The sequence below is a fragment of the Tenacibaculum piscium genome (genome assembly GCF_021390755.1).
In the GTDB taxonomy this organism is placed as follows: Bacteria; Bacteroidota; Bacteroidia; order Flavobacteriales; family Flavobacteriaceae; genus Polaribacter; species Polaribacter piscius.
The window spans coordinates 403,700-461,370 of sequence record NZ_JAJGWR010000002.1; the positions used below are offsets into that span (position 1 = coordinate 403,700).

Below are 57,671 nucleotides of genomic sequence, written 5' to 3' on the forward strand. Positions count from 1 at the left end.
AGCATCAATTAAAACAATAGAAGCCTGTGAATTAGACGCACCCGTAACCATATTTCGAGTATATTCAATATGTCCAGGCGTATCGGCAATAATAAAACTGGTTGTTGGTGTTGAAAAATAAATATGTGCAACATCAATGGTAATTCCTTGTTCACGTTCGGCAACTAAACCATCAGTTGCTAATGAAAAATCTAAATAATCAAAACCTCTTTGTTTACTTTTTGCTTCAATTGCCTCCAATTTATCGTCGGTTAATGATTTGGTATCATATAAAATACGACCTATTAAAGTACTTTTACCATCATCGACACTTCCTGCTGTTGCTATTTTTAATACGTTCATTTTAGTCTGCTATTGGTTTTTACTGATAATTAAAAACCTAGTTTGTATTCTTTAATTATTATTTTTATTTCTTTAGATAATTAAATCATATTAAAAATAACCTTGTTGTTTACGTTTTTCCATGGCTGCTTCCGAGCGTTTGTCATCAATTCTAGCACCTCTTTCTGAAATGGTTGATTCTTTAATTTCAGCGACTACTTTATCAATACTCACAGCGTCCGACAACACAGCGGCGGTACAACTCATATCGCCAACAGTACGAAAACGCACCATTCTTTCTTCAACAACCTCATCTTCTTCACGATAAACAACGGCATCTTCAGCAGACCAAATCATTCCATCACGAACAAATGTTTTTCTTTTATGCGCAAAATAAATCGATGGAATTTCAATCGCTTCTTTTTGGATATAACTCCAAACATCTAACTCTGTCCAATTTGAAATAGGAAAAACACGCACATTTTGCCCTAAATCAATTCTTCCATTTAAAATATCAAATAACTCAGGACGTTGGTTTTTTTCGTCCCATTGTCCGAAATCATCTCTTACAGAAAAAATACGTTCTTTAGCTCTTGCTTTTTCTTCATCTCTACGAGCACCACCGATACAAGCATCAAACCCGAATTCTTCAATAGCATCTAATAACGTTTCGGTTTGTAGCATATTTCTACTCGCATATTTACCCGTTTCTTCTTTAACCTTTCCGTTATCGATATTATCTTGTACATTTCGAACGATTAATTCCACTCCTAATTCTTTAGCTAAACGGTCTCTAAATTCGATGGTTTCAGGAAAATTATGCCCTGTATCAATGTGCATTAAAGGAAACGGTATTTTCGCTGGATAAAACGCTTTTTGCGCCAATCGAACCAACGTAATACTGTCTTTTCCTCCTGAAAATAATAATACAGGTTTTTCAAACTGCGCTACAACTTCTCTAAAAATATAAATAGCTTCGCTTTCTAAGGCGCCTACTTTTATCGTATTTTCTAAAGTTTTTGATGCTATTTTTGATACTTTTTTTGATATTGTAGCTGTTTTTTCTATTGTTATAATGTCCATAATGATACTCTTATTTTTAAATATGTAAACCGCATTCTCTGTTACTTTCTACCTTTGTTGGATCAAAATATTTGAACTCATTTGGTAATTTATGGGTTTCTAAATACCCATCTAAATCTTCATCCGACCAATGATAAAAAGGACTCACTTTTAAAATTCCATCTTTACTAAAGGATAAAATATCGATACCATCTCTAAAAGCTGTTTGTCCTTTTCGAAGATTGGTAAACCATATTTCAGGCTGATGAATTTTCATAGCTCTTTTAAAAGGTTCTAATTTTACTTGTTCGGTAAATTTTGCATGATTTTGATCATCAACCGAAGGAAGTCCCATAATAACAGTACGATGTGCTACGGTTTGTTTCGGCACATATAAATCAACATTTAAGTGTAATGTTTCAATCAGTTCTTCGGCGTGTTTATAGGTTTGGGGGGTGTTATAACCTGTGTCGCACCAAATAACTTTTATATTGGGACTTTCTTGGGATATTAGGTGTAAAATCGCTACTTCATAAGGTCTAAAGTTTGTGGTAATAATATTTTTTTTATCTAAATTAAAAACCCATTGTACAATTTCTTTTGGACTTAGTTTTGCTAATTTTTTATTTAAAAATTCTAAATTCAATTCGTTTTTTAAGCTCATTATTTCCCCCATTTTATTTTATTCCAAATTCTTTCGTGAAAAAAGTATAATACCATTTTTGTTATTAATTCGATGCTTCCTATTGAAAATGCTAGGGCTAATTCTCCTGTGATAAACCATGATATTAAAACCGTATCTATCGTACCGATTATTCGCCAACTTATTGATTTCACAATACTTCTCCAGGTGTTTTCAGACCCTTTTTCAGTTTGATTATCGGCCTCTTTATTTGGCTTATTTTGTTTTATTTCTTTTATTAATTGTTCTAAAATCATTTCAAAATACTATTTCCCTATCGGGTAACTAGGTTTTAAGATTACAAATGTATTAATTCAAATTAGATAACAAAAAAAATAAAGGTAAAATTTATAAAAAAAACTAAAAATTGTAGTAAAAAAGCATGCAAGAATTTTTATACTAAATCAGCAAGCGTGGTATTTTTCAATACTTGTAAGGTACTATCTCTAACTTGTATCATCAATTTACGAACACCACAAGCCTGTTCATCGGGGCAATCACTACATTTTTCATAATAGTTTAAACTCACGCAAGGTAGCATTGCTATTGGTCCTTCGAGGGTTCTAATAACATCGGTCATTTGTATTTCTGATGCTTCTTTTAGCAGATAATATCCTCCACCTTTTCCTTTTTTCGCACCTAAAAAACCTGCTTTTCGCAATGTGAGTAAAATACTTTCTAAAAATTTATGTGAAATATTTTCACATTCGGAAATAGTGGCTATTTGCATTTTTATTCCGTGTTCTTGCCTAGCAATGTATGTTAGGGCTTTAATTCCGTATTTTGTTTTTTTAGATAGCATACCCCAAAAGTACACTTTTTATTTAATTTTTTATTATTTGTTATTTTTCTAAATTATTTTTATGAGTTATTTTTATGATTTTCTAATGCTTGTTTTAAGTCGTTTATAATATCTATTACATTTTCTAAACCGACAGAACATCGAACTAATCCATCGGTAATTCCTACTTCCAACCGATCAATTTCGCTTAATTTACTGTGTGTTGTTGATGCTGGATGTGTTATAATAGTTCTGGTATCGCCTAAATTTGCTGATAAAGAACACATTTTTATACTGTTTAAAAACTTGCGTCCTGCATTAATGCCTCCTTTTATTTCGAAGGCTACAATATTTCCACCAAATCGCATTTGTTTTTTGGCGATTTCATATTTTGGATGCGATTTTAAAAATGGATATTTCACTAAATTTACCTTCGGATGATTTTCTAAAAACTCCGCTACTTTTAAGGCATTTTCACAATGTTTTTCCACACGAATACTTAATGTTTCTAAACTTTTTGATAAAACCCACGCATTAAAAGGTGACATTGCAGGACCTGTATTTCTTGAAAACAGGTAAATTTCTCGAATTAAATCGGCTTTTCCAACAGTTACTCCGCCTAAAACTCTTCCTTGTCCGTCAATTAATTTGGTTGCCGAATGAATGACTAAATCGGCACCAAAATCAATAGGATTTTGCAAATAAGGCGTCGCAAAACAGTTATCTATTATCAATAATAAGTTATGTTTTGTAGCAATTTCACCAAGCAATTCTAAATCAATAATATCAACTGCTGGATTTGTTGGCGTTTCGGCATATAAAATTGTAGTATTTGGCTGAATTAAACCTTCAATTTTTTCAAGTTGATTTATATTAAAATAGCTCGTTTGAATATTCCATTTTGGAAAGTATTTAGTAAACAAACTATGTGTTGAACCAAATACAGACCTGCACGAAACAATATGATCTCCCGAATTTAACAAGGCTCCGAAAGTCGAAAAAACAGCCGACATTCCTGTAGCAAAAGCATATCCTGCTTCGGCTTTTTCCATCGCTACAATTTTATCTACAAATTCCGTGGTATTAGGGTTTGAAAATCGGCTATATAAATTTTTATCTTTTTCTTCAGCAAAACAAGCACGCATATCTTCTGCATCTTCAAAAACAAAACTAGATGTTAGATATAACGGCGTAGAATGTTCCGAAAATTGTGAACGTTCGGTTTGGTTTCTTATCGCTTGGGTTTCAAATTGATAACTCATATTTGTTGTTTTTTATCTTTTAATGATTTTTTGCCAAGCGTAAAATATCGCCAAAAACACCTCTTGCGGTTACCTTTGCGCCCGCTCCTGCTCCTTGAATAACAATCGGTTTTTCGCCATAAGATTCCGTATAAATTTCAAAAATAACATCCGAACCTTTTAAACTTCCCAAAACAGAATTTGTTGGCACAGAAACTAATTTCACCGTTAAATTTCCTTTTTCTTTAGATAAATCGCCTGATAAATCACCAATATAACGCAATACATGATTGGGTTTTTGTGCGTTTTTTTTCTGCTGAAAAACAGTATTTAAAGCTTTTAAATTCGATAAAAAACCAGCCGAAGAGCTTTCTCTAAATGCTGTCGGAATTAAATTTTCAATGGCAATATCTTCCAATTCATTTTTTAAATCTAACTCACGTGCTAAGATTAATAATTTTCTAGCCACATCATTTCCACATAAATCTTCTCTTGGGTCTGGCTCGGTAAATCCCTTGTCAATTGCTTTTTGAAGTATTTCAGAAAAGGCTACATCATCCGAAGAAAAAGTATTAAATAAATAACTTAACGAACCCGAAAAAACGCCTCTAATTTTGGTGATATTCTCTCCTGAATCGTGTAATAATTTAATCGTATCAATTAACGGCAAACCTGCACCAACATTGGTTTCATACAAGTATGATTTATTATTTTTAGCTAAAGTATCTCTTAATTTTTTATAAAAACTATGCGATACGGTATTGGCTATTTTATTGGAAGAAACCAAATCGAAACCAGCTTCAATTAACGATGTATAATTTTCAATAAATTGATGACTTGCCGTATTGTCAACGGCTATTAAATTTTCTAAATGATGTTCTTTTGCAAAATCGATAACCGTATTTATAGCAGAAATTTCGGTGCTATTTTCTAAATCGATTTCCCAATTTTCATCAATTCCTTTTTCATTTAATAGCAATTTTTTAGAACCTGATACTGCAAAAATATTCAATTGAATTTTCTTTCTTTCAAGTACTGATTTTGTGTTTTCTATAATTTGATTAATTAAAGTTCCCCCCACTAATCCTTTTCCAAAAATGGCGATATTTATTTTTTTAGCAACTCCAAAAACCTGTCCGTGAATAACGTTTAAAGCTTTATGTAATTGCTGTTTTTTAACAACTAAACTCACATTTTTCCCTGAAATTGTGTTGTTAAAAAGCAACGGAACAATTTGATTTTTAATCAACGCATTATACGAATGATGAAATTCACTTAAATCTTGCCCAATAATTGAAATCACCGAAACATCGGCTATAATTGAAATTTGATGTACATCTTTGGTATAAAAATCACTTTCAAATTCTTGCTCTAATGCCTTTATAGCTTCTTCGGATTTACTTTTATCGATCACCAAACCGATGCCTCTTTCCGAAGAACCTTGCGACACAATACTCACACTTATTTCTTTATTACTTAACGCTTTAAAAATACGCGCATCTACGCCAACTTTTCCTAATAAACCTCTTCCTTCAAAATTTAATAGAGCAACATTATCTAAAACAGCAATCGATTTTATGCCTTTTGAAGTTGTTTTAGCCCTAATTAAAGTACCTGAATCGTTGGGTTTAAACGTATTTAAAATCCGAAGATTGATATTTTTTTCCAATAACGGGCTTATTGTTTTTGCATGTAAAATGGTAGCTCCAAAATTGGCTAATTCATTTGCTTCAGAAAAAGAAAGTGTTTCTATTTTTTGAGCATCGGCAACCAAATCGGGGTTTGCGGTAAAAATTCCATCAACATGCGTGTAATTTTGCAATTCATCAGCATTTAAAAAATTCGCCAATAACGATGCTGTATAATTACTTCCATTTCGTCCTAAAGTAGTAGTTTCTCCTTTTAAATTAGAGGCTATAAAACCTGTTACAATAGTTACTGTATTGTTATTTTTCTTAAAATATTTTTGTACATTTTCTTTTGATATTTTTATAATTGGCTGTGCATTTCCAAAATTTTCAGCTGTTTTTAATAGCTTTCTGGCATCGGTAATTTTTGCTGATATCCCTTTTTGCGTTAAAAGTTCAGTAACTGTTTTTGCTGATAAAATTTCTCCTTGTGCTAGAATTTCATCTTTTATTTTTGGGCTAAAATCACCTAATAAAAAAACACCTTCAAAAAGTTTTTCTAAATGTGTAAATTCTGATGAAAAATCAAGCAGTGGCGTTAATTTTGATTGCTCAAATTTAAAAGCTTCAAACTGCTGTTGATAATTTTCATTTTTAGCGGATTTTTCTAAAATTTCTTCTAGTTGATTTGTTGCATTTCCTCTTGCCGAAACAACTACTGCTATTTTTTCTTGATTATTTATTTTTTCTTCAATAATAGAAATCACATTGCTAATTCCGTTATTTGACAACGATTTTCCTCCAAATTTGATTATTTTTATGTTCTTATTTTTTAATTTTGGATTAAAAATTGGGCTGATTATTTTTTCTAATTGCTTGTATTCCATTAAAAAAGCATCGTGTCCGTGTACCGAATTTATTTCATTGTACGTTACATTATCATGTACTAAAGCGAGTTCTTTTTGCGTTTCTCTATTTTCTTCGGCGGTAAAAAACAAATCAGAATCAACGCCAATAATATGAATATCGGCTTCAATTTTTTCTAAAATATCGGCATTATTTTGTCCTTTGGTAACATCAATCGTTTTTAATAATTGATTCATTAATTTATAGGATGCCAACTGATAGCGTTCCTGTAATTTTTCACTGTGATGCAACAACCAACTTTCGACATTAAATATTTCAGAATTTTCCTTTTTTGAGCGATGAAAACGTTCTTTAAAAGATTTTGGCGTTCGGTAACATAGCATAGCGTGCATACGAGCATCATGTACAGGATTGCTTGAATTCACTAAAAATTGTTCTTGAATTTGACAATTTGCAATTAACCAATCGGTAGCTTTCCAATCGGTGGCTATTGGAATGAATTTTTGAGTTATTTTAGGATTTAAAACCGCCATTTCCCAAGCAATTCCACCGCCTAAAGAACCACCAATTAAAGCAAATAATTTTGTTATTTTCAGTTTTTCTAATCCTTTTAAAAATAGTGTTGCAATATCTCTAGCGATAAAATTTTTATACGCATCAATTAAAAAACCATCGTAGCCATTTCCAGGAATATTAAAACATAAAACTGTATATTTAGTCGTATCAATAGCTTTATTTTTTCCGATTAAATCTTTCCACCAGCCATTTTTTGGATTTGCAACATTGCTATTTCCTGTTAATGCGTGATTGATTAAAACCACGGGCGCTGTGCCTAACTCTTTGCCAAAAACTTCATAACTTAAAGGGATTTTTTCGAAAAAAAGTCCATTTTCTGTCGTAAAGTTGGTAATATTTATCTGTAAAAGTTGCTGTATTAACATATTATATTTTTAAAAAAGAGCTGGTTAAATCATTTTTTAAATCCTCAATATTTTCTAATCCTACAGATAAACGAATTAAATCACTGCTAACACCTGCACTTTGTTGTGCTTGTTCGCTTAACTGTTGATGCGTGGTGCTTGCAGGATGAATAATTAAAGATTTTGTATCGCCAATATTGGCTAATAATGAAAATAATTTTGTAGTATCCGCCACTTTTTTAGCCGATTCATAGCCACCTTTTACGCCAAAGGTTACAATACCACTTTGTCCTTTTGGTAAATATTTATCTGCTAATTTTTTATATTTACTACTTTCCAATCCTGGATAATTCACCCAAGCAACCGCTTCTTGATTTTCTAACCATTTGGCTAATTCCAACGCATTTTCACTGTGTTTTTTAATTCTGATGTTTAAGGTTTCCAATCCTTGGATAATATTAAACGCATTTGTTGGGCTTAATGCGCCACCAAAATCACGCAATCCTTCTAAAATTAATTTAAAAGTATAAGAAGATGCGCCTAAAACATCATGATAAACCAGCCCGTGATATCCTGCAGATGGTTCTGTAAATTCTGGGAATTTACCATTTGCCCAATTAAAAGTTCCTGCATCAATTATTGCGCCTCCTAAAGACGTTCCGTGTCCGCCGATATATTTTGTCAATGAATGAATTACGATATTTGCACCGTGCTGAATCGGGTTTAATAACGCTGGAGTTGCTACGGTATTATCAACAATAAAAGGAACTTCGGCTGTTTTTGCATGGTTTGAAATTGCTTTTAAATCTAACACATCTAACTTCGGATTTCCTAAAGATTCAACAAAAAAAGCTCTGGTATTTTCTTGTACTGCTTTGCCGAAATTATCAGGATTGGAAGCGTCAACAAAAGTGGTTGTAATTCCTAATCTCGGTAAAGTAACGCTTAATAAATTGTACGTTCCTCCGTACAAACTGCTCGATGCCACAATGTGGTCGCCTGCTTTTAATAAGGTTAATAATCCTGTTGCAATTGCCGCCGTTCCTGATGCGAAAACTACCGCTCCTATTCCACCTTCTAAACTCGCCAAACGGTCTTGTAAAATCTGATTTGTTGGGTTGTTTAATCGGGTATAAATAAAGCCCAATTCTTTTAATGAAAATAGGTTTGCAGCATGCTCAGAATTGTTAAAAACATACGATGTTGTTTGGTAAATTGGCACCGCGCGTGTTCCTGCGGTTTGTGTTGCGTCGTGTCCTGCGTGTAAGGCGTTTGTTGCAAATTTTTGTGTACTCATTTTTCTTGTTTTTTGAAATAATTAAAATTAAAACAAAAGTTACCTGCACCTAATTATTTTGATGCGCTTACTCGAAAAATGTTATGAAGAAATATAACAATTACAGCGAAGTAATTGTTTTTGAGTTATCTATCCAATTTTAGATAAATGAATCTAAAATTAAGTAGAATTTAGCACCTTCTTTGACTTAAACAAAGGGTTGCTAAGGCTTCACAGGGTCTAATCCCTCCGCCTTTCTTGATAACATTGTCAATAAGTTATTGAACTTTGTGAGGGCAAATATTCAAATATTATATTTTAATATCCTAATTTATTTTGATTTATTTTTAAAAACATCTATTTAGAAACACTTTAACATCAAAAAAACATCGCTCTTAGAACGTTATAAATTTTATTTTCATAAACTTAACAGGCTCTGAATAATCTATTTCTTAAAAAAATGTGTAGAAAAATTTTTATATTCAAGAATCAAAAAGTAAGATTACCCGTATCTTTATCTTTTTTAAACGCAAACTTTCAAGTAACATATATTATGACATCAGAAAAAAACATAGCATCTTATAAAACAGGATATTTCCCTGTTTCTCACGGACACGAACTTTATTTTGAATTATATGGAAATCCAAAAGGGATTCCTGTACTATTTTTGCACGGTGGTCCTGGAGCAGGTTTTGGAGAAAAAGACAAGCAATTTTTTGACCCAGAAAGATATAATGTGCTGTTTTTTGACCAACGAGGAACTTCAAAAAGTAAGCCTTTTGGAAGTATTGAAAATAATACCACCCAACTTCTTTTGGAAGATATTAATGCCTTATTGGATTATGTAAATTTCGAAAAAGTCTATGTTTTTGGCGGTTCTTGGGGAAGCACGCTTTCACTTGTCTATGCAATTCATCATCCAGAGCGTGTTTTAGGATTGATTATTCGAGGAATTTGGTTGGCAAATAAATACGCTTTTGACCATTATATTGGCGGTGGAATTAAAGAATTTTTCCCTGATGTTTGGAATCGTTTTAATAAATTAGTTCCTAAAGGTGAAAACCCTGTGGATTATTATTTAAAAATGATGACTTGCGATGATGAAGAAATCAGCAATAAATATGCGTATGAATGGGCTTTTTATGAAATGTCTTTTTATACAATTAACAAAATTACCGATACCGAAGAAGTTTTAAAAACCTTTTCGTATAAATCAATGGCGATTTTAGAAGCGCATTATATTAAAAATAATTGTTTTATTTCGGAAGATTTTATCATGAATAATATTGATAAAATTAAAGATATTAAAACCGCAATTGTTCACGGACGTTATGATTTTATTTGTACGCCAATTCAAGCTTTCAGATTGCATGAAAGTTTAAATAATTCAACATTAAATATTGAAAACGCAGGACATTCTTCTTCGGATGAACAAAATAAAATTGCGTTAATTTCAGAATTAAAAAGAATTACTTCTTAAAATCATTTTTCATACCTGTTTCAGTAAAGAAATCAAAAAAAACAAGCTTTAAAATACCTGATTTTTAACTTTTTGCAGTTAAAATAGTATCGTTATTTTATTGCTGTTATTTTGACCAAATTTTAACCAAAGTCAAAAGAATTTCCTTTTATTATTAAGATATTTGCATTGCACTTTTAAAACCTTTGCAATGCAAATAAAAATATCAAAAACAACCATACCGCTACTTTTATTGGTAGGATTTTATCCGTTTATGAGTTTCGCTCAACAGCTAAACCCTGTTTTAAAAGAACTTATCAATAAAGGATTACATAAAAGTCATACGGCTAATATTTATAATTTAGATGCCCAAAAAGCTAAAATAGATCAAAAATTAGCAAAATCGGTATTTTTACCCAATGTTACTTTTAACGGAAGTTTTGTACACTTAAACGAACCGATTACTTTTGATAACGATACGCAAAACCTTTTAATGGGAACACAAAAATTACTCATTAAAGAAGCAATCGGTATACCATTTAATAGCGCAATTCCAAGTAGTATTCCTATAAAAAATGTACCAAATCTTCAAGATGAAAATCTTTTAAAAGCGGCAGTTGATGTTGATTGGGTATTATTTAGCGGATTTCAAGCAAGCAACGCCTTAAAAGCAAGCAAGCACAAAGAGGCTTCTTTAACTTATTTGGGAATTGCAGAAAAAGATAAAATCGCCTTAAAAATTATAGAAACTTACGATCAATTAGCCTTGGTCTATGCTTCTAAAAAAGTACTAGCCATTTCTGAAAAATACTTAAACGAACAAGAACATTTTGTGAAAAAAGCGATTGAAAATGGCTTAGCAACGCCTATCAGTCGTAAAAAAATTGAAGTAGCACAGCAACAATTAGCTTCTAAAAAGTTAGCTTTTAATCAAAATAAAACTTTATTAATAGCAGTTTTAGAACAGCTTACTGGCGAAAAAATAAGCCATTTAAAATTGATAAATCCACAATTATTTCCACTAACTTTTAATCAAAATTTATTAGAAAATAACTTTAAAAATACAAATGATACTCCGAATGAAATACGTAATGAAATAAAAGCCTTAAAAGAAGCTGAAAAAGCAACACTTTATAAAGCTAAAATGGAAAAAAATAATTTCATTCCTAAAATAGCCCTAAAAGGACATTATGAATTTTTAGAAGATGATTTATCATTATTAGACCCGAAATGGTATGTAGGCGTTGGCGTAAAATGGAACGCTTTTGATGGTTTTAAAACAACTTTAAACAGTAAAAAAGCGCTTATTGAAAACCTAAAATATAAAGAGCAACGCAAACAGGCGCAAGAAATGATTGCTTTAAGCCTTGTAAAAGCAACACTCGATTATGAATCTTCCGTTCAAAATATTACAATAAGTGAAAAAGAAATTGATTTGACAAACGCCACTTATAATATGATAAATACACAATATAAAAACAATTTAGCCCCAATAAATGATGTCCTAGATGCCTTAACCGATTTAGAAAAAGCAAATTTTAAATTACAAGAATCTTATTTTAAGCAACGAAGAGCCATTACAAACCTGTTACACGCAAAAGGAATTCTTACTTCTTTTTATAATTAATACTCAAAAAAAAATGAATTTATTTAAAACTATTTTTATTGGAGCCACGGCATTAATATCACTTAATTCATGCACCAACAAGCAAACAATTACTCCATATAAAGGAAAAGTGAAGTTTGAAACCATGTCTATTAGTAGTAAAATAGCAGGGCGAATTGGCAACATATATGTAACCGAAGGACAAGATGTGAAAAAAGGAGATACCTTAGCTTTTATTGATATTCCTGAAGTAAATGCAAAAATGACGCAAGTAAACGGTGCTATAAAAGCTGCTAAAGGACAATTAAAAATGGCTTTTAATGGTGCCACAAAAGACCAATTAATTCAAATTGATGGAAAATTAAACGCAGGAAAAGCACAGTTAGAATTTGCGCAAGAATCTTTCAATAGAATGCGTGCAATGTATCAAGATTCATTAATAAGCCAGCAACAATTTGATGAAGTGAAAATGAAATTAAACATGGCAAAAGCACAAGTAACTGCCATAGAAGCAAAACGAAATGAAGCTAAAAATGGTGCCAGAACCGAGCAAATAGATCAAGCAAAAGGACAATTAGACCGTGCTATGGGTGCCAAGCAAGAAGTGCTTTCTGCAGCGAGCGAAAAATACATTATTGCGCCTACCGATATGTCAATAGAAACAATTAGCTTAAAGCAAGGCGAACTACTTTCGCCTGGTTACACTTTATTTAATGGCTATAAAAAAAGCAGTGTATATTTTCGTTTTACCGTGCCAGAATCAAAAGTATATAACTTTAAAACAGGTGCGCCAATTACGCTTATAAACCCGTATACAAAAGAAGAAATTCAAGGTAAAATTATCGCCATAAAACAGCTTGCTAAATATGCTGATATTACCAGTACCGCTCCTTTATATGAATTATCAGAAGCTATTTATGAGTTAAAAATAATTCCTTTAGATAAAAATATCGAAAAAACAGGTGAAAATAACGAGCAAATATTCTATCTAAATGCCACTGTTTTAATTAAAGAATAAAAGCATGAAAAAATTTATAAGATTATTAAAAATAGAGTTTTCACGCATCTTTTCGAACAGCGTGTTACTTGCTATTTTCTTTGGAGCGCCTATTTTATATGGAGTATTATTTGGTTTTGTGTATCAACAAGCAAAAGTAATAAACCTGCCGATTGTTATTATAGATCAAGATAACAGTCCAACAACTGACAAAATCATTGATGCTTTTAATGACAACGAAGGCTTAAAAATTAAAGATATAAGATATACGCCTGGCAATATTAAAGCAGAAATGCCAACCGAACAATATGTAGCTGTTATTACATTTCCTACAGATTTTGAGGCAGATGTTTTACAAAAACGACATCCTGAAGTACGTGTAGATTTGAATATGGCAAATATTTTAAACGCTAATACGGCTAGTAAAAATATTCAATCGGTACTAATGACTGTAAATGCAGGAATTGAAATTGAAGGACTTAAAAAACAAGGATTACATCCTGAACAAGCTATAAACGCTTACGAAAGTTTTAAAATAAATTTCAACAAATTATATAATTCAACAGGAAATTATGTAACGTTTATGCTTCCAGGATTGCTTGCTGGGATTATGCAACAAATTATATTTTTGGCAATGGCTTTGGTTTTTGCTAGAGATTTTGAAGATGGTTATTTTTCAAATTTAGTGAAAGAAAGTAAGTGGTCTTTGTATCATATTGTCCTTAAATCTACGCCTTTTTTTCTGATGATTCCTATTATGTGGACGGTCGTTAGCTTCTTTATTCCGTATTTTAATATTGATGCAGAAATTTATAGTTTTCCGATGTTAGTTTTAACTTTTTTAGTAACCTTATCATCAATGAGTATTGGAATGTTATTTTCTATTGCTTTTCAAAATCAATTAAAAGCAACCGAATTATTAATGGTTATTTCAACGCCCGCCTTTGTTCTTAGTGGTTTTACTTGGCCAACGATGGCGATACCAAATGCGATTTCAAATATTGCACAATATATTCCGCTTACTCAATTTTTGAGTGGCTTTCGAAAAATTGCCTTTTACGGAGGAAACCTAGCCTCTATTAAGCCTGAAATTTTAATGTTATTACTGATAAATTTTGTTGCTTTTTTTCTAATGATGGCATTACTTCAATATAAAATATTTTCGCACACTAAAAAACAAAAAAAGGTTTTAGATAATTTAGATGCTTAAATATCTTCAAAATTAAAACACTTGCGTAAAAAAACCTCCAAACTGTAATTTACAGCAACTTGGAGGTTTTTATTTTTTATAAAATAGCTTATTTTGATTTTCTAAACATCAACCAAAAACCGATTAAAACAAGTGGAATACTTAATACTTGCCCTGTGTTTAAAGAATTGAAAACCCAATCTTCTCTGCTATCAACTTGTGCTTTTTTCAAAAATTCAATAAAGAATCGCAATGACCATAAAACGACCATAAACAATCCAAATAAAAATCCTTCTTGCTTCTTTTTATCTGTTTTCCAATAAAAATGCCACAAAGCAAAAAACAACGCTAAATAACTAAACGCTTCATATAATTGCGTTGGATGACACGCCACAGTTTCTCCTGCTCTTTTAAAAATGACACCAAAACTACTTCCTGTTGGTTTTCCGTAGATTTCAGAATTAAAAAAGTTTCCTAATCGGATAAAAAAACCTGCCAAAGCAACGATAATTCCTACTCTATCTAGAATAAATAACCATGGTTTTTGCAAATGTTTTTTGGCGTAAAAATACAAAGCTATCGGAATACCAATCGCTGCTCCATGACTTGCAAAACCTGTGAAACCTGTGAATTTCCAAGAACCATCGGCTAATTGTTTCATCGGTAAAAATATCTCTAATAAATGGTTTTGATAATAATCCCAACTATAAAAAAACACATCACCTAAACGCATTCCTACCAACATCGATACGAATACATACATAAATAATGGATCTAATTTTTCGGCAGGAATGTTGTCATTTATAAAAATTTTCTTCATTAAATGAAGTCCTAATACAAATACGGTAACAAACATTAAGCTGTACCAACGAATACCGAAGCTTCCTATTTTTATAATTTCAGGGTCTAAATCCCATACGATGGATAAAAAATTCATGTATTATTTTATTTTATGTCATTACATTAAAACGACTATTATTTATTTTCTTTTTTTGACACAGGCTTTTCAGGCACTGGATCATACCCGCTTCCACCCCACGGATGACAGCTAAAAATTCTTTTCAAGGCTAACCAACCGCCGCTAAATAATCCATGTTTCTGCAATGCTTCTATGGTGTAACTAGAACACGTTGGAGAATATCGACAGCTTGCGGGTGTAAATGGTGAAATTGCTGTTTGATAAAATCGCACCAATAAGATAAACGGATAAGCTAAAATTTTCTTCAAGTTTTTATCTTCTTTTTAATGGCTATTTTCTTAATTGATAGAAAAACTTGTTCCGTCTTTTCCATCTTTTAATTGAACGCCTAAAGCTAACAATTCATCACGAATTTGGTCAGATAATGTCCAATCTTTATTTTCACGTGCTTCTTTTCGTAGCTTGATTAATAATTCAACAACACCATTTACTTTATCCGAAGAATTTCCTTGAATTGCTTGATTCATCAATCCTAAAACATCAAAAACAAAAGCGTTTAGAGTTGTTGTAAATTCTGATAAATCTGTTTGGGTTAAACTTGCGGTATTTTCTTTTATTTGATTGATTGTTTTTACAGCTTCAAATAAATGAGAAATTAATACAGGCGTATTAAAATCGTCATTCATGGCGTTATAACAGTCTTTTTTCCATTTCTGAACATCAAAAGTAGACGTATTTCCTGCTTCAATTTTTTCTAAGAAGTTTACTGCTTCCATTAATTTTGAATGTCCTTTTTCTGATGCTTCTAAGGCTTCTCCTGAAAAATCTAAAATGCTTCTATAATTGGCTTGCATATTAAAAAAACGAACGACACTTGCTGAAAAAGCTTTTGGTAAAATGTCATTTTCTCCTGATAAAATTTCATTTGGTAAAATAAAATTCCCTGTTGATTTTGCCATTTTCTGACTATTTAACAATAACATATTGGTATGCATCCAATAATTTACAGGCGAAACACCGCTACAGGTTTGCGATTGCGCTATTTCACATTCGTGATGCGGAAATTTTAAATCCATTCCACCACCGTGAATATCAAATTTTTCACCTAAATATTTCGTACTCATTACTGAACATTCTAAATGCCAACCAGGAAAACCATCGCTCCAAGGCGAAGGCCAACGCATAATATGACGTTCATCAGCTTTTTTCCAAAGTGCAAAATCTTGTGGGTTTTTCTTATCCGATTGTCCATCTAAAGTTCGAGTATTATGAATGGCATCTTCAATTTTTCGTCCTGAAAGGATTCCGTAATTACCCGTTTCATTATATTTTAACACATCAAAATATACCGAACCATTTACTTGATAGGCAAAACCTTTTTCGATGATTTCTTTAATCATTTCGATTTGCTCGACAATATGTCCTGTTGCCGTTGGTTCGATACTTGGTGGTAAAAAATTGTAGTTTTTTAAAACATCATGAAAATCAACCGTATACTTTTGTACCACTTCCATCGGTTCAATTTTTTCTAAACGTGCTTTTTTAGAAATTCTATCTTCGCCCTCATCGGCATCGTTTTCTAAATGCCCTGCATCAGTAATATTACGCACATAACGCACTTTATACCCCAAATGCAATAAATAACGATACACAACATCAAAAAACATAAACGTTCGTACGTTTCCTAAATGAGCATTGCTATACACGGTTGGTCCGCAGACGTACATACCTACGTATCCGTCGTTTACAGGTTTAAAAAGCTCTTTACTTTTTGATAAAGAATTGTATACTTTTAACTGATTTTCTTGATATAATTTCATACGAAAAATGACTATTAATAGGTGCTAAAGATAAGTAAAAGATAGGTATTTTATAAAAAATAATGAATTGGAATTTTAGTGAATTTTATGTTAAATAAAAACAAGATAATCGTTAATTATTTTTTTGATTCCTTGCCTTTTGAAACCTATTTTAGTTCTAAATTTACTTTTCTGTTTTTTCAGATTTTAAACAGGGATTCAAAAACAATATAAATGCAAAATAATACCTTAACTTGGCAAGATTTTATCAAAATAGAAATGCGTATCGGAACGATTATGAGTGCCGAAATTTTTAAAGAAGTGAAAAATCCTGCGTACAAAATGCAAATTGATTTCGGTGAATTTGGCATTAAAAAAACATCGGCACAAATCACCAAATTATATACGCCAGAGGAATTAATCGGAAATCAAATTATAGCGGTTATCAACTTTCCTAAAAAACAAATCGCCAACATGATGAGCGAATGTTTAGTATTAGGTGCCATTGGTGATAGCCACGAAATTTCTTTAATTTCTGCGGATAAAAAAATGAAAAATGGAACACGAATCGGATAAAATTACAACAACATAAAAAATGTTTATCAACAAAGCAACGTGTGATATTCACATAGGTAAAAGTGCTGGAAAAAACTTACTTAGTGATATTTACAAAGCCAAAAAATCAGTAAAAATTGTATCACCTTATTTATCTGCTTCTTTGGTTCGAGAACTCATCAAATTAAAAAATAGAAAAATAAATATCGAATTAATTACATCCGATACTATTGAAGATTTTAAAGGAGATGCAGACAAAAATATTCATCAATTAATCATTCAACATAAAAATAAAAACAACATTCCTAAAAAATGGCAGGCTTTTTCACAAATCATATTATTTAGTATTCTTGGAGTTGTAGCTACGATGCTATATGCTTTTTATCAAACCGAAGATGTAAGAATTGCTGTTGGATTTATCCCTATAATCATTTTACTTATTAGTTATATTTCTGTTCGAAAAAAAGCTAAAAAGAAACAGAAAAACAGGTATAAATATTCGCAACTTTTTCCTTTTAAAGTATATATGTCGCCTTACAAATCAAAATTAAGCGATTCTTTTATTCATAGTAAAATTTATATTATTGATGATAAAATTGCGTATTTAGGTTCGTTAAATTTTACGGTAAGTGGTTTTAAAAATAACTACGAAACAAGTATCAGAACTGAAGATTCTAAAGCAATTCGAGAAATTAAAAAAGAGTTTTATCAATTATTTAATCATTCGGATTTGCATGAAAAAGACATTCAACTTTGGGGAGCCGAATTGTATGAAACTACTAAAAAATAAATTTTAGAAAAAGTACAAAAACTAAAAAACATACATAAAACACAAAAAAATGACAAAATTATTTTTATCCATCAGCTTAATTGCGATCGCCACGCTTTTTACTTCTTGTAAAAAAGAAGAAAATAAACAAGAAAATCAGCAAAAAACACAAGAGAAAAGAACTGCGTTAAAAAACACCGCATTTACGAAAGTTTTAGAAGATTATAACCAAGGGAAATTCAACTTAAACCCGATTAATGCGACCAATGCTGGTGATAATCGCTTTAATGATAAATTTCCAAATAGTTTATCGGAAGCGTATCAGCAAAAAAATAACGCTTTTTATACTGATTTTAAAGCAAAAATACTTGCTTTTAAGGAATCGGATTTAAGCGAAAGTGAGCAAATGAGCAAAGCCGTTTTAGTGTGGGATTGCGATATGGCACTAGCACAAAACAGTTTTAAGAATGATATTTTAATGCCGATAAACCAAATGTGGACGGTCAATTTAACGATGGGAACTTTTGCAAGTGGTAGCGGTTCACAACCTTTTGAAACCGTAGAAGATTATCAAAATTGGCTAAAAAGATTAAACGGATATCATATTTGGTTAGAAAATGCGATGAAAAATATGCGTCAAGGAATTGCGGAAAACTATGTGTTACCAAAATCTTTGGTTTTAAAAATAATTCCACAATTCCAATCATTGGCAGAAAGTAATATCAAAAATCACTTGTTTTATACGCCGATAAAAAACGTACCAAATACTTTTTCAGATGCTGATAAAAAAATAATAACTCAAGATTATGCAAAAATTTTAGAGGCTAAATTAATTCCTGTTTTTAAAAAAATGTACACTTTCTTAAAAACAGATTATTTAAAATCTGGTAGAAAAACCAGTGGAATTGATGCGATTCCAAATGGAAAATCATATTATGCACACGCCATTAAAAATTACACGACTACCGAAATGACTGCTGATGAAATTCATGAATTAGGATTGCGTGAAGTGGCACGTATTTTATCAGAAATGGAAAAAGTAAAAAAGGAAGTAGGTTTTACAGGAAGTTTAAAAGATTTTTTCAATGATGTTCGTGATAATAAAAAATTAATGCCTTACAAAACGCCGAAACAAATTATTGCTAATTTTAATGCGATTCATGCTAAAATGAAACCGCAATTAGCCAAATTATTTGGGAACAAACCCAAAACACCTTTTACGGTTATGCAAACCGAAAAATTCAGAGAAGCATCGGCAAGTGCTGAATATAATGCGGGTTCATTGGACGGCACACGTCCAGGTGTTTTTTACGTACCAATTCCTGATGCTACAAAATACAATGTATTTATGGACGAAGCATTATTTTTGCACGAAGCCATTCCAGGGCATCATTATCAGGTTTCATTAACGCAGGAAAATGATGATTTACCAGATTTCAGAAAAACCTTATGGTACAGTGCTTATGGCGAAGGTTGGGCGTTATACACGGAAAATTTAGGAAAAGAATTGGGTTTATATAGCGACCCTTATCAATATTTTGGAATGTTGGGTATGGAAATGCACCGAGCAATTCGTTTGGTTGTTGATACAGGGATTCACGCCAAAGGTTGGAGTCGTGAGAAAGCCATTCAATATTCGTTGGATAATGAAGCGGAATCTGAAGTGAGTATTATTTCAGAAATTGAGCGTTATATGGCGAATCCAGGACAAGCGTTATCGTATAAAATTGGTCAATTAAAAATTAGCGAATTAAGAGCAAAAGCGAAAAAAGAATTAGGAAATAAATTTGATATTCGTGAATTTCACCATCAAATTTTAGAAACGGGTTGTATTCCGTTGGCGTTGTTGGAAGATAAAATCAACAAATGGATTATTGCGAGTAAATAAAAAAATTAGAACTATTATAAAAATCTCTTCTGAAATTGAGGAGATTTTTTTTTGGAGCTATTTCCCGCTTTCCGCACTCGCTCTTTTTTTTGAAGAAAAATCAAAAAAAAGGAGCTCAAACAATTGCTTCAATCGGGGCTAAGCTTATTTACTAAATTTCGTTTTTCACTATTTATTCATTTTTTGTTTTTTTTATTTCTTTAAAAAGTTTATTTTAATAGATTTTAAGAGCATAAAAAAATCTTCATATTAAATTAATCATAAAAGCAATGACAAAAGCAATGACAAAAGTATTAATTACAGGTGGTACAGGTTTGGTAGGCAACAAATTGCAAGATATTTTTAAGCAAAAAAGCATTGATTTTTCGATTTTGACAAGAAATCCGAAGAGAGTAAATGAATTTAAGTGGGATATTTCACAAAAATACATTGATAAAAAAGCGTTTGAGAATGTTACACATATTATTCATTTAGCGGGTGCAGGAATTGCTGATAAACGCTGGACATCACAACGAAAAGAAATTTTAATTAATAGTCGAGTAGCTTCTTCTGATTTACTTTTTGATACTATTAAAGCATTAAATATTCGGTTAGATGGTTTTATATCGGCATCTGGAATTGGCTATTATGGCGCAATTACTTCGAATACAATTTTCACCGAAACTGACGTTCCTCAAAATGATTTTATTTCAAAAGTATGTGTTGCTTGGGAGAAATCGGCAAATCAATTTACGGAATTAAACATTCCTGTTACTATTTTGCGAACTGCTGTGGTACTTTCTAAATCTGGCGGAGCTTTATCAAAAATAAACACGCCTTTATTTTTAGCATCTTTAGGAAATGGCACGCAATATATGCCGTGGATTCATATAGATGATTTATGTAATTTATATGTAAAAGCTATAGAAAACAGACAATTTACAGGAATTTATAATGCGGTAGCTCCTGAACATCAAACGAATAATAGTTTTACAAGAACACTTGGTGATATCATTAAAAAACCGATTTTTCCATTAAATGCCCCTGCTTTTGTATTGCAAATTATTTTAGGCGAAATGGCGGATATTTTATTAAAAGGTAGTCGAATTTCTGCTAAAAAAACAGCGGAAAATTATACGTTTAAATATCCTGAATTAAAAATAGCTTTGGAAAATATTTATCATCAAAACTAAATTATAAATCAAAAACTAGCAATAATTAAAACAAGGGACTTTGTAATTAAAGTCCCTTGTTTTAATACTTAATTTTATTATTATCTCTAAAAATCTTGATTTACATCCCAAGCTTCTAAAATTTCTTTTAATGTTTTGATAAACATCCCTCCTAAAGCGCCGTTTACAACTCGATGATCGTACGAATGACACACCATCATTTTTTGACGAATCCCTATAAAATCGCCTTCTGGCGTTTCAATAACTGCAGGTTTTTTCACAATCGCTCCTAAGGCTAAAATCGCTACTTGCGGTTGATTGATAATTGGCGTTCCAGTGATACTTCCAAAACTTCCTACATTGGTAACTGTGTACGTTCCGCCTTGAATATCGTCTGGTTTTAACTGATTTCCACGAGCTTTCACAGCCAGATTATTTACCTGTTTAGTGATGCCAACTAAACTTAATTGATCGGCATTTTTAATAACTGGCACGATTAAATTTCCATCAGGCAAAGCTGCTGCCATTCCTAAATTAATATTACCTCTTTTGATAATTTTATCGCCATCAACAGCAATATTTATCATCGGATGTTTTTTAATTGTTTGCGCTACGGCTTGCATAAAAATTGGCGTAAATGTTAATTTTTCACCTTCTCTTTTTTGATATGCATTTTTAACTTTATTTCTCCAAGCTACAATATTAGTTACATCAATTTCTATGAAAGACTGCACATGTGCTGATGTTTGTACAGAATCGACCATATGTTTTGCCACTAATTTGCCCATGCGGGTCATGTCGATAATTTCGTCTTGCCCCGTTAAAGTAAGTGGTACTGATGGTTTTTTTGTAACTTTTGGCGTTTCAACTTTTACTGATTTTACGGTATTTTGTACGGTATCAGTTGCTTTAATTTTATTTTTTCTATCTTTTAAATAAGATAAAATATCTGTTTTGGTAACTCTGTTTTCTTTTCCTGTTCCTTTTACGGTTTCCAATTCTTCAAGTGAAATTCCTTCTTCTTTGGCGATATTTTTCACTAAAGGCGAATAAAATCGATCACTCTCGGAAGTATCTATTGTTTTAGAAACGGTATTTTTAGCTTCTGAAATTGTTTTTTCTACTGCAACGATAGCTTTTTTAGTATCTTCTCGTTGATTTTCATCCTGATTTTCTTGATGATTTTCTTGATTTCCTGCTATTTCAATAATTGCAATCGTTTGACCAACTTGCACAACGGTATCTTTATCGAATAGAATTTCAACTAAAGTTCCTTCCACTTCACTTGGCACTTCACTATCGACTTTATCGGTTGCTACTTCAACAACGGTATCATCAATATCAATTGTATCTCCAATTTCTTTAACCCAAGACGTGATAGTTGCTTCTGCAACACTTTCTCCCATTTTCGGTAATTTCAATTCGTATCTAGCCATAGTATCCGTTTTTTTTAAGGTACGCAAAGTTACTAAAAATCGAGCATTTTTTTATATTTTTAATGATTTAAAAAAAAGTTAAATTTACCAATTATTGAATTATTATCAGAAATAATACAATAAAAAAATACTTATCACACAAAAACTATTTTAAAAAGCATTAAAATTACACATTTATCATCAAAAGTGATAATCAATAATTTATGATACTGGTTATACCCAATTTTTAGGTGTTTTTAAAACATGTACTAATTTCGCTTCTTCGCTTCCTTCTTTTGGATGATGATCGTATTTCCATTGCACAACAGGCGGTAAACTCATCAAAATACTTTCTATGCGTCCGTTTGTTTTTAGCCCGAATAATGTTCCTCTATCGTGTACTAAATTAAATTCTACATAGCGTCCTCTTCGTATTTCTTGCCAATCTTTGTGTTCTTTTGCATAGGGAATTTCTTTTCTTTTTTCGACAATTGGCACGTATGATTCTAGAAAACTATCTCCTATTTCTGTTACAAAATCATATCTATTTTCGATTGAAAACTCAGGAGTTTCTTTTAAATAATCAAAAAATAAACCTCCAATTCCACGAGCTTCTTCTCTGTGAGTATTCCAAAAATAGTTATCACAAGTTTCTTTAAACTTCGGATAAAAAGCAGCATGATGTTTATCACAGGCTGTTTTACAAACGCTATGAAAATGGGTTGCATCTTGTTCAAATAAATAATACGGTGTTAAATCTTGACCGCCGCCAAACCATTGTGTAACGATGTTTCCTTTTTCATCATACATTTCAAAATAGCGCCAATTTGCGTGTACTGTTGGCACAAATGGGTTCTTCGGATGCAACACTAAACTTAATCCACAGGCAAAAAAATCACCATTTTTAACGCCGAATTGTTTGCGTAATACTTCTGGTAATTCTCCAAAAACTTTTGAAATATTCACACCGCCTTTTTCAAAAATAGTTCCATTTTCGATAACACGAGTTCTTCCACCACCACCTTCGGCACGTTTCCAAGTATCTTCTTGAAATTTTGCACTGCCATCAACTTGTTCCAATTTTTCGGTTATGGTATCTTGTAATTTTTCTATGTATTTGTAAAACTTATCTTTCATTTATGGGTAATTCTTGATTATTTATACTGAATTTATCGCTTAACTTAACACTAAATTTTGATGCAAAAATACTTATTCTAATACTTCTTTTAACTGAATTTTCTTAATAGTTTCGGTTGTTGCAGCAGTTACTGATAAAGGCAATACTAATAGTACACCAACAAATGGAATTAATAAAAACAACATAAATACGATTCCGTTTCCAATAGCGAGTCCTTTATTTTTGTTTACAAAATTGATGCTTTCTTTGTATTTAAAATGACGTTCTAAAGTGTAATCTACATTTCCAAAACCTGCGTAATACGCCTGCATCAGAAATAATAAAATGGTAAATATAATTCCAACAAAAGGGATTAGACTAAGCAATAAAATGGGAATTGTAAAAAATAATTCTCTCGATAAATTACGTATATTTATTCGAATTCCTCTAATTAATTGTTCCTGAAATGATGTTTTTCGATGTCCGTGTATTGCTGGATTTAAATACGCTTCAATTTTTTCTGATACAGGACTCATAAAAGGAGCTGATAACGCCATTACAATATGTTTGTAAAGTATCAACCCGATAAGTAAAATTGATAATCCACTTAAAAAAGTACTAATCATTTCAAAGGTTTCTTTGCCAAAATCCCATTTCCAAAAATTAGCGATATAATGTCCAATATCATCTGATAAAGCGTAGGCTGAACTTGCGATTATAATGGCAGTAAAAACACTTATTAATATCGGAATTGTAAAATATTTCCATAATTTCAATTTTGATATTAATTGAAAAGCTCCGAAATAGGCTTTAATAGCTTCTAATATATTTTTAATCATTTCTTTTTTTATATTTTTTATATTTCGACTAAATTAAAAAACCTCTTTCTAAAAAGAAAGAGGTTTTAAAGTATTTTAACTATATTTTCAATGTATTATCAACATTTATTTGATTACAGCTTTAATAAATTCATCTAATTCTTGTTCGTTGATTTTATTAACTTCATCCCAGCCCATTTTTTTGGTTGGTGATAACGCTCCTCTTTTAAAATCTAAAATTCTTTTGTTATCTGTAATTAAATATGCTGATGGATAATCTAGTTTATGAATAAATCCTGCTACTTTTAAGGAAGATCTATTTTCTAATTTTTCTTTGGAAGGCACTAAAAATATTCTTTTATCAAGTTTTTCTGCCATTCTGGTAACCCCTTTTTCTAAATCTGAAAAAAGCATGATAAACGTTACTTTACCATCATATTTTTCGACCATTTTATTCAATGCTGGAATTTCTCCCCAACAAGGCGCACACCAAGTGGCTGCGGCAAGCAAAACGATAGGTGTATCAATAGCATCAGTACTTATGGTTTCTCCTTTAATTGATGTGAAATTATAATTAGAGATATATTTATCTTTAATACAATTATATACTACATCGTCTAACATTGCAGCGTCATTACTTGCTGTAGAAATACACTCTTCAACAATATCTTTGTAATAAATTCTCTTTTGAGAAAAGCCTTGTGTTGCTAGCAATAAAGTTAATATAAGTACTATTTTATTCATTTTTAATAATTTAAAAGGGAGTTACAGTTTTAAACCTTATACTCTTTTACCGCATCAATAAATGCTTTTGCATTTTCAAGCGGAATGTTAGGTAAAATTCCGTGCCCTAAGTTAACAATATATTTATCTTTACCAAACTCATTTATCATTTGGTGTACCATTTTTTTAATTTCAGCTGGTGGCGACAATAACCTTGAAGGGTCAAAATTACCTTGTAATGTAATATTTCCACCTGTTAAATAGCGTGCATTTTTAGGAGAACATGTCCAGTCAATTCCTAGAGCTGCTGCGTTAGAATTTGCCATTTTATCTAAAGCAAACCAACATCCTTTTCCAAAAGCGATTACTGGTGCATCGTCTTTTAATGCTTCTATTATTTGATTAATGTATTGCCAAGAAAATTCATGATAATCGGTTGGTGATAACATTCCTCCCCAAGAGTCAAAAATTTGAACAGCATCTACACCTGCTTTCACTTTTGCTTTTAAATAAGCAATTGTGGTTTCTGTAATCTTACTTAGCAATTGGTGTGCCAAAACTGGTTTTGTAAAACAAAATTCTTTTGCTTTATCAAAATTCTTCGATCCTTGCCCTTGTACAACATAACATAAAATGGTCCATGGCGATCCTGCAAAACCAATTAAAGGAACCTCATCGTTTAACTTTTCTTTGGTCGCTTTAATAGCTTGCATTACGTAGTCTAATTCTATATTTACATCAGGAACAACCACGGTATCTAATCCTTTTTGATCTCTAATCGGATTTGGTAAATACGGTCCAAAATCTGGTTTCATTTGAACTTCGATATTCATTGCTTGTGGAATCACTAAAATATCAGAAAATAAAATAGCGGCATCCATACCAAATCTTCGGATAGGTTGTACAGTAATTTCTGATGCTAATTCAGGAGTTCTACAACGGGTAAAAAAGTCGTATTTTTTTCTGATTTCAATAAATTCAGGTAAATAACGTCCTGCTTGACGCATCATCCAAACTGGTGGACGATCAACTGTTTCGCCTTTTAATGCTCTTAAAAATAAATCGTTTTTTATCATTTTTATACTTTTTTACTTTTGATAATTCTTTATTTTTCAGATTTTTAATAATTTTTTAAAAGATAATTTTCATAAAATCATCAAAATATCATCAAAAAAAATTAACAAATAGTTATTTTTTTATTTACATTTTAGAAACAGCTTCCATTGCTTTATCAATCGCTTTTGCTATTTTTTTAAGGTCTTTTTTTGTTAAAGCGGATGCTAAAAACCATGCTTCAAACTGCGATGGTGGTAAAAATACGCCGTTTTTAATCATTGCCCAAAAGAAGGTTGCAAATTTCTTGGTGTCTGATGTTTGCGCTTGTTCAAAGTTGGTTACAGTAACATTTGTAAAGAAAGGGTTTACCATCGAACCGAATCTGTTCACGGTAACATCTACCTTATATTTACTTGCAGAACTTAACAGAAACTCTTCAATAACTTGTGCTGTTTCGTTAAATTTATCATACGGATTTTGTCTTTTTAATTCTGTTAAAGTAGCAATTCCTCCTGCCATTGCAATCGGGTTTCCACTTAACGTTCCTGCTTGATACATCCCTCCTAAAGGGGCAACTTCTTGCATAATTTCGTTACGAGCTCCGTAAGCTCCTACAGGGAAACCACCACCGATTACTTTTCCTAAACACGTAATATCAGCGGTTACGCCTAATAATTCTTGTGCGCCTCCAAATTTAGAACGGAAACCTGTCATTACCTCATCAACAATTAACAACGCTCCTTTCGATTCTAAGTATATTTTTAGTTCTTTTAAAAAGTTTGTATAAGGCACTACAACGCCCATATTTCCTGCAATCGGTTCTAAAATAACACCTGCGATATCGTCATGTGCTTCAAAATGTGCTTTTACACTTTCTAAATCATTATAAGTTGCGATTAATGTATTTTCTACGGCACCTTCTGGAACGCCTTTACTTCCTGGTAAACTCAAGGTTGCTAAACCAGAACCCGCCGCAACTAATAACGCATCTTGATGTCCGTGATAACATCCTGCAAATTTTATAATTTTATCTTTTCCTGTAAACGCTCTAGCCAAACGGATTCCACTTAAAACGGCTTCTGTTCCTGAATTTACAAAACGAACTTTATCCATTCCAGGAAAAGCATCACATACTATTTTTGCTAATTTAATTTCATTTTCTGTAGATGCTCCAAAAGAATAGCCATTTTTCAAGGCTTTTGTGATGGCTTTTTGCACTTTTTTATGACGATGTCCTAAAATCATCGGTCCATAAGACAATACTAAATCGATATAGGTATTATTATCAACATCGGTAATTTTACTTCCTTTTGCTTTTTTGATAAACAACGGATTTCCTCCTACTGATGAAAATGCTCTTACAGGAGAATTTACAGCTCCTACAAGGTTTACCAATCCTTTTTTATATAATTTTTGTGATTTTTTAAATTCCATTTTATAGTATTTTAATCTCTATTCTAGTATTTATATGCTTTTTATCAAGCAAAAATGTATCAAAAAGCTATTAAATAACTTCTCGATACAATTTTTGTATTTATAATACGTATCTATAAATCTACGATATATGACAATCTTATCTTGTCATAATATTATTATATTATCGTGTATCGTATTATTTTCTATTCAGAACTTTGGCAGCTTCTTTGGCAAAATACGTGATAATAATATCAGCTCCTGCTCTTTTCATTGACAGCAAACTTTCCATCATTACTTTTTCGCCATCAATCCAACCTTTTTCAGCGGCAGCTTTTACCATCGCATACTCACCACTTACATTATAACAGGCAATTGGTCGGTCAAAATTATTTTTTAAATCTCTAATAATGTCTAAATATGACAATGCTGGTTTTACCATTAAAATATCGGCTCCTTCTTGGTCATCAAAAGTTGCTTCACGCATTCCTTCATCTCTATTTGAAGGATCCATTTGATAGGTTTTACGATCACCAAAAGTTGGTGCAGAATCGGCAGCATCTCTAAAAGGCCCATAAAAAGCTGATGCATATTTTACAGAATATGCCATAATTGGCAAGTTTGCAAAACCTGTATTATCTAAACTTTCTCTAACCATGGCAATTGTTCCATCCATCATTCCTGAAGGCGCAACCATATCGACACCTGCTTTTGCGTGTGAAATTACTTGTTTGGCTAAATTGACCAAAGTGGCATCATTATCAACATCGTTATCATGGATAATTCCGCAATGTCCGTGGGAAGTATATTCACAAAAACAAACATCGGTAATTACGTATAAGCTTGGGTAATTCTTTTTGATAAAACGGATTGCTTGTTGCATAATTCCGTTGTCATTCCAAGTTTCTGTTCCTTCATCATCCTTTTTAGCAGGAATTCCGAATAATAAAACAGCAGGAATATTTAAGGCGACTACCTCATCTAATTCTTTTGAAATTCTATCTAAAGAAAAACGTTTAATTCCAGGCATCGAAACAATTTCTTTTTCGATATTTTCTCCTTCTTCAATAAATAAAGGATAGACAAAATCGTCTACGGATACTTTTGTTTCTTTTACTAATCTTCTGATTCCTTCGGTTTTCCTAAGTCTTCTTGTTCTAAACATAATTTTAGTACTAGTTTAAAAACTATTTTATTTTATATAAAAAACGCAGTCGAAATGTCTATTAAAAAAACCTCTTGACTGCGTTTTAGTTCATTTTTTATGCTTTTATAAAATGTGCATTTACTAATTCGAGTACACTTTCTACGGATGGTAATTTTGCAACTTGTACGTTTTCAAAATGCTTTCTAGCTTCTTTTGCGGTACTTTCACCGATACAAAAAGCGATTTTATTTTGAGTATTTCCAATATTACTCTCCGCATTTCCAATTACATAACTTTCCACTGTTGATGGGCTATAAAACAACACGCCATTATTATTTTCATCAATTTTAGATGGGCTTAACATTGTTTTGTAGGCTTCAATTTCGGTTACTGATATTTCGTTTTCTTTTAAGATATTTGGTAAGGTATCTAAACGTAAATCGCTACAAAAATAGGTTACTTTTTGTCCTTTTATTTCTTTTGATAAATAGCTTGCTAATTTCTGGGCATTTCTTTCTGATTTAACAACCTTCCCTATTTTTTGTTCGATTAATTTTTTAGTTCTACGCCCAACACAATAGATATTTTTGAAGTTTAATTCATCCGCAGTAAAAGAATTTGCGATTGCTTCCGCTCCATTTTGACTGGTAATAATTACATTTTCAATTTCATCTTTGATAACTTTAGGCGAGATTCTATTAAATCGAATTTTGATAAAATCACTATCTTGAACAGCAACAGATTCGTTTACTAATTCTTTTTGAGTTTCGGATAATTTTTTAGTAGAATAAATAGCGAATTCTTTTTCTTCGACTATTTGTTTTTTCATTAATTCCTTTCCTCCTTTATTGATGATATAATCGGCACAATCTTTTGCTAAAAAGCGATGACGGCCTACTTTCGCATTTTTGGTTACAGATATTTTCTTTTTTCCGTCTTCGCTTAGTAGTAATCCTTTAAAGTTTATTTCTTCAGTTTTAGGATCAACATAGGCTAACGCTCCGATTGGTGCAGTACATCCGCCTTCTAAAAGATTTAAAAATTCACGTTCGATACCTACACAAAGTTGGGTTTCATAATGATTTAATTGTTCACAAGCATCTTTAGAGAAATCATCATTATCAGAAACGGTAATCATGATAGCACCTTGTGCTGGCGCTGGAATCATCCATGAAAGGTTAATTGCTCCTTCTGGTCTTTTACCTAAACGCTCTAATCCTGCGGCAGCAAAAACAGCTCCATCCCAATCATTTTCTTCTAATTTTTGCAAACGAGTATTTACGTTTCCTCGTAAACCAACTACTTTATGTGTCGGATAACGATTTAACCATTGTGCTTTTCTACGCAAACTTCCTGTTGCAATAACACCGTTTGGCTGTCCGAAAAACTCTTCATTATCTTTTAAAACTAAAATATCGTTATAATTGGCACGTTTCAAAACAGCTCCCTGAATAATTCCTTCAGGTAAAACGGTTGGAACATCTTTTAAAGAATGCACGGCGATATCAATTTCACCACTTAACATGGCAAGATCAAGGTTTTTAGTAAAAACACCTGTAATTCCTAACTCGTGTAAGGGAGTATCTAAAATAAGGTCTCCTGTTGATTTTATGGGAACTATCTCACATTCATATTCTAATTCTTCTAGTTCTTTACGAACTTTATTTGCTTGCCACATAGCCAATTGGCTATCTCGTGTACCTATTTTAATTGTCTTCTGCATGGATAGTTTCTAAAGTTGCACCAAACACTTTTGCCATTACTTCGATACTTGTATTTATCGAAGTTTCTTCGGTTTTTAAGTGTTTTACAAATTGTGTAGTTATTTTCTGAATAAATCTAGAAGTAATTACTTCTGCTTGCGATTCATCAAAGTTTTTTATTTTTTTCTTATGAAAAGCAATTTCATCTTGTTGGATGATAATTAACGATTCTTTTAAGGCGGTGATTGCGGGTGTAAATTTGCGATGACTTAACCATTCTTTAAACTCATTTTTATGAGTTTGTATAATTTTTTCAGCTTCGGGTATTTCTTGCTGACGAATGGCTAAAGTTTGATCGGTTATTTTTGATAATTCATCAACATTTACCAAGGTAACGTTTGGTAAATCTGCTACTTCTTTCGATACGTTTGCAGGCATTGATAAATCGAGAATTAAAAGTTCGTTATTGGTTAAAACGTGTTCTCTTTTAATGGTTGCTTCGGATGCTCCTGTCGATACAATTAATACATCAGTATTGGCAATTTCTTTGTTTAAGTTTTCGAACTTGGCTTTTTGAATAGCGGGATGTTCTTTTACAAATTCAATAGCTTTCTCTTCGGTTCGGTTGATTAAACGAACCGTTTTATTCTGTGTATATTCTGCTAAATTTTTACAGGTATGCTTCCCCATTTTCCCCAATCCGAAGACTAAAATATCTTTTAAATTATAATCGGGTAAATTTTCAATAATATATTGAACCGCAGCATACGAAACAGAAGTTGTTCCTGAGCTTAGTTTCGTTTCATTTTTTACACGCTTGCTTGCTTGCATTACATGGTTTAATAGACGTTCAAAATAGGCGTTTACCGTTCCCACTTCTTTAGCTAATTTAAAAGCTTGACGTAACTGACCAACAATTTCGTAATCTCCTAATATTTGACTATCTAAACCAGTTCCCATTCGAAATAAATGTCGAATAGCATCGTTATCTTTATAAACATTCGAAACGGCTGCAAATTCTTCAATTGCTCCGTTTGAGTATTTACACAACAAACTAATCAATTGAAAAGGATGTGCTGCAAAACCCATAATTTCGGTTCTATTACAGGTTGATAATACAAAAATACCATCAACGCCATTTGATTTGGCTTCTTCTAAAAGTGCTACTTGATTTTCTTTAGAAATACTAAATTTACCACGTATAGTTGCATCAGCTTTTTTATAACTAACACCTATATTGTATAAATTCTTATTATGTTTATCTGCTGTCATTCAGTTTTAGTCAATAAGGTCAAGCAAAAGTAAAAAGATTAATTATAAAAAAATGTCGCTCAAAGAACTTTTAATGTCGATAGCTGTTTTTTAGTATAAAAAGAGCCATAAAACACAGATAAAGTGTATTTTTGCACTAAAATCAACTATGGAGAACACTTCAATTTAGAGTCATTCTAAATAAATTGTTTTTAATTATATTTTGACTCATGCCAAAAAACATCGCAGAAAGTACATTTAGAGAGGTCGTTTTAGAAAAGGGTTTTTTCGTGTTAAAATTTCAGAATAACACCGAAAAAACACAGTTTTATAAAAGAGATATTGATAACTCTTATATACAGTTACATTATTGTGTTAAAGGAAATTGCAAGTTTCATTTTAATAACACGAGCTACACCTTTAATGTGTTAGATAAACAGGTTATTTTTTTGTATAATCCACAGCAAAACTTACCTATTAATTTAGAAATCTTACCTAAAACAGCTATCGTTTCTGTTTTGATAACTATTGAAAAATTTCATTCTTTATTTTCAAAAGAAGCCAGTTATATTCCTTTTTTAAGTGATAATAATAAGCATAAAAAATATTATGATAGTACTGCCATTAGCCCGAATACACTAATGGTTTTACATCAAATTTTAACGGCAAAGAATCATAGTTCTATGAGAGATCTTTACGTTAGAGGAAAAACATACGAATTGTTAAGTCTTCATTTTGATACAGGCGAAAATACCGAAAATGAATATTGTCCGTTTTTAGTTGATGATCGAGATGTTTTAAAGATAAGACACGCCAAAGATTTTATTATTTCTAAAATGAGTGAACCGCCAACCTTGCAAGAATTAGCCTGTGAAGTTGGTTTAAATCTAAAGAAATTAAAAGAAGGTTTCAAGCAAATATATGGCGATACCGTATACAGTTTTCTATTTGATTATAAAATGGAACACGCTCGGAAATTATTAGAAAGTAATCAATTTAATGTAAATGAAGTTGGTTTACAGGTTGGTTATAGTGCTTCTAGTCATTTTATCGCTGCTTTTAAAAAGAAATTTGGTACAACTCCAAAACAATATGTAATGTCTTTACAAGCAACTCAAAAGAATCAAAAATAAAAATAAAAAGTGAAGAATGAAACAACTTACGCATTACGATATCGAAAATAAACAGCAACAATTCCCGATAACCATTGTTTGCGATGCCATACGAACTCCCGAAAATATCGGTATGTGTTTTCGTATTGCAGAGAGTTTTGGCGTTCAAAAAATCTTTTTACATCAAAGCTCGCCATCTACCGAAAATAGAAACGTAAAACGTACCGCTAGAAATACCATTACTCAAATTGAACACGAAGTTTATGATGATTTTAATATACTAATTAAGCAATTAAAAGAAGAAGGAAATACAATTATCGGTATCGAAATTGCCGATAAAAGTGTCGCTATTCAAAATTTTGATTTTACATCCAAAGAAAAAATAGTATTACTTTTAGGAAGCGAACGAAATGGTATCGAAGATATTAATAATGTCGATGCAACTGTCGCAATTCCAATGTACGGACGCAATTCATCAATGAACGTGATTCATAGTTTAAGTATCGCATTATATGAAACAACAAATCAATTAAAGAACATAAAAAACAATTAAATTTAGTTGAAATTTAATTAATTTTAAAAGAAAAGGTAAAAAAGTAAAAAATAAAATACGTAAAAATAAAAAAGATGAAAGGAGCTTTATTAGTAAATTTAGGATCTCCAGAAAGTACCGATCCTAAGGATGTTAAAAAATATTTAGGAGAATTTTTAATGGACGAACGCGTAATTGATGTTCCGTATTGGTTTCGTTCATTTTTAGTAAAAGGAATTATTTTAAACACCAGACCTAAAAAATCAGCCGCCGCTTATAAAAAAATTTGGTGGAAAGACGGTTCACCATTAATTGTTTTATCGGAACGCTTGCAAAAAAAAGTACAAGAAAAAACCGATATTCCCGTAGCATTAGCAATGCGATACGGTACAATGACCATCAAAAAAGGACTCCAAGAATTGCACGATAAAGGTGTTACCGAAGTGTTACTAGTTCCGTTATATCCGCAGTTTGCCATGGCAACTACCGAAACAATCGTCGTATTAGCCGAAGAAATTAGAAAGGAATTTTTCCCTGAAATGAAAATTACCGATGTTCCTGCTTTTTACAAAAAACCTGAATATATTAACGCCTTAGCAAATAGCATTAAAGATTATTTAGCCGATAAAGAATACGACCATTTATTATTCTCATATCATGGTGTTCCTGAACGTCATATTCGTAAATCCGACATTACAAAAAGTCATTGTAAGATAGATGGAAGTTGTTGTAATACGCCATCAAAAGCACATGAGTTTTGTTATCGTCATCAATGTTTTCAAACGACAAAAAATGTAATTTCAGCCTTAAATTTAGATCCAAAAACTGTTTCAACATCGTTTCAATCTCGCTTAGGTGTCGACCCTTGGTTACAACCTTATACCGATAGAACAATTGTTAAAAAAGCCGAAAAAGAAGGTATTAAAAAACTCGCTATTGTAACACCTGCCTTTGTTTCTGATTGTTTAGAAACTTTAGAAGAAATTGCCATGGAAGGAAAAGAAGAGTTTTTAGAAGCTGGTGGCGAAGAATTTCACACCGTTCCGTGTATTAATGACAATGAAGAATGGGTGACTGTTTTAACCAATTGGATTCGTGAATTTTAAAAAAATATTTTTGTTAGGTAAAATTATTTAATTGATTAATTTTATTTACATTTGGTCTAACTTAATATAAAAAACACAATGAAAAACATTAAAAAAATTGTTGCCTCTGTTGCTATCGCAAGTATCGCATTAGGTAGTGTAAATGCTCAAAAAAAACTAGGAAGTTTTGGTGGTTTAACACAAAAAAATCTAGGATTTAAAAAAGTTAGATTACCTTATACAGATGTTGTTTCTTACAAAGGTTTTGTAAAGCCTGGAAATGAAGATGAAACTAGAGAAGGAAAAAAATTCTATTACTTATATGTTTGGGTTCCTGCTATTGCTCCTGAATTAGGTGTAAGAATGGTATCTCCTGTAGGGAAAAACAAAGCTAAAAACGCAATTGTTTCTGATGATTTTGAAGCAAATAAAGATTCTAAAGATTATTTTGATACTTACATTACTTTAGAACGTTCAAGTATTGTATCAAAAAATAGTATTTCAGAAAGTAACGTAAAAAGTGCCAAATGGTTTACGCTTGCTAAAAATGATGACAGTAGTGAAATGCCTAAACTTCCTAGCGGATCTAAGTATAACTCATTATTAAGATATAAAAGTAAAACAGGAGATCCTTTAAAAGCATTAACTGTTGGTTTATATAGAATTGGTTTTACAACCTATAAAAAAGGAGAGGTTAAAGGTACTTTTTTAGCTCAAATTGGAGCACCTGTAAAATTACCTGGAATTCTTGTTGCTAAATCTATCGCTGAATTAAAAAAGCAAATGTAATTTTTATTTAAAAAAAACATTAAATTTGAGGTCTTAAAACATAAAGTTTTAAGACCTCATTTTTTTTATTATGGATTTTTTATACATAAAAGCACTGCATATTATTTTTGTAGTTACTTGGTTTGCGGGTTTATTTTACGTTGGTCGTTTATTTATTTATCATGTAGAAGCCGAAAAAAAAGACGAACCTGCCAAGGAAATTTTGCAAACACAATACAAATTAATGACCAAGCGTTTGTGGTATATAATTACGTGGCCATCTTTATTTCTAGCAAGTTTTTTTGCTTTTTGGATGCTTTTTGTAAACCCTAGTTATTTAGAAATGCCTTGGATGCACGTTAAATTATCCTTTGTTTTGGCATTGTATTTTTATCACGGATTCTGTCATAAAATATATAAAGAATTACAACGTAATGAAATTAATTACACGCCTACAAAGCTTCGAATCTTTAACGAAGCACCTACCGTAATTCTATTTGCCGTTGTCTTTTTAGTGGTCTTAAAAAATGCCGTTAGTTGGGTTTGGGGCGTTACAGGTATTATTCTTTTTGGCGTATTATTGATGCTCGGTATTCGATTTTATAAAAGGTTAAGAATAAAAAAATCATGGGACACAAATGAAGCTAAAACTAAAAAATAATTAATTAAAGATACTCTAAATTAGATATTTAATTATATTTTCGTTAAAATAAAGAGTAAACGAACAATAATTTAACATAAAAATCCCCTATTATGAAAAAAATAATTTTAGTATTTGCAACAATGATGTTCCTGTTTTCATGTTCTTCTGAAACTGAAAAAGTACCCGAAGACAATGAAACTGAAGAAGTTGATATTATAGTAGGATCGTGGAAATTTATTAAAAAAAAGGGCGAAGAAGCAATTAATAATTGTGATTTTCAAGACACTTATGTATTTAGGAAAGATAATTCCTACTCTTTTAACGATTATAATGATAATTCTGGTTTATGTGAAAAAGATGCTAAAGAATCTCGCAAAGGATATTGGAAAAATAACAACAACAAAACCTATAATATCAAAATACAAGGATACGAAGGAAACGGCGCTGACTTAAATATTATTTTTTCTGATGACAATCAAGAATTAACTTTTTCAAACAACGGATTTACCTATCGAAAATCACCATCAATATAATATTTTATAAAAAAAGCGATGTTTAAACATCGCTTTTTTATACTATTTTTTATAAGTCTTTTTTTTACTGATTACTCACTGATTGTTCAAAAGGAATTCTATTTACAATACTTCTACCAAGCGTAACCTCATCAGCATATTCTAACTCATCACCTACCGAAATTCCACGGGCAATTGTAGAGGTAATAATTTTATACTTCTCAATGTGTTTGAAAATATAAAAATTAGTCGTATCGCCTTCCATAGTCGAACTTAACGCAAAGATCAACTCTTTTACTTCACCTTGTTTTACCTTATCAACTAAAGAAGTTATTTGCAAGTTTTGAGGACCAATACCTTCAATCGGTGAAATTTTACCACCCAAAACATGATAAACACCTCTAAATTGAGCCGTATTTTCAATCGCCATGACATCACGAATATCTTCCACCACGCATACAATTTCAGTATTTCGTTTCGGATTATTACAAATTTCACACAGAATAGTATCTGAAATATTATGACATTTTTCGCAGGTTTTTACATCGTTTCGCAAACGTGTTAAAGCTGTTGTTAAATACTCGGTTGTTTGGGTGGGTTGTTTTAATAAATGCAATACCAAACGAAGTGCCGTACGCTTGCCAATTCCTGGTAATCGGCTCACTTCTTGCACTGCGTTTTCTAATAATTTTGAAGAAAAATCCATAGGACAAATTTACATTTTTTCAAACAATGCACGCTATATATCTCACTTAAAAAAAGTACCTTCGTGCTTTAAAGTTAAAAATCTTATTTACAATGAATTCAGATATAAAAAACCTAGAACCGAAAGCTATTTGGAAAAATTTTGCGAATTTAAACGCAATACCTCGTCCATCAAAAAAAGAAGAAAAAATCATTCAATTTATGGTAGATTTTGGTGAAAATCTAAATTTAGAAACCATGGTTGATAAGGTTGGAAACGTAATTATTCGTAAACCAGCTTCTGTTGGAATGGAAAATCGCAAAGCCATTGTATTACAAAGTCATTTAGATATGGTACATCAAAAAAATGCTGATACCGTTTTTGATTTTGATACCCAAGGAATTAAAATGTTTATCGAAGGTGATTGGGTAAAAGCTCAAGGAACAACTTTAGGTGCCGATAACGGTTTAGGAGTTGCGTCAATTATGGCTATTTTAGAAGCTTCGGATATTGCACATCCTGCTATTGAAGCCTTGTTTACCATTGATGAAGAAACAGGAATGACTGGCGCTATGGGATTAGATGCTGGAATCTTAAAAGGAGAAATCTTATTAAATTTAGATACTGAAGATGATGATGAAATCAGCATGGGTTGTGCAGGTGGCGTAGATGTTACCGCAACAAGAAAGTATCCCCAAGAAAATACACCTGAAAATACCACCGCTTTTTCAATAGCAATTACAGGATTAACAGGAGGACATTCAGGAATGGATATTCATAAAGGTTTAGCAAACGCCAACAAAATAATGAATCGTTTGTTATTTGATGGTTTTACCAACTTCGGATTGCGTATCGCTGAAATAAATGGCGGAAGTTTACGTAATGCTATTCCTCGTGAAAGCTTCTCAAAAGTAGTGATTGATACCATTTCTAAAGAACCTTTTTTATTCGAAACTCAAGAATTAATAAACACCATTAAAAAAGAGTTTGCTTCCTTAGAACCTAATTTAGCAATCGTATTAGAAACGATTGAAACGCCCAAATATGTAATGGATTTAGGCATTCAGGAAGGATTAATTAAAGCTGTATATACCGCATTAAACGGCGTGTATCGTATGAGTCCAGATATTGAAGGATTAGTTGAAACATCAAACAATATTGCACGTGTTACTGTAAGAGAAGGAAATGTTGAAATAGCCTGTTTAACACGTTCTTCTTCGGATAGTAACAAATGGGATTTAGCAAATTCATTGCGCTGTGCCTTTGAATTAGCTGGTTTTAATGTAGAATTTTCAGGAACCTATCCAGGTTGGTTGCCAAATTTAGATTCTGAAATATTAAAAATTGTTGAAAAATTATACGTAGATTTACATAACGAACAACCTAATGTTGCCGCTTGTCATGCAGGTTTAGAATGTGGACTTTTAGGACAAAATTATCCTGAAATGGATATGGTTTCTTTTGGTCCGAATATTAGAGCACCACACTCTCCTGATGAACGCGCACAAATATCATCAACTCAAAAATATTGGAAATTTTTATTAGAAATCTTAAAAAATATTCCTAGTAAAAACTAAATATCAATAAAAAACGTACAACCACAAATTAATAGTTTGTGGTTTTTTGTTTGAGTTTTATTCTTTAATTTATGAATCTTTTATCACATTTATATTTATCGGGAAACAATACCCAATTAATGATTGGTAATTTTATTGCCGACCATATTAAAGGAACTAAAATTTCTCATTTCAAGCATCATATTCAAAAAGGAATTATTTTACACCGTCAAATTGATACCTATACCGATGCACACCAAATTGTTCGAAAAAGTAAAAGACGCTTACACGAACGCTACGGACATTATGATGGCGTAATTATCGATGTTTTTTATGACCATTTTTTAGCCAAAAATTGGACAATGTATTCTGAAATTCCATTAGATATTTATGTAAATTCCGTATATCAATTATTGCATAAAAATAAGGCTATTCTTCCTGAAAAAACACAGAAATTATTACCTAGTATGATTCAATATGATTGGCTCTATAATTATCAATTTACCAATGGAATTCAAGAGGTTTTAAATAGCATCAATAAACGCACCGAAGGACGCTCAAAAATGAATCTAGCTTCTGAAGATTTAACCATTCATTATAAATTATTTGAAGAAGATTTTAACCTTTTTTTTGAAGATTTACGTGCTTTTAGCAAACTTCAAATATCCCAAATATGATGTTATCTGAAACACATAAAGTACCTTTTCTAGAAAAATCAATTCGATTACAAGAATACGCCGTTGGTATTTTTAAAACAATTCCAACAAAATCGGGCATCAAAAAAGCAATTAAGAAAAAATTGGTTTTCGTTGATGATAAAATTGCAACAACAGCACTTTTTATCAATGGAAATGAAAAAATAGAATTATACAAAACATCGGAAAAAGAAACACTTAAACAATTTGAATTTCCGTTAGAAATTCTTTTTGAAGATGCTTATTTAGCTGTTATTTATAAACCTGCAGGTATTTTAGTTAGCGGAAATTCGTTTGCAACTATCGATAATGCGCTACTGCAAAACATCAAAAAAAGCCCTTTGGAAGATGCAACACGTCCACGTCCCGTACATCGATTAGATTATCCGACAAGCGGACTTTTATTAATTGGAAAAACAAATTCGAGCATCATCGCTTTAAATAAATTGTTTGAAAATAAAGAAATTACAAAAACATATCACGCTATAACTATCGGGAAGATAGAAAATAACGGAATTATTGATTTTCCTATTGATGATAAAAAAGCACAAACATCTTATAAACTGATAAAATCAGTTATTTCTGAACGATTCAAAATGTTAAACCTTGTTGAATTATCACCAAAAACAGGAAGAAAACATCAATTAAGAAAACATTTATTCGCTATAAATAATCCAATTTTAGGCGATAAAGAATACTTTTCAGAAGGTTTGATCTTAAACGGAAAAGGACTCTATTTACACGCCTCTACCCTACAATTTGAACATCCGTTTACAAAAAAACAATTCGTAATCACAAAAGAACTTCCGAAGAAATTTAAAAAAATTATATCTTTGCCAACATGCGAATAGATATTATTACCCTAGCACCCGATTTATTAAAAAGCCCGTTTGAACATTCAATGATGAAACGTGCCATTGACAAAGGTTTAGCCGAAATTCATTTTCATAATTTACGTGATTACGGACTTGGCTCTTACAAAAAATTAGATGACACCCAATTTGGTGGTGGCGCAGGTATGGTTTTGATGATTGAACCGATTGATACTTGTATTTCGAAATTACAAGCTGAAAGAGCGTATGACGAAATTATTTATATGACGCCAGATGCAAAAACGCTAAATCAATCAATAGCGAATACCCTTTCGTTAAAAGAAAATATTATCATTTTAACAGGACATTATAAAGGTGTCGATCAACGTGTACGTGATAAGTTTATCACCAAAGAAATTTCTATTGGCGATTATGTTTTAACAGGCGGAGAATTAGCCGCAGCCATTTTATGTGATGCCGTTGTGCGTTTAATTCCTGGGGTTTTAGGCGATGAACAATCGGCACTAACAGATTCATTTCAAGATAATTTATTATCACCACCCGTTTACACAAGACCCGCAGAATATGACGGAATGAAAGTTCCTGAAATATTATTATCAGGGAATTTTCCGAAAATTGACAAGTGGCGAGAAGAAAAAGCCTACCAACACACCAAAAATATAAGACCCGATTTATTGAACGATTTATAAAATAAGTTAAAATATTATTATAAAATAACCATAAATAAGTATGTGTTTTACAAAATTTTAATTAATTTTGCCGTCATAAATTAACCTCTGACGATACTCGTGAATGTTGTTTTATAAAACTATATAAATATCATTACCATGGATTTAGTAAAATTTGTTCAAGACGAATTTGTAACAAGAAACGAATTACCAGAATTTTCAGCTGGAGATACACTTACTGTGTATTATGAAATTAGAGAGGGAGAAAAAGTACGTACTCAGTTTTTTAGAGGTGTAGTTATTCAAAAAAGAGGTGTTGGTGCTTCTGAAACTTTTACAATCAGAAAAATGTCTGGTACTGTAGGTGTTGAGCGTATCTTCCCTATTAACTTACCTGCTATTCAAAAAATTGAAGTAAACAAAAAAGGTATTGTACGTAGAGCACGTATCTTTTACTTTAGAGATCTTACTGGTAAGAAAGCAAGAATTAAAGAAAGAAGAGGTTAGGAATAACATCTATATTCAACTTATAAAAAAGCATTGTGATTTTTCACAGTGCTTTTTTTTGGCTTAAAAAATCAAGTTCTCTTGTCAATTCAAGTGATTTTAGAGCCTGTTTAAATTTCATCTAAAAAAAAACATCACAGAAAAATAAGAAATAGAATCCGTCAACCTAAATTTATTTCAGGTTCGCATCCTGATTTTCTGTGTTTTTTAGCTTTTTGATGATTCTTGTCAATTCGAGTGATTTTAATGATTAAAAGGAATTAAAATTGTATCGAGAATTTGAATTATTTTGATTAATTGAATATAAAAAAATCACAAACATCTTTTTTTAAAGAAAAACACCTCTCAAACTGATCTGTTTTTTTATCATATTGATAATAAAGTACCACAACTATTAACATTTTATCATCAATAAACTCATAAGTAATTATTAAATTTGTAATAATTCAATATAAAATTAATAATTAGGTTGCGTGTTTTTAAGAACACCTTTCTAAAACTCTCTAAAAAACTGAAATATGAGCAAAATTGCAAAAATTATGTACACAAAAACGGACGAAGCTCCTGCATTGGCTACTCGCTCGTTTTTACCTATTGTAAAAGCTTTTACAAAATCATCTAACATAGAAATAGAAACAAAAGACATCTCGCTTTCAGCACGTATTCTTGCTAACTTTTCTGATTTCTTAACACCAGCACAACAAGTTGAAGATGCCTTAGCTTTTTTAGGAGATTTAGCCAAAAAACCAGAAGCAAATATTATTAAATTACCAAATATTTCTGCCTCTGTTCCTCAATTAAAAGAAGCAATTAAAGAATTGCAAACATTAGGATATGCGTTGCCAAATTTTCCTGAAGAAGCAACCACCGAAGAAGAAAAAACAATTCTAGCACGTTACAATAAAATTAAAGGTTCAGCTGTAAACCCAGTTTTACGTGAAGGAAACTCCGACCGTAGAGCTCCGAAAGCAGTGAAAAATTATGCCCGTAAAAATCCGCACTCAATGGGTGCTTGGAGTAGCGATTCTAAAACTCATGTAGCGACCATGGATGCTGGAGATTTTGCACATACTGAAAAATCAGTAACGGTAAAAGACGCTACCGATGTAAAAATTGTACATACAAGCAATAACGGAACAATAACCGTATTAAAAGAAAAAACAGCCTTGTTAGCAGGCGAAATTATTGACGGTTCTTTAATGAGTAAAAAAGCATTAATCGCATTTTTATCAGAACAAATTAACGATACCAAAAACAAAAAATTATTGCTTTCACTACACATGAAAGCAACCATGATGAAAGTATCTGACCCAATTATTTTTGGGCATGCCGTTCGTGTTTTCTTTAAAGATTTATTCGAAAAATATAACGAAACCTTTAAAGAAATTGGCGTTGATGTAAATAACGGATTCGGAAATTTATTAAGCAATTTAGAAGAAGTATCCGCAGAAAAAAAAGCAGCGATTTTAGCAGATATTCAAACTATTTACGATGCAAATCCTGACCTTGCTATGGTAAATTCTGATAAAGGAATTACCAATTTACACGTTCCTTCAGATGTAATTATTGATGCTTCCATGCCTGCAATGATTCGTACTTCTGGACAAATGTGGAACAAACAAGGAAAATTACAAGACACAAAAGCCGTAATTCCTGATAGCTCATACGCTGGATTATATCAAGAAACAATCGATTTCTGTAAAAAGAATGGCGCTTTCGATCCAACAACAATGGGAACTGTTCCTAATGTTGGTTTGATGGCACAAAAAGCCGAAGAATATGGTTCGCACGATAAAACTTTTGAAATTTCAGAAAATGGAAAAGTTACCGTAATCGATTCAAATGGAACTGTCCTAATATCTCACGAAGTGGAAAAAGGCGATATTTGGAGAATGTGTCAAACAAAAGATGCACCTGTTCAAGATTGGGTAAAATTAGCCGTTACTCGTGCTAGAGCATCTCAAACTCCTGCTATCTTCTGGTTAGGAAAAGAAAGAGCGCATGATACTGAAATCATCAAAAAAGTAGAGAAATATCTACAAAATCATGATACTGAAGGTTTAGATATTCAAATTTTATCGCAAATTGAAGCCACTAAATATACCCTAGAAAGAGTAAAAGAAGGAAAAGATACCATCTCTGTTACTGGAAACGTATTACGTGATTATTTAACCGATTTGTTCCCGATTTTAGAATTAGGAACTTCCGCTAAAATGTTATCTATCGTACCATTAATGAATGGTGGTGGATTGTTCGAAACAGGTGCTGGTGGTTCTGCTCCAAAACACGTGCAACAATTAGTAGAGGAAAATCATTTACGTTGGGATTCTTTAGGAGAATTTTTAGCATTAGCCGTTTCTTTAGAACATTTAGGAACAAGTACAAATAATCCGAAAGCAAACGTTTTAGCCGAAACACTAGACGATGCAACCGATAAATTATTAGATACTAAAAAAGGACCTTCAAGAAAAACTGGAGAACTTGATAACAGAGGTTCGCATTTTTATTTAGCAATGTATTGGGCAGAAGCATTAGCAAATCAAAATAAAGAAACGACCTTAAAAACTCAATTTACACCGATTGCTGAAAAATTAGCGAAAAATGAAGCCGTAATTGTAAATGAATTAAATAAAGTACAAGGAAAAGCAGTCAATATCGGCGGTTATTATAAACCAAATGATACCTTAACAGACAATGTTATGAAACCTAGTGAAACTTTAAATACAATTTTACAAAGTATCTAAAATATTTGTAAATAAAAATAATCTATTGAAAAGTAGCTGTTCATTCAGCTACTTTTTTTGGTTTGATAATTTTGATAATAATGAGCGAACACATAGGTTCGCCCCTACATTTAGAATGTATCAATTTATAAAAACGTGATAAAATATCAATTAAAAATTTATAATTCCTAAATTTGAAATATGAAATTTATAAAAACAACCGAACAAACATCAAAATATAATGATTTAGAAAAAATGAGCGTTTCTGAATTATTATCAAACATCAATAAAGAAGATAAAACAATACCAAATGCCGTAGAAAAAGCATTGCCACAAATTGAAAAATTAACAGCAATTATCGTTCAAAAACTTAAAAAAAATGGACGTTTATTCTATATCGGGGCTGGAACTAGCGGACGCTTAGGGATTTTAGACGCAAGCGAATGCCCTCCTACTTTTGGCGTTTCCCCCGAATTAGTTACAGGAATTATCGCTGGTGGAGATAAAGCCATCAGAAATGCCGTGGAAAATGCCGAAGACAACCAAAACCAAGGTTGGATAGATTTACAAAATCAAGAAATTACAGAAAATGATGTCGTTATCGGTATTGCCGCCTCAGGAACAACACCTTACGTTATTTCAGCACTAAAAAAATGCAACGAAAATAAAATAATAACAGGTTGTATCACTTGTAATAAAAATAGTCCGCTCGCTGTAACTGCCCAATTTCCTATTGAAGTTGTTGTTGGTTCAGAATTTGTTACTGGAAGTTCTCGTATGAAAGCTGGTACGGCTCAAAAATTAGTCCTAAACATGATTTCAACCGCTACCATGATTCAACTTGGAAAAATAAAAGGAAACAAAATGGTAGATATGCAACTATCTAACGAAAAATTAGTGAAAAGAGCCGAAAAAATGTTAGTTGCTGAATTAAATATCCCACCCGAAAAAGCTACCGAAATATTAAAAAAATACGGAAACGTTCGAAATGCTATCAATAACTATACTATCAAAAATAAAAACGAATAACATTTAGAACCTATTTAAAAATTAAATAAACGGTCAGTTCGAGTGATTTTTTTCCTTCAAAAAAATTGTATCGAGAACTTTTTAACATATAAATCAACATAAAATAACTCAAATTCTCGATACAATTTTAATTCCTTTTAGTCATTAAAATCACTCGAATTGACAAGAATCATCAAAAAAAAAGGAATAACTACGGCAAATCAGGATGAGAACCTGAAATAAATTCAGGTTGACGGATGCGGTTTCTTATTTTTCTACTATAAAACTTTTTAAATTTCATCTGAAAAAAATATAAAACAAAAAATGACCAAAAAAACAACCAACAAAAACGTATTAAAACGGTTTTTTATCTTATTAGGATTACTATCCGTATCGCCAATTGTAATTACTATCGGGTTTAAAGCTCTTAAAATATATACCGAAAATCCTGAAAAATATATCGCCTATTTTTTAGTAGCACTTGGCGTATTTTTAATCCTGTTTAGTGTATATTATGGTTTTAAAACTATCAAAACTTTTTTAGATGCCCTTTTTGATGCCGAAAAATAATTTTTTTTCGTGAAATTATATCAATTCAAATACCGCTAAAATCAATTTATAAAATAACAATTAACGAATCCTGAAAATAAATAAGAATAATTATTTTTATCATAACAATTAAGCCATTTTTTAACTTTTTTAAGAAAAATAATCTAGTTTTTATATCAAAAAAACAAAAACAAATAAGCATTTTTAAAATCCATTGTCATATCATCAAAAAAATGTTTTAACCTTATTTTATAGCGTTTTAGCTTCAAATAAAAAAAATAAAACCTTTAATTAATTGATAAATATATCGGCTAATTACATTAATTTTTAATGATTTTTAAAGCCTTTTTTTAACTACTCGAAAATCATCAGAAAAAAAATAAAAAATAAGCATTTATCAAAAAAAAAAAGCAGAAAAATAGAATTATATTTTGTTAGTTGTTTTATATATAAACACTTAACAGCGTTATATTAAATATATTTTATCATAAAATATATTTAAAAATAGTTTCATTTTACTTAAATAAAGGTTAATATTGTAAAAAATTTACACAACAAGATGAAGTTTAAAATTTCTTTACTACTCTTTTTACTAACAAATATCACCCTTTTTGCACAAGTAAAAATAGGGAACAATCCTAACGCTATTGATTCAAATTCTGTTTTAGAGCTTGAAAGCCCTGATAAAGTTTTAGTAATTACCAAAATGAATACTACAACAATGAACTCAACAACGCCTTTAAAAGGTGCATTAGTTTATAATACTGATGAGAATTGTGTGTTTTCATATAACGGAACTATTTGGAGAAGTTTATGTCAAACTGCGAGTTTTATCACAGATAATACACCTCCAACCGATAATAACACGGGGGATTTCTGGATTGATAGTTCAAGCGGAAATATCATGAATATTTGGAACGGTTTAAGTTGGATTCCAATAAATAGTAAAATAAAAACAGGAACAGGAATACCAGACAATATAACAGCTCCAAATCCAATTGCGGGAGATGTATATATTGATGTTGCTACTGCAAAAACGTACACCTATAATACGGCAACTTCAAGTTGGGTTACACAAACATCAACAAATACAGGAACTTCCGTAGAAGTTACAACAGCAAACACCGCTCCTACAACTAATAATAATAAAGGAGATTTTTGGATTAATGATACGGCAGGTTTAAACAATCCAACAAGTATTTATGACGGTACAACTTGGGTTTTATTAAATTCAACATCAACAAATACTCAAAATCCTGTAAAAGTTATAAATAATACAACTGCTCCTGCAAATCCTAATAATGGAGATTTTTGGGTTAATCCAACAACCAACGAAACAAAAATTTGGGACGGTACAACTTCAACTTGGGTTTTATTAAATGGAAATCCGAAGAAAGGAACTGGAATACCTACCGATACAACTGCTCCAAATTCAGTGGCTGGTGATATTTATGTAGATATCGCAACAGGAACAATTTATGCTTATACGGGAACAGCTTGGATAACACAAACAAATACAAATACTCAAAATCCTGTAATAGCAAGTAATGGTTTAACTATTGATGATACTACTGACCCTACAAAAAATAACATACAATTAGGTGGGAAATTATTATCTGATACTACTATTGATACAGACGGAAAGGCTTTTGCTATTAAAAATTTACAAACTGGAGATATTACAAATGATGATATTGTTACTATTGATAGAACAACAGGAGAATTAAAGAAAGTAACCTTAAATACAGTTCTTAAACAAGAAGTAACTAAATTAACAGCAACAGCAGATCAATTAGATTTTACAATAACTTTAAAATCTGAAGATAAAATAAACGTATATAGAAATGGCGTTCGTGTAGATTTTACAATAAACCCTGCTAAAACGGGTATTACATTAGAGCCTAACGCAAAATGCTACGCAGGCGACCAAATAAGAATAGTTCAATTATATTAAATAAAAAACCCCAAATTTTAAAATCAAAAAATGATGAGAAAAACAAATTCTTTTAAATTAGCCGTAGTTGCTGTCGGAATGTTAGCAATCGGAACTGTAAGCGCACAAACAACTGATTTAGATGTTACTGCTGTTGACAACAAAGGTACAATTAAAACATTAAAAGTTGGTAACGGTATTACTTCAGAATTCGATGCTACTGATAATTCAACTACTTACTCAATAGGTGGAACTTTAACTGCTCCTGCTACTATTACTGCTACTACAACTAATTACTTTGCTGTTGCAGGTCTTAATGAAGCAAGTATTGCTAATGGTGATTTACCTGCTACTGATTTTAATAATCCTGGTTTAACTTTAATGGTAAGAGATGAAACTACAGGAGAGGTTAAAAAATTATTAGCTTCAGATGCAGCTAAATATTTAAGTGCTTTTAATGCTGCTGCTTATGGTGAAGGAAATAGTACTACTATTAGTGTTCCTGGTTTACCTGAAATTAATCCTGCTAGTGCTGTAGATGCTTTAACTACACTAGATTTTAATAATAAAAAATCTAGATTATTTGTATATAAAAACGGTGTTAAATTAGTTTTTACTACTGATTTTACTGTTAATACTGCTGGACAAGTTGATTTATTAGTACCTGTTATACCAGCGAATGACTTTATTGAAGTACAATTTACAAACTAATATTACTGCTTAAAAGCATTACAACTTAATTGAATTATTACTTATAACTTTTGGCATTGGTTCTTATTTAGAGCCAATGCTTAAAAGTTATAAATTACAAAAATAGTTGCTTACTTTCCCATCTAAACTATTTATAATACCCCAAATTACCGTTATCCTCCCCCCTGACTAAAAACACAAATCTACTCTGATTTGGTGTTTTATATTATCATATAATTTAATCTAGTAAGGACATGATAGACTACAAAAGAAATACCATTATATTAATTTTTGCCTTAATTTTTATCTCATTAAAAATAACAGCACAAAGAACTAGTGTTGTTGATAATAAAGGAACTATCAAAAATGTAAATACAAGTGTTAGTAGCGGTACATACGCTCCTGCAAATCCTTTAGAAGGTGATATTTGGTTTGAAAGCAATCCGACTAATAATAAAGTTAAAATTTATGATGCTGATGAACCAACACCAGCCAATAGATGGAAAAGTATTTCTAATCAAAATATATACACTGAAAATGGAACTTTAACGGGTATTAGAGACTTAAATGGAGCTGGTAATAGTTTATTCTATTTTAATTTAGATTCATTTCAAGTTTATGATACAAATGAGATTCAATTAAGATGTGAAACTTATTTTCAAATAGAAGGAAAATTAGGAATTTACCTTTATAATACCACTACAATACATGAAGACCTTTCTCTTAAAAAACGTTTTATAGATGCCAGTAATAAAGCTGGTACGAGTGGTCAAATATTATCATCAACAGGAACAGGTACAAAATGGACATCTAATAATACGCATCCGATAGAAAATACTACTAATAATTTTATATTAGATGAAACTCATCATACAATTATTTTAGACAATACCACACCAATAACCATTACAATTCCTGATGCTTCTACGGCAAAAGGACGGATATATATCATAAAAACCAATACGCTCGGTACAGCGACATTATCAAGAGATTATATACCAACGGATAGAATTCCTTTAACAATACTTGCAAATTCATTAACATATCATCTACAATCGGACGGAACTAATTGGCAACAAATAAATTAAAATAATTATATTTTTTATTATTATCCATAATTAAATTATATTTACGCGATTTAAATATAACTCCCTATACGCTATTTTTTAAAAATATTTTAAAAATAATCGTATATTATGTTCTCTAATAGTAAAAAAGATGAAAAATTATAAAAACTACTTATTTATCTTAGTATTTATTTTTATTTCGATAAAAATAAATGCACAAGAATTTAATGTTGTTGATAATAAAGGAACTATAAATTCGGTATTTAAAAATAAAGTAACAACTTCTCCGACCGCAAGTCCTCCTGCTTCAAAAATAGAGGGCGATGTTTGGTTTGATACGACTGCTAGTGAAATTAAAATTTATGATGGTAGTATTTGGAAAAAACTTTCTGATTTTGTTAATAAAACTATTTATACTGATAATGGAACTATAACTAGTAATAGAACGATATCAGGAAATGCCGTAAATCGATTTGATATTAGTTATTTTAAAGCTTTTATGGTTTCTAACACTGAATTTATAACTTTTGATGCTACTCAAAATATTAATTTACAAGCAACTAATGGAATTGATTTCCGTAGTAATACGATTGCAAATGAAAATTTCCAAGTTATAAAAGGACTTTTAGATAAAGATGGCGATGTTGGAACAACAGGACAAATTTTATCATCAACAGGAACGGCTACTGAATGGATTGATAATACAGCATCAGTATATACAGGCTCTTTTATTATAGATGCTCCAACAACAACTACTACAGATATAAATTTTGATAAAATAATAACAGGATTGCCTTTTAAACCATCTCAAATAACTTTTGTTGCACATGCAAATATTGAAAGTTTTGACACTGATAGTAAAAATAGCGATAGAAGAAACTCAAATACTTTACAAAATTCTTTCGGTACAATGAATGGTTTTGCCAGATATGACAAAACTCCAGCAACGACTACACAATCTGTTATATTTGTAGGAGGAAGTGGTAATTCTATTAATGATATTTCAAGACTTTCATCAAATAGTAATTGTATTGGTTTAAGATATACGAATAATAATGGAAACGATTTAGGTAAAATTATGGGGAATTTAACATCTTTTAATAATGATGGTTTTACTATAAATGTAAAATATACTTTAGGAACTTCAGGAAATACCACTAATAAACAGCTTATTTTTAAAGAAAGTCTAATCGTTTTATACACTGCTTATAAATAAAAAACCAGCTTTTTATAAAATTGATATTGCAAATAACAGGTCAAATTACTAAAAAAAACCTTTAAATAAAAACTTAATATATTAAGAACTAATCGACAACAAATAAATTAATTAATAATATATTTATATAATTATGTTTTTTTCAATTATATTTACCCAAAATATATGAAAAATTACACGCTTTGCTATAGGTGTGTTTTCTTGTTAAGAAAAAAAAAAAAATGATAAATTATAAAAATCGCTTATTTACCTTAATTGTTCCTTTTATTTTCCTTTCAATAAAAGTAAATGCACAAGAATTTAATGTTGTTGATAATAAAGGAACTATAAATTCGATATTTAAAAATAAAGTAACTACTGGCTCAAGTCCTCACCTTAATCCAATAGAGGGCGATGTTTGGTTTAACGATACTGATGGTAAAATTACCATATGGGACGGTACTAATTGGAAAAAACTTTCTGATAGTAATAATATTACTACAAACATTTACAATGCAAATGGTAGTTTAACAAACCATCGAGTTTTAACAGGGAGTACAGGAACTGGCGGGAGATATGACTTATCTTTTAACGATATTGGAAACTTTACTGTAAACACTACTGTAACGGAAATACTTAGTTCTGGAGAAACTAAGATTGGTTCTAGTGGAGCTAATACCACAATTAAAGCAAATAATACTATAGTACTAAATACTAATACAAGTGTTGCTAAAAACCTTACTGTAGATGAAAATTTTCAAGTAAAAAAACAATTTATAGATGCTGGTAATAATGCAGGAACAGCAGGTCAAATTTTAGCATCAACAAGTACAGGTACTAGTTGGATTGATAACACTAAAAATAAAGTAACAACAATTGCTACCGCACCTCCTTCTCCAGTAGAAGGCGATGTTTGGTTTGACACAACGGCTAGTGAAATTAAAATTTACGATGCTGATGAACCAATAATTGCAAATCGTTGGAAAAAATTAGCTGATAGTAATAACCTTACTGAAAATATTTATACTGCCAACGGAACGTTAACGGCTAATCGATTATTAACAGGTAACAGCAATTCATTTCGTTTTACAGATTTAAGTGATTTCTATATAGACGGTACAAATTATATCGCACTACAATCTACAGGTTTTTTAGATTTAAGAGCTACTAATGGTATTAATGTCGTTGACCATGCACGGTTCGTAGAAAACATTACTGTAGATAAGGGTTATAAAGATAGTACTGGAAGTTTTGGTGGCGATGGTCAAATTTTAGCATCAACAAGTACAGCAACTAAATGGATAGACAATGATGCTGCACATACAGGAACAACAGGTTCTATATTTTTTGCAGGAGCAGATGAAAAACCAACAGAAAATAATACTCAGTTAAGCTGGGATGATACAAATAAGAAGCTTTATGTAGGAAACCCTTTTAACATTTCGGATACTAATAAATTAACAGTAAACGGAACAGCAAGGGCTATACGTTTTAGGAGTTCTAATGGTACTGTGGGTAATCCTGCCTTTAAATTTTCAGATGATAACAATACAGGAATGTATCGTATTGGAGAAGATAATTTAGGTTTTTCAACCAATGGTACAAATGCTTTAGCAATAGATGCGACACAGAATATTAGTATTCCGAAGAACTTATCTGTAACAGGTACTTATGCTGATACAAATGGTGATGCTGGAACAACAGGACAAATTTTATCATCAACAGCAACGGGAACAGATTGGATTGATAATCCTGCATTAAATAATTGGTTAACCACAGGAAACTCAGGAACAACAACGATTAATTTTTTAGGAACTACCGATGATAAAAAAATGCAAATACGCTCAAATAATATTCCTTTATTGGAGTTTGGTCGTAGGCAAACCCTAGGATTAACACAAAGTTATCCTGATTATACTGATGATAATCAATCAGTAGTACATATTAAAGGAAATAATGGAGTTTCAGCACTACAATTTGAATCAAGTGGTGCTAATTTTTATAAACCGATATTTTTTACTACATCAAATGGAAGTTTTAGATTGAAGGGAGCTTCTGGTAAAACTGATTTTTTCGAAATTGGTTCTGCTGGCCCAGATAATCAAGGTCGTTTAGAATTTGTTATTGGTGATGATGGTGATGAGCCAATCGTTTTTAAAAGATATGATTACAGAGGAGCTCAATTTCACCGAGAGTTATTTCGTGTTCAAGGTAGTAATGATACACAAAATGCTAAAACAAGATTTGGTATTAATTTAAATCAACAAGAAGTACCCATTTCTAGTAATTTAAATGCTAATTATAATGATGCTTCTTTTAAAAGGGCAAATTCGACCTTTCAAGTAGTAGGTTCTGTTTCAAAATCGATAACAAGTACAAATACTAATTTTACTTTAACAGAAGACAACTATACTTTGATTTTAAAAAATAATACAGCTACAAATATAACAATTACAATTCCTGATGCTTCAACGGTAGAGGGAAGAATATATATTATTAAAACAAGTGCTTCAGGATTTGCTACATTATCTAGAAATTATGTAAGTAGTAATAGCACCACGACTCTTGGACTTACAAATGCCACAGTATATCATTTACAATCTGATGGAACAACTTGGCAACAAATAAACTAATTTTCACATACATATAATACTATGAGAAACCTACTTTTTATCATTTTATCCACTACGATTACATTTGCTCAAACAGCTTTTTATAATGATGCTAGCGGAAATATTCAATTGCATGATAACGCTAAAATAGGTTTTCATACTGATTTAGAGAATAATGGAACTTTTGATACTTCTAATAACTATAAAGGTTTAGCAGGTTTTTATAACGATACCAAAACATTAACCGTTTCAGGAACTGAAAAAATAACTTTTTATGATGTTGAAATTGATGTTGCAAACGATTTGGTATTAGAAAAATCGTTAGCACTTACTAATGAATTAAGTTTTATCAATGGTAACGTTATTACTGATAAAAATGACTTGGCTATTTCTTTGGAATTTAATAAGCATAATTTTTATGCAGGAGAAAATGATGAGAATCATATTAATGGTTACGCAACGGTAATTGGGAAAAATGATTTTACATTTCCAATTGGTGATGGCGACCGTTTACGCCCAATGATTTTGCCTATTCAAAATACGGCAACTACTTTTTTAGGAGCTTATTTCTTTGAAGATCCAAACATGCTAAGTACTTTTTCTGGTTCAGCTTTAACAAATGATAAAGAAGATTTTATTGATATTATCAGTAAAAAAGAATTTTGGGATTTAAACGGAGATTCAGCAACAAGCGTAACTTTAACTTGGGATAATTTTAGTGATATTGGTACATTATCTGATGACAGTCAAAAATTAAGAATTGTAGGTTGGAGTATTTTAGAAAATAAATGGAAAGATCTTGGTGCAAAAAATCTTACTGGAGATTTAACAAAAGGAACACTAACTTCGGATGTTTTTATTCCTGATAATTATGAAATTATTACAATTGCTTCAGGTTTTGCTGATTCAAAATCGAATTATGTAAATCTTTTAATATCACCAAATGGCGATACGAAAAACGAAACCTTAGTATTTAAAAACTTAAAGAAATATAATACAAATCGTTTAGAAATATTCAATCGTTGGGGTAATACAATTTACAAAACCGATAATTACAACAATGATTGGAACGGAATATCAACAGGACGTGCTACAGTAATATCAAAAGAAAAACTACCTGCAGGAACGTATTTCTATATTTTAAAATACGGAATCAATAATTTATCGAAAACTCAAAAAGGTTGGGTTTATATTAATCGATAAATATATATTGTAATTCGAGCTTTATAATAAAAAAAGAATAGAACAACAAGAGGTTTAAACGCCTCTTGTTCTCTTTAAAAAAATACATATTACTAACTGAAATAAAATCAGTTTTAGTAATTTTCTAGATTGTGCAATACTGAAATAAATTGTATCACTGATAATCTTTAAAAGTAAATTTAAAAAAGATAAGATGAATTATTACTTCAAAGTATTAGAAAATTATACCACATTTAATGGACGTGCAAGAAGAAAAGAATATTGGATGTTTACTTTATGCAATGTTATTATTTCTTTAATATTTGGATTTATTTGTGGTTTTCTAGGTCTTCCAAAATTAGCGAACTTATACTCATTAGCAGTATTACTTCCCTCAATAGCAGTTGGAGTTAGAAGAATGCATGATGTAGGTAAAAGCGGTTGGTTTTTACTGATTCCAATTTACAATTTCATCCTTGCAGTAACAGAGGGAGAAAAAGGTGAGAATAAATATGGAATAGACCCAAAAACAGCATAAATAATTTTACTGATTATATTTAAATAAAAAAATCCTCATCAAATGATGAGGATTTTTTATTTATATGTGTAAATAGATAGCTTATTTTGCTACATTTACGGCTCTAGTTTCACGGATTACGGTCACTTTTACTTGTCCTGGATACGTCATATCATTTTGTATTTTTTGTGAAATATTAAATGATAATTCAGCTGCTTTTGCATCGTTAACCTTTGCGCTTTCAACCATAACTCTTAATTCACGACCTGCTTGAATAGCGTATGCTTTTTGAACTCCTGTAAATCCAAAAGCAATGTCTTCTAAGTCTTTTAAACGTTGAATATATGAATCTAATACTTGACGACGAGCACCTGGTCTAGCTCCTGAAATAGCATCACAAACCTGTACAATTGGCGATAATAAACTCTTCATTTCTATTTCATCATGATGCGCTCCAATAGCATTACAAACATCTGGTTTTTCACCATATTTCTCTGCCCATTGCATTCCTAATAAAGCGTGTGGTAATTCACTTTCTGTTTCTGGAACTTTACCGATATCATGTAACAAACCAGCACGTTTGGCTGCCTTTGCATTTAAGCCCATTTCTGCGGCCATAATACCACAAAGATTTGCTACCTCGCGAGAGTGTTGCAATAAGTTTTGACCATAAGACGAACGATACTTCATACGTCCAACAATTTTTATTAATTCAGGATGTAAACCATGAATTCCTAAATCGATAACGGTACGTTTACCAACTTCTATAATTTCTTGACTAATTTGTTTCTCTGTTTTTTTAACAACTTCTTCGATTCTTGCTGGATGGATTCGTCCATCGGTTACTAATTTATGCATTGATAAACGAGCAATTTCTCTACGAATAGGGTCAAAACAAGATAAAATAATTGCTTCAGGCGTATCATCAACAATAATTTCAACACCAGTTGCAGCTTCTAAAGCACGAATATTACGTCCTTCACGCCCAATAATTCGTCCTTTAACATCATCTGATTCTAAATTAAAAACAGACACACAATTCTCTACAGCTTGCTCTACTCCTACTCTTTGAATGGTATTTAAAACAATTTTACGAGCTTCTTGTTGTGCTGTCATTTTAGATTCTTCAATGGCAGTTTGTACAAATGACATGGCATCAGCCTTTGCTTCATCTTTTAAAGATGCTACTAATTCTGTTTTCGCATCTTCTGCCGATAAGCCTGAAATTTGTTCTAGTATATCCACATGATGTTTATGTGCTTTTTCTACCTCAGCTTCTTTCTTTTCTAAAATTTCTATTTTATGTTCAAAATCGGCTTCTTTCTTTTCTAAAACTTGAATTTTAGCGTTAAAATCGCTGGCTTTATTTTCTACGGTTTTATTTAATTTCCTATTTTTATCTAATTCTGATGAAATTAAACTTTCTTTATCTCTAGTTCTTTTTTCTACATCAGAGATTTTCTTTTCTCTAGATAAAATAACTTTTTCGTGTTCCGATTTTAATTCAATAAATTTTTCTTTCGCTTGTAATATTTTATCTTTTTTTATTGCATCTGCTTCAATTCTAGCTTCTTTTACAATATTTTTAACTTCTTTTTTTGTTTCTAGTATCAGTTTATTGGCTTTAGATTTCTCTAGTATTTTAGCGATAATAAAACCAATTGCTACTCCTATAATTCCTGCTAAAACAGGAAATAAACTTCCATCCATAATTTTAATTTAATTGTATAAAAAAACCTACATTAATAAGGTTTTATAAACTCCGTAAAAACAGGTTTAGGACTAACTGGCTTGTCAAGGATCCGATACTAAAAATCGGCATGCTTTAAAAACCAAGACTCATCCTTTCTAAATAAATAGTGTTGAGTTTAATAAACAATATACTAATGTAGGCAGTAATATTAATTTTTTTATTTTTTAAAGAACGTTATAAATACTTATCTAACAAAGTAGTTAAGTCATTTATTTTATTGGTTACTTCAGTATTTTCTTTAGTATTTTTTAAGGATACTATTTCTAATTTAGATGCGAATTGCAATGCACTCATTGCCAATACATCTTGTTTATCTGATACTGCATAATTTCGCTCAAACTCAACAAGTAAATCATTAATATTTTTTGCAGCGGTTCGCATTCCTTGTTCTTGATTGGTATTATCAACACTTAAAGGATACGTTCTTCCTGCAATTACTACATTAACTTTTATTTTTGTCATGTTAAAGAACTTTTTATGAATTCAGAAGATTAATACAAGTATCAATCTCTCGAATTAAAGTATTTATTTTGAGTTTTGTTTCTCTGGTATTTTCTTTACTGCCTTGTATAGTTTTCGCAATTTTAAGCAATTTATATTGCTCTTGATTAATTTTCAATGCGGTTGTTTTCTCTTCTAACAAAAGGGTTAATTTTGCATTATTTTCATGCAAAATTTCATTTTCATCTTTTAAAAATTCATATTTATGTAGTAAGTTTTTCAACTTATCTTCAAGTAAATGAATTGCTTCTAAAGGGGTACTCATTTATTTTTTGAGAATAAAACTATATCTACAAAGTTATCATTATAGATTTTAAATAGCAACACTTTTTTGTTTTTTTAACAAACACCTGATTATAAACCTTCTAAGTATTTGACTTATTTTTAGTATTTTTGTTTAAAACCTCGGTGATTTGAAATTTTATTTTTCCATTATTTTATGTTTATTTTTTTATGTAGGAAATGCTCAAAAGCAGTATCCTACGGATTATTTTTCTGCTCCATTGAAGATTCCGATTATTTTATCGGGTACTTTTGGCGAACTTAGAAGCAATCATTTTCATTCTGGGATTGATATCAAAACGCAGGGAAA

The 57,671-nt window shown here is 31.1% G+C and carries 54 protein-coding genes, 1 other RNA gene and 1 riboswitch (2 of these 56 running past the window's edge); of the genes, 30 read left to right on the forward strand and 25 right to left on the reverse strand.

Annotated elements, in window-relative coordinates; genetic code table 11:
• From L0U72_RS05925 to L0U72_RS05960, 8 genes are all read right to left on the reverse strand, one after another.
• A protein-coding gene (locus L0U72_RS05925) for a sulfate adenylyltransferase subunit 1 (RefSeq protein WP_233898653.1) crosses the window boundary here: on the reverse strand, positions 1-342 show its 5' portion. Its footprint begins 906 nt before the window's first position; only the first 342 of its 1,248 coding nucleotides appear in the window; it begins with the start codon at positions 340-342; its stop codon lies off the left edge, out of view.
• 90 nt (positions 343-432) lie between these two features.
• Positions 433-1,404: a sulfate adenylyltransferase subunit CysD gene (cysD, locus tag L0U72_RS05930; protein WP_233898654.1), complete on the reverse strand. Its 972-nt coding sequence runs from the start codon at positions 1,402-1,404 to the stop codon at positions 433-435.
• Between the two features lie 16 nt (positions 1,405-1,420).
• The gene (locus L0U72_RS05935) at positions 1,421-2,047 is read right to left on the reverse strand and encodes a phosphoadenosine phosphosulfate reductase domain-containing protein (protein ID WP_193700166.1); all 627 of its coding nucleotides are present in this window, start codon (positions 2,045-2,047) and stop codon (positions 1,421-1,423) included.
• A complete protein-coding gene (locus tag L0U72_RS05940; RefSeq protein WP_101917510.1) occupies positions 2,047-2,322 on the reverse strand; it encodes a DUF2061 domain-containing protein in 276 nt (91 codons plus the stop codon). Before L0U72_RS05940 ends, L0U72_RS05935 begins: the two co-directional genes overlap by 1 nt.
• Positions 2,323-2,459: 137 nt before the next feature.
• On the reverse strand, positions 2,460-2,867 hold the full coding sequence (locus tag L0U72_RS05945; RefSeq protein WP_233862192.1) for an RrF2 family transcriptional regulator: 408 nt from the start codon (positions 2,865-2,867) through the stop codon (positions 2,460-2,462).
• 59 nt (positions 2,868-2,926) lie between these two features.
• On the reverse strand, positions 2,927-4,108 hold the full coding sequence (locus tag L0U72_RS05950; RefSeq protein WP_233898655.1) for a trans-sulfuration enzyme family protein: 1,182 nt from the start codon (positions 4,106-4,108) through the stop codon (positions 2,927-2,929).
• A 19-nt stretch (positions 4,109-4,127) separates the two neighbouring features.
• Complete coding sequence (gene thrA, locus L0U72_RS05955) at positions 4,128-7,523, reverse strand: bifunctional aspartate kinase/homoserine dehydrogenase I (protein ID WP_233898656.1); 3,396 nt, start codon at positions 7,521-7,523, stop codon at positions 4,128-4,130.
• 1 nt (position 7,524) lies between these two features.
• On the reverse strand, positions 7,525-8,799 hold the full coding sequence (locus L0U72_RS05960) for an O-acetylhomoserine aminocarboxypropyltransferase/cysteine synthase family protein (RefSeq protein WP_233898657.1): 1,275 nt from the start codon (positions 8,797-8,799) through the stop codon (positions 7,525-7,527).
• A 122-nt stretch (positions 8,800-8,921) separates the two neighbouring features.
• A riboswitch (SAM riboswitch) is annotated at positions 8,922-9,046 on the reverse strand.
• Between the two features lie 192 nt (positions 9,047-9,238).
• Between L0U72_RS05960 and pip the strand changes: the two genes are divergently transcribed.
• The 4 genes from pip (at position 9,239) to L0U72_RS05980 (ending at position 14,050) form a co-directional block, all read left to right on the forward strand.
• Positions 9,239-10,258 carry a prolyl aminopeptidase gene (gene pip, locus L0U72_RS05965; RefSeq protein ID WP_233898658.1) on the forward strand — a complete coding sequence of 340 codons (1,020 nt, stop codon included), beginning with the start codon at positions 9,239-9,241 and terminating at the stop codon, positions 10,256-10,258.
• Between the two features lie 190 nt (positions 10,259-10,448).
• On the forward strand, positions 10,449-11,864 hold the full coding sequence (locus tag L0U72_RS05970) for a TolC family protein (protein ID WP_233862229.1): 1,416 nt from the start codon (positions 10,449-10,451) through the stop codon (positions 11,862-11,864).
• A gap of 13 nt (positions 11,865-11,877) precedes the next feature.
• Positions 11,878-12,861, forward strand: a complete 984-nt coding sequence (locus L0U72_RS05975) for an HlyD family secretion protein (protein WP_101917521.1) — start codon at positions 11,878-11,880, stop codon at positions 12,859-12,861.
• A 4-nt stretch (positions 12,862-12,865) separates the two neighbouring features.
• Positions 12,866-14,050 carry an ABC transporter permease gene (locus tag L0U72_RS05980; RefSeq protein ID WP_233898659.1) on the forward strand — a complete coding sequence of 395 codons (1,185 nt, stop codon included), beginning with the start codon at positions 12,866-12,868 and terminating at the stop codon, positions 14,048-14,050.
• 88 nt (positions 14,051-14,138) lie between these two features.
• On the opposite strand, the gene lgt is transcribed toward L0U72_RS05980, so the two are convergent.
• Genes lgt through cysS form a run of 3 tightly spaced genes read right to left on the reverse strand, consistent with a single transcriptional unit; the run spans position 14,139 to position 16,768 of the window.
• Positions 14,139-14,966 carry a prolipoprotein diacylglyceryl transferase gene (gene lgt, locus L0U72_RS05985; RefSeq protein ID WP_101917525.1) on the reverse strand — a complete coding sequence of 276 codons (828 nt, stop codon included), beginning with the start codon at positions 14,964-14,966 and terminating at the stop codon, positions 14,139-14,141.
• Between the two features lie 38 nt (positions 14,967-15,004).
• Positions 15,005-15,256 carry a membrane protein insertion efficiency factor YidD gene (yidD, locus tag L0U72_RS05990; protein ID WP_193706616.1) on the reverse strand — a complete coding sequence of 84 codons (252 nt, stop codon included), beginning with the start codon at positions 15,254-15,256 and terminating at the stop codon, positions 15,005-15,007.
• Positions 15,257-15,286: 30 nt separating this feature from the next.
• Positions 15,287-16,768 (reverse strand): cysteine--tRNA ligase, encoded by a 1,482-nt coding sequence (gene cysS, locus L0U72_RS05995; protein WP_193700335.1) that lies wholly within the window; start codon positions 16,766-16,768, stop codon positions 15,287-15,289.
• 213 nt (positions 16,769-16,981) lie between these two features.
• Here cysS and L0U72_RS06000 point away from each other — a divergent pair, with 213 nt between their 5' ends.
• From L0U72_RS06000 to L0U72_RS06015, 4 genes are all read left to right on the forward strand, one after another.
• Positions 16,982-17,323, forward strand: coding sequence for a tRNA-binding protein (locus L0U72_RS06000; protein WP_101917529.1), 342 nt, complete (start codon positions 16,982-16,984; stop codon positions 17,321-17,323).
• A gap of 19 nt (positions 17,324-17,342) precedes the next feature.
• Entirely contained in the window at positions 17,343-18,092 is a 750-nt protein-coding gene (locus L0U72_RS06005) for a phospholipase D-like domain-containing protein (RefSeq protein WP_233885110.1), read from the forward strand.
• Positions 18,093-18,141: 49 nt separating this feature from the next.
• Positions 18,142-19,959 carry a DUF885 domain-containing protein gene (locus L0U72_RS06010; protein WP_233898660.1) on the forward strand — a complete coding sequence of 606 codons (1,818 nt, stop codon included), beginning with the start codon at positions 18,142-18,144 and terminating at the stop codon, positions 19,957-19,959.
• Positions 19,960-20,228: 269 nt separating this feature from the next.
• Entirely contained in the window at positions 20,229-21,131 is a 903-nt protein-coding gene (locus tag L0U72_RS06015) for a TIGR01777 family oxidoreductase (protein ID WP_233898661.1), read from the forward strand.
• Positions 21,132-21,217: 86 nt separating this feature from the next.
• Here L0U72_RS06015 and L0U72_RS06020 read toward each other — a convergent pair whose 3' ends face one another.
• The 9 genes from L0U72_RS06020 to hemA form a co-directional block, all read right to left on the reverse strand.
• Entirely contained in the window at positions 21,218-22,546 is a 1,329-nt protein-coding gene (locus L0U72_RS06020) for a dihydrolipoamide acetyltransferase family protein (protein WP_233898662.1), read from the reverse strand.
• Positions 22,547-22,759: 213 nt separating this feature from the next.
• Positions 22,760-23,662: an oxygen-dependent coproporphyrinogen oxidase gene (gene hemF / locus L0U72_RS06025; RefSeq protein WP_233898663.1), complete on the reverse strand. Its 903-nt coding sequence runs from the start codon at positions 23,660-23,662 to the stop codon at positions 22,760-22,762.
• A 72-nt stretch (positions 23,663-23,734) separates the two neighbouring features.
• Positions 23,735-24,481, reverse strand: a complete 747-nt coding sequence (locus L0U72_RS06030; RefSeq protein WP_233898664.1) for an EI24 domain-containing protein — start codon at positions 24,479-24,481, stop codon at positions 23,735-23,737.
• 105 nt (positions 24,482-24,586) lie between these two features.
• Positions 24,587-25,204, reverse strand: coding sequence for a TlpA family protein disulfide reductase (locus L0U72_RS06035; protein ID WP_101917539.1), 618 nt, complete (start codon positions 25,202-25,204; stop codon positions 24,587-24,589).
• A 29-nt stretch (positions 25,205-25,233) separates the two neighbouring features.
• Positions 25,234-26,259 carry a uroporphyrinogen decarboxylase gene (hemE, locus tag L0U72_RS06040; protein WP_101917541.1) on the reverse strand — a complete coding sequence of 342 codons (1,026 nt, stop codon included), beginning with the start codon at positions 26,257-26,259 and terminating at the stop codon, positions 25,234-25,236.
• A 124-nt stretch (positions 26,260-26,383) separates the two neighbouring features.
• Complete coding sequence (gene hemL, locus L0U72_RS06045; RefSeq protein WP_233885097.1) at positions 26,384-27,673, reverse strand: glutamate-1-semialdehyde 2,1-aminomutase; 1,290 nt, start codon at positions 27,671-27,673, stop codon at positions 26,384-26,386.
• Positions 27,674-27,851: 178 nt separating this feature from the next.
• A complete protein-coding gene (gene hemB / locus L0U72_RS06050; protein WP_101917543.1) occupies positions 27,852-28,817 on the reverse strand; it encodes a porphobilinogen synthase in 966 nt (321 codons plus the stop codon).
• A gap of 97 nt (positions 28,818-28,914) precedes the next feature.
• Positions 28,915-30,522, reverse strand: a complete 1,608-nt coding sequence (gene hemC / locus L0U72_RS06055; RefSeq protein WP_233885094.1) for a hydroxymethylbilane synthase — start codon at positions 30,520-30,522, stop codon at positions 28,915-28,917.
• Positions 30,506-31,774: a glutamyl-tRNA reductase gene (gene hemA / locus L0U72_RS06060; RefSeq protein ID WP_233862278.1), complete on the reverse strand. Its 1,269-nt coding sequence runs from the start codon at positions 31,772-31,774 to the stop codon at positions 30,506-30,508. Before hemA ends, hemC begins: the two co-directional genes overlap by 17 nt.
• Positions 31,775-31,983: 209 nt before the next feature.
• Here hemA and L0U72_RS06065 point away from each other — a divergent pair, with 209 nt between their 5' ends.
• The 6 genes from L0U72_RS06065 to L0U72_RS06090 all read left to right on the forward strand — a co-directional run bounded on the left by L0U72_RS06065 (position 31,984) and on the right by L0U72_RS06090 (position 36,426).
• Entirely contained in the window at positions 31,984-32,886 is a 903-nt protein-coding gene (locus L0U72_RS06065; protein WP_101917548.1) for a helix-turn-helix domain-containing protein, read from the forward strand.
• Between the two features lie 16 nt (positions 32,887-32,902).
• Complete coding sequence (locus L0U72_RS06070) at positions 32,903-33,418, forward strand: TrmH family RNA methyltransferase (RefSeq protein ID WP_193700328.1); 516 nt, start codon at positions 32,903-32,905, stop codon at positions 33,416-33,418.
• 74 nt (positions 33,419-33,492) lie between these two features.
• Positions 33,493-34,503 carry a ferrochelatase gene (hemH, locus tag L0U72_RS06075; RefSeq protein ID WP_101917551.1) on the forward strand — a complete coding sequence of 337 codons (1,011 nt, stop codon included), beginning with the start codon at positions 33,493-33,495 and terminating at the stop codon, positions 34,501-34,503.
• A gap of 78 nt (positions 34,504-34,581) precedes the next feature.
• Positions 34,582-35,271, forward strand: a complete 690-nt coding sequence (locus tag L0U72_RS06080; RefSeq protein WP_233897229.1) for a LipL32 family surface lipoprotein — start codon at positions 34,582-34,584, stop codon at positions 35,269-35,271.
• A gap of 70 nt (positions 35,272-35,341) precedes the next feature.
• Positions 35,342-35,911, forward strand: coding sequence for a CopD family protein (locus L0U72_RS06085; RefSeq protein ID WP_233885082.1), 570 nt, complete (start codon positions 35,342-35,344; stop codon positions 35,909-35,911).
• Between the two features lie 92 nt (positions 35,912-36,003).
• On the forward strand, positions 36,004-36,426 hold the full coding sequence (locus L0U72_RS06090) for a lipocalin family protein (protein ID WP_233885081.1): 423 nt from the start codon (positions 36,004-36,006) through the stop codon (positions 36,424-36,426).
• A gap of 64 nt (positions 36,427-36,490) precedes the next feature.
• Here the strand turns inward: L0U72_RS06090 and recR are convergent, their stop codons facing one another.
• Positions 36,491-37,111 (reverse strand): recombination mediator RecR, encoded by a 621-nt coding sequence (recR, locus tag L0U72_RS06095; RefSeq protein ID WP_101917557.1) that lies wholly within the window; start codon positions 37,109-37,111, stop codon positions 36,491-36,493.
• 92 nt (positions 37,112-37,203) lie between these two features.
• On the opposite strand from recR, the gene L0U72_RS06100 reads away from it, so the two are divergent.
• From L0U72_RS06100 to L0U72_RS06170, 15 genes are all read left to right on the forward strand, one after another.
• Positions 37,204-38,667: an aminoacyl-histidine dipeptidase gene (locus L0U72_RS06100; protein ID WP_233898665.1), complete on the forward strand. Its 1,464-nt coding sequence runs from the start codon at positions 37,204-37,206 to the stop codon at positions 38,665-38,667.
• Positions 38,668-38,738: 71 nt separating this feature from the next.
• Positions 38,739-39,323, forward strand: coding sequence for an acyl carrier protein phosphodiesterase (locus L0U72_RS06105; protein ID WP_101917560.1), 585 nt, complete (start codon positions 38,739-38,741; stop codon positions 39,321-39,323).
• Entirely contained in the window at positions 39,320-40,192 is an 873-nt protein-coding gene (locus L0U72_RS06110) for an RluA family pseudouridine synthase (protein WP_233898666.1), read from the forward strand. The genes L0U72_RS06105 and L0U72_RS06110 overlap by 4 nt, the downstream gene beginning before the upstream one ends.
• On the forward strand, positions 40,183-40,863 hold the full coding sequence (gene trmD / locus L0U72_RS06115; RefSeq protein ID WP_101917563.1) for a tRNA (guanosine(37)-N1)-methyltransferase TrmD: 681 nt from the start codon (positions 40,183-40,185) through the stop codon (positions 40,861-40,863). Before L0U72_RS06110 ends, trmD begins: the two co-directional genes overlap by 10 nt.
• Positions 40,864-41,001: 138 nt before the next feature.
• Positions 41,002-41,349, forward strand: coding sequence for a 50S ribosomal protein L19 (gene rplS, locus L0U72_RS06120; RefSeq protein WP_233885070.1), 348 nt, complete (start codon positions 41,002-41,004; stop codon positions 41,347-41,349).
• 518 nt (positions 41,350-41,867) lie between these two features.
• Positions 41,868-44,093: an NADP-dependent isocitrate dehydrogenase gene (locus tag L0U72_RS06125; RefSeq protein WP_233885069.1), complete on the forward strand. Its 2,226-nt coding sequence runs from the start codon at positions 41,868-41,870 to the stop codon at positions 44,091-44,093.
• Positions 44,094-44,273: 180 nt separating this feature from the next.
• On the forward strand, positions 44,274-45,101 hold the full coding sequence (gene murQ / locus L0U72_RS06130) for an N-acetylmuramic acid 6-phosphate etherase (protein WP_101917567.1): 828 nt from the start codon (positions 44,274-44,276) through the stop codon (positions 45,099-45,101).
• A 303-nt stretch (positions 45,102-45,404) separates the two neighbouring features.
• On the forward strand, positions 45,405-45,650 hold the full coding sequence (locus tag L0U72_RS06135) for a DUF6095 family protein (protein WP_193700325.1): 246 nt from the start codon (positions 45,405-45,407) through the stop codon (positions 45,648-45,650).
• A 538-nt stretch (positions 45,651-46,188) separates the two neighbouring features.
• Positions 46,189-47,583, forward strand: coding sequence for a hypothetical protein (locus tag L0U72_RS06140; protein ID WP_233898667.1), 1,395 nt, complete (start codon positions 46,189-46,191; stop codon positions 47,581-47,583).
• Positions 47,584-47,613: 30 nt separating this feature from the next.
• Positions 47,614-48,273, forward strand: a complete 660-nt coding sequence (locus L0U72_RS06145) for a hypothetical protein (RefSeq protein WP_233898668.1) — start codon at positions 47,614-47,616, stop codon at positions 48,271-48,273.
• Between the two features lie 233 nt (positions 48,274-48,506).
• Positions 48,507-49,340, forward strand: a complete 834-nt coding sequence (locus tag L0U72_RS06150) for a hypothetical protein (RefSeq protein ID WP_233898669.1) — start codon at positions 48,507-48,509, stop codon at positions 49,338-49,340.
• 130 nt (positions 49,341-49,470) lie between these two features.
• A complete protein-coding gene (locus tag L0U72_RS06155; protein WP_233898670.1) occupies positions 49,471-50,535 on the forward strand; it encodes a hypothetical protein in 1,065 nt (354 codons plus the stop codon).
• A 221-nt stretch (positions 50,536-50,756) separates the two neighbouring features.
• Positions 50,757-53,147 (forward strand): hypothetical protein, encoded by a 2,391-nt coding sequence (locus L0U72_RS06160; RefSeq protein ID WP_233898671.1) that lies wholly within the window; start codon positions 50,757-50,759, stop codon positions 53,145-53,147.
• A gap of 21 nt (positions 53,148-53,168) precedes the next feature.
• Positions 53,169-54,329 carry a gliding motility-associated C-terminal domain-containing protein gene (locus L0U72_RS06165; protein WP_233898672.1) on the forward strand — a complete coding sequence of 387 codons (1,161 nt, stop codon included), beginning with the start codon at positions 53,169-53,171 and terminating at the stop codon, positions 54,327-54,329.
• A gap of 193 nt (positions 54,330-54,522) precedes the next feature.
• Positions 54,523-54,846, forward strand: coding sequence for a DUF805 domain-containing protein (locus tag L0U72_RS06170; RefSeq protein WP_101917580.1), 324 nt, complete (start codon positions 54,523-54,525; stop codon positions 54,844-54,846).
• Between the two features lie 81 nt (positions 54,847-54,927).
• Here the strand turns inward: L0U72_RS06170 and rny are convergent, their stop codons facing one another.
• From rny to L0U72_RS06190, 4 genes are all read right to left on the reverse strand, one after another.
• Positions 54,928-56,535 (reverse strand): ribonuclease Y, encoded by a 1,608-nt coding sequence (gene rny / locus L0U72_RS06175; protein WP_233897218.1) that lies wholly within the window; start codon positions 56,533-56,535, stop codon positions 54,928-54,930.
• Positions 56,536-56,582: 47 nt separating this feature from the next.
• Positions 56,583-56,693: non-coding RNA, 6S RNA (gene ssrS, locus L0U72_RS06180), on the reverse strand.
• Between the two features lie 59 nt (positions 56,694-56,752).
• Complete coding sequence (locus L0U72_RS06185) at positions 56,753-57,040, reverse strand: cell division protein ZapA (RefSeq protein WP_101917583.1); 288 nt, start codon at positions 57,038-57,040, stop codon at positions 56,753-56,755.
• A gap of 13 nt (positions 57,041-57,053) precedes the next feature.
• Positions 57,054-57,344 carry a hypothetical protein gene (locus tag L0U72_RS06190; RefSeq protein ID WP_233885044.1) on the reverse strand — a complete coding sequence of 97 codons (291 nt, stop codon included), beginning with the start codon at positions 57,342-57,344 and terminating at the stop codon, positions 57,054-57,056.
• Between the two features lie 148 nt (positions 57,345-57,492).
• Between L0U72_RS06190 and L0U72_RS06195 the strand changes: the two genes are divergently transcribed.
• Positions 57,493-57,671 carry the 5' portion of a M23 family metallopeptidase gene (locus L0U72_RS06195; protein ID WP_233898673.1) on the forward strand. 1,513 nt of this gene lie beyond the right edge of the window, so 179 of the gene's 1,692 nt are visible here — the first part of the coding sequence; its start codon is at positions 57,493-57,495; the stop codon falls past the right edge of the window.

Excerpts from the sequence above, each read along its gene's own strand:
- cysD (WP_233898654.1), bottom strand. The coding sequence starts at position 1,404 with ATGGACATTATAACAATAGAAAAAACAGCTACAATATCAAAAAAAGTA.
- L0U72_RS05935 (WP_193700166.1), bottom strand. The coding sequence starts at position 2,047 with ATGAGCTTAAAAAACGAATTGAATTTAGAATTTTTAAATAAAAAATTA.
- L0U72_RS05940 (WP_101917510.1), bottom strand. The coding sequence starts at position 2,322 with ATGATTTTAGAACAATTAATAAAAGAAATAAAACAAAATAAGCCAAAT.
- L0U72_RS05945 (WP_233862192.1), bottom strand. The coding sequence starts at position 2,867 with ATGCTATCTAAAAAAACAAAATACGGAATTAAAGCCCTAACATACATT.
- L0U72_RS05950 (WP_233898655.1), bottom strand. The coding sequence starts at position 4,108 with ATGAGTTATCAATTTGAAACCCAAGCGATAAGAAACCAAACCGAACGT.
- thrA (WP_233898656.1), bottom strand. The coding sequence starts at position 7,523 with ATGTTAATACAGCAACTTTTACAGATAAATATTACCAACTTTACGACA.
- L0U72_RS05960 (WP_233898657.1), bottom strand. The coding sequence starts at position 8,799 with ATGAGTACACAAAAATTTGCAACAAACGCCTTACACGCAGGACACGAC.
- pip (WP_233898658.1), top strand. The coding sequence starts at position 9,239 with ATGTGTAGAAAAATTTTTATATTCAAGAATCAAAAAGTAAGATTACCC.
- L0U72_RS05970 (WP_233862229.1), top strand. The coding sequence starts at position 10,449 with ATGCAAATAAAAATATCAAAAACAACCATACCGCTACTTTTATTGGTA.
- L0U72_RS05975 (WP_101917521.1), top strand. The coding sequence starts at position 11,878 with ATGAATTTATTTAAAACTATTTTTATTGGAGCCACGGCATTAATATCA.
- L0U72_RS05980 (WP_233898659.1), top strand. The coding sequence starts at position 12,866 with ATGAAAAAATTTATAAGATTATTAAAAATAGAGTTTTCACGCATCTTT.
- lgt (WP_101917525.1), bottom strand. The coding sequence starts at position 14,966 with ATGAATTTTTTATCCATCGTATGGGATTTAGACCCTGAAATTATAAAA.
- cysS (WP_193700335.1), bottom strand. The coding sequence starts at position 16,768 with ATGAAATTATATCAAGAAAATCAGTTAAAAGTATACAATTCTTTATCA.
- L0U72_RS06000 (WP_101917529.1), top strand. The coding sequence starts at position 16,982 with ATGCAAAATAATACCTTAACTTGGCAAGATTTTATCAAAATAGAAATG.
- L0U72_RS06005 (WP_233885110.1), top strand. The coding sequence starts at position 17,343 with ATGTTTATCAACAAAGCAACGTGTGATATTCACATAGGTAAAAGTGCT.
- L0U72_RS06010 (WP_233898660.1), top strand. The coding sequence starts at position 18,142 with ATGACAAAATTATTTTTATCCATCAGCTTAATTGCGATCGCCACGCTT.
- L0U72_RS06015 (WP_233898661.1), top strand. The coding sequence starts at position 20,229 with ATGACAAAAGCAATGACAAAAGTATTAATTACAGGTGGTACAGGTTTG.
- L0U72_RS06020 (WP_233898662.1), bottom strand. The coding sequence starts at position 22,546 with ATGGCTAGATACGAATTGAAATTACCGAAAATGGGAGAAAGTGTTGCA.
- hemF (WP_233898663.1), bottom strand. The coding sequence starts at position 23,662 with ATGAAAGATAAGTTTTACAAATACATAGAAAAATTACAAGATACCATA.
- L0U72_RS06030 (WP_233898664.1), bottom strand. The coding sequence starts at position 24,481 with ATGATTAAAAATATATTAGAAGCTATTAAAGCCTATTTCGGAGCTTTT.
- L0U72_RS06035 (WP_101917539.1), bottom strand. The coding sequence starts at position 25,204 with ATGAATAAAATAGTACTTATATTAACTTTATTGCTAGCAACACAAGGC.
- hemE (WP_101917541.1), bottom strand. The coding sequence starts at position 26,259 with ATGATAAAAAACGATTTATTTTTAAGAGCATTAAAAGGCGAAACAGTT.
- hemL (WP_233885097.1), bottom strand. The coding sequence starts at position 27,673 with ATGGAATTTAAAAAATCACAAAAATTATATAAAAAAGGATTGGTAAAC.
- hemB (WP_101917543.1), bottom strand. The coding sequence starts at position 28,817 with ATGTTTAGAACAAGAAGACTTAGGAAAACCGAAGGAATCAGAAGATTA.
- hemC (WP_233885094.1), bottom strand. The coding sequence starts at position 30,522 with ATGCAGAAGACAATTAAAATAGGTACACGAGATAGCCAATTGGCTATG.
- hemA (WP_233862278.1), bottom strand. The coding sequence starts at position 31,774 with ATGACAGCAGATAAACATAATAAGAATTTATACAATATAGGTGTTAGT.
- L0U72_RS06065 (WP_101917548.1), top strand. The coding sequence starts at position 31,984 with ATGCCAAAAAACATCGCAGAAAGTACATTTAGAGAGGTCGTTTTAGAA.
- L0U72_RS06070 (WP_193700328.1), top strand. The coding sequence starts at position 32,903 with ATGAAACAACTTACGCATTACGATATCGAAAATAAACAGCAACAATTC.
- hemH (WP_101917551.1), top strand. The coding sequence starts at position 33,493 with ATGAAAGGAGCTTTATTAGTAAATTTAGGATCTCCAGAAAGTACCGAT.
- L0U72_RS06080 (WP_233897229.1), top strand. The coding sequence starts at position 34,582 with ATGAAAAACATTAAAAAAATTGTTGCCTCTGTTGCTATCGCAAGTATC.
- L0U72_RS06085 (WP_233885082.1), top strand. The coding sequence starts at position 35,342 with ATGGATTTTTTATACATAAAAGCACTGCATATTATTTTTGTAGTTACT.
- L0U72_RS06090 (WP_233885081.1), top strand. The coding sequence starts at position 36,004 with ATGAAAAAAATAATTTTAGTATTTGCAACAATGATGTTCCTGTTTTCA.
- recR (WP_101917557.1), bottom strand. The coding sequence starts at position 37,111 with ATGGATTTTTCTTCAAAATTATTAGAAAACGCAGTGCAAGAAGTGAGC.
- L0U72_RS06100 (WP_233898665.1), top strand. The coding sequence starts at position 37,204 with ATGAATTCAGATATAAAAAACCTAGAACCGAAAGCTATTTGGAAAAAT.
- L0U72_RS06105 (WP_101917560.1), top strand. The coding sequence starts at position 38,739 with ATGAATCTTTTATCACATTTATATTTATCGGGAAACAATACCCAATTA.
- L0U72_RS06110 (WP_233898666.1), top strand. The coding sequence starts at position 39,320 with ATGATGTTATCTGAAACACATAAAGTACCTTTTCTAGAAAAATCAATT.
- trmD (WP_101917563.1), top strand. The coding sequence starts at position 40,183 with ATGCGAATAGATATTATTACCCTAGCACCCGATTTATTAAAAAGCCCG.
- rplS (WP_233885070.1), top strand. The coding sequence starts at position 41,002 with ATGGATTTAGTAAAATTTGTTCAAGACGAATTTGTAACAAGAAACGAA.
- L0U72_RS06125 (WP_233885069.1), top strand. The coding sequence starts at position 41,868 with ATGAGCAAAATTGCAAAAATTATGTACACAAAAACGGACGAAGCTCCT.
- murQ (WP_101917567.1), top strand. The coding sequence starts at position 44,274 with ATGAAATTTATAAAAACAACCGAACAAACATCAAAATATAATGATTTA.
- L0U72_RS06135 (WP_193700325.1), top strand. The coding sequence starts at position 45,405 with ATGACCAAAAAAACAACCAACAAAAACGTATTAAAACGGTTTTTTATC.
- L0U72_RS06140 (WP_233898667.1), top strand. The coding sequence starts at position 46,189 with ATGAAGTTTAAAATTTCTTTACTACTCTTTTTACTAACAAATATCACC.
- L0U72_RS06145 (WP_233898668.1), top strand. The coding sequence starts at position 47,614 with ATGATGAGAAAAACAAATTCTTTTAAATTAGCCGTAGTTGCTGTCGGA.
- L0U72_RS06150 (WP_233898669.1), top strand. The coding sequence starts at position 48,507 with ATGATAGACTACAAAAGAAATACCATTATATTAATTTTTGCCTTAATT.
- L0U72_RS06155 (WP_233898670.1), top strand. The coding sequence starts at position 49,471 with ATGAAAAATTATAAAAACTACTTATTTATCTTAGTATTTATTTTTATT.
- L0U72_RS06160 (WP_233898671.1), top strand. The coding sequence starts at position 50,757 with ATGATAAATTATAAAAATCGCTTATTTACCTTAATTGTTCCTTTTATT.
- L0U72_RS06165 (WP_233898672.1), top strand. The coding sequence starts at position 53,169 with ATGAGAAACCTACTTTTTATCATTTTATCCACTACGATTACATTTGCT.
- L0U72_RS06170 (WP_101917580.1), top strand. The coding sequence starts at position 54,523 with ATGAATTATTACTTCAAAGTATTAGAAAATTATACCACATTTAATGGA.
- rny (WP_233897218.1), bottom strand. The coding sequence starts at position 56,535 with ATGGATGGAAGTTTATTTCCTGTTTTAGCAGGAATTATAGGAGTAGCA.
- L0U72_RS06185 (WP_101917583.1), bottom strand. The coding sequence starts at position 57,040 with ATGACAAAAATAAAAGTTAATGTAGTAATTGCAGGAAGAACGTATCCT.
- L0U72_RS06190 (WP_233885044.1), bottom strand. The coding sequence starts at position 57,344 with ATGAGTACCCCTTTAGAAGCAATTCATTTACTTGAAGATAAGTTGAAA.